The sequence below is a fragment of the Pantoea sp. X-Soil-OKNW-713 genome (assembly GCF_059730685.1).
Map to the genome: position 1 here is coordinate 229796 of NZ_AP035997.1, position 49835 is coordinate 279630.

49 protein-coding genes (1 of these 49 cut by a window edge) are annotated in these 49835 nt (G+C 53.0%); 21 read left to right on the top strand and 28 right to left on the bottom strand.

All coding sequences use genetic code 11. From position 1 onward, the window contains the following. The 5 genes in view from AC6I8R_RS24735 to AC6I8R_RS24755 are tightly spaced (at most 18 nt apart) and all read left to right on the top strand, a layout consistent with a single transcriptional unit that may run on beyond the window. Positions 1-1313, top strand: partial view of an FAD-dependent oxidoreductase gene (locus tag AC6I8R_RS24735; RefSeq protein WP_497833146.1) — the 3' portion only. 103 nt of this gene lie to the left of the window's left edge; 1313 of the gene's 1416 nt are visible here — the last part of the coding sequence; its start codon lies off the left edge, out of view; it ends in the stop codon at positions 1311-1313. Next, positions 1310-2458 carry an NAD(P)/FAD-dependent oxidoreductase gene (locus tag AC6I8R_RS24740; RefSeq protein ID WP_497833147.1) on the top strand — a complete coding sequence of 383 codons (1149 nt, stop codon included), beginning with the start codon at positions 1310-1312 and terminating at the stop codon, positions 2456-2458. The genes AC6I8R_RS24735 and AC6I8R_RS24740 overlap by 4 nt, the downstream gene beginning before the upstream one ends. A 4-nt stretch (positions 2459-2462) precedes the next feature. Then, on the top strand, positions 2463-3404 hold the full coding sequence (locus AC6I8R_RS24745; protein ID WP_497831234.1) for a dihydrodipicolinate synthase family protein: 942 nt from the start codon (positions 2463-2465) through the stop codon (positions 3402-3404). 18 nt (positions 3405-3422) lie between these two features. Continuing rightward, the gene (gene hydA, locus AC6I8R_RS24750) at positions 3423-4847 is read left to right on the top strand and encodes a dihydropyrimidinase (protein WP_013512802.1); all 1425 of its coding nucleotides are present in this window, start codon (positions 3423-3425) and stop codon (positions 4845-4847) included. Between the two features lie 9 nt (positions 4848-4856). Continuing rightward, positions 4857-5075: an FmdB family zinc ribbon protein gene (locus AC6I8R_RS24755; protein ID WP_021185576.1), complete on the top strand. Its 219-nt coding sequence runs from the start codon at positions 4857-4859 to the stop codon at positions 5073-5075. A 41-nt stretch (positions 5076-5116) separates the two neighbouring features. Here the strand turns inward: AC6I8R_RS24755 and AC6I8R_RS24760 are convergent, their stop codons facing one another. Together AC6I8R_RS24760 and AC6I8R_RS24765 are read right to left on the bottom strand one after the other, a co-directional pair. After that, positions 5117-5767: a GntR family transcriptional regulator gene (locus AC6I8R_RS24760; protein ID WP_497833148.1), complete on the bottom strand. Its 651-nt coding sequence runs from the start codon at positions 5765-5767 to the stop codon at positions 5117-5119. Between the two features lie 114 nt (positions 5768-5881). Beyond that, positions 5882-8338: a glycogen/starch/alpha-glucan phosphorylase gene (locus tag AC6I8R_RS24765; protein ID WP_497833149.1), complete on the bottom strand. Its 2457-nt coding sequence runs from the start codon at positions 8336-8338 to the stop codon at positions 5882-5884. A 287-nt stretch (positions 8339-8625) separates the two neighbouring features. Here AC6I8R_RS24765 and AC6I8R_RS24770 point away from each other — a divergent pair, with 287 nt between their 5' ends. The 3 genes from AC6I8R_RS24770 (at position 8626) to AC6I8R_RS24780 (ending at position 12891) form a co-directional block, all read left to right on the top strand. Next, on the top strand, positions 8626-10170 hold the full coding sequence (locus AC6I8R_RS24770; protein WP_021185580.1) for a Fic family protein: 1545 nt from the start codon (positions 8626-8628) through the stop codon (positions 10168-10170). A 66-nt stretch (positions 10171-10236) separates the two neighbouring features. Continuing rightward, positions 10237-11256 (top strand): ROK family protein, encoded by a 1020-nt coding sequence (locus AC6I8R_RS24775; protein WP_497833150.1) that lies wholly within the window; start codon positions 10237-10239, stop codon positions 11254-11256. Positions 11257-11358: 102 nt separating this feature from the next. After that, entirely contained in the window at positions 11359-12891 is a 1533-nt protein-coding gene (locus AC6I8R_RS24780; RefSeq protein WP_497833151.1) for a DUF1593 domain-containing protein, read from the top strand. A gap of 106 nt (positions 12892-12997) precedes the next feature. On the opposite strand, the gene AC6I8R_RS24785 is transcribed toward AC6I8R_RS24780, so the two are convergent. Both AC6I8R_RS24785 and AC6I8R_RS24790 read right to left on the bottom strand, forming a co-directional pair. Beyond that, the gene (locus AC6I8R_RS24785; protein ID WP_021185583.1) at positions 12998-13207 is read right to left on the bottom strand and encodes a hypothetical protein; all 210 of its coding nucleotides are present in this window, start codon (positions 13205-13207) and stop codon (positions 12998-13000) included. 274 nt (positions 13208-13481) lie between these two features. After that, positions 13482-13691 (bottom strand): DUF1471 domain-containing protein, encoded by a 210-nt coding sequence (locus AC6I8R_RS24790; RefSeq protein WP_021185584.1) that lies wholly within the window; start codon positions 13689-13691, stop codon positions 13482-13484. 311 nt (positions 13692-14002) lie between these two features. On the opposite strand from AC6I8R_RS24790, the gene AC6I8R_RS24795 reads away from it, so the two are divergent. Further along, positions 14003-14848, top strand: coding sequence for a sugar phosphate isomerase/epimerase family protein (locus AC6I8R_RS24795; protein WP_369758293.1), 846 nt, complete (start codon positions 14003-14005; stop codon positions 14846-14848). Positions 14849-14852: 4 nt separating this feature from the next. On the opposite strand, the gene AC6I8R_RS24800 is transcribed toward AC6I8R_RS24795, so the two are convergent. From AC6I8R_RS24800 to AC6I8R_RS24815, 4 genes are all read right to left on the bottom strand, one after another. Continuing rightward, entirely contained in the window at positions 14853-15833 is a 981-nt protein-coding gene (locus tag AC6I8R_RS24800; RefSeq protein WP_036627362.1) for a LacI family DNA-binding transcriptional regulator, read from the bottom strand. A gap of 85 nt (positions 15834-15918) precedes the next feature. Further along, positions 15919-17067 (bottom strand): Gfo/Idh/MocA family protein, encoded by a 1149-nt coding sequence (locus AC6I8R_RS24805; protein ID WP_497833152.1) that lies wholly within the window; start codon positions 17065-17067, stop codon positions 15919-15921. Continuing rightward, entirely contained in the window at positions 17060-18133 is a 1074-nt protein-coding gene (locus tag AC6I8R_RS24810) for a sugar phosphate isomerase/epimerase family protein (RefSeq protein WP_415175782.1), read from the bottom strand. Before AC6I8R_RS24810 ends, AC6I8R_RS24805 begins: the two co-directional genes overlap by 8 nt. Positions 18134-18150: 17 nt before the next feature. Next, entirely contained in the window at positions 18151-19380 is a 1230-nt protein-coding gene (locus AC6I8R_RS24815) for an MFS transporter (RefSeq protein ID WP_497833153.1), read from the bottom strand. Positions 19381-19632: 252 nt separating this feature from the next. On the opposite strand from AC6I8R_RS24815, the gene AC6I8R_RS24820 reads away from it, so the two are divergent. Together AC6I8R_RS24820 and AC6I8R_RS24825 are read left to right on the top strand one after the other, a co-directional pair. Next, positions 19633-20532: a LysR family transcriptional regulator gene (locus tag AC6I8R_RS24820; protein WP_497833154.1), complete on the top strand. Its 900-nt coding sequence runs from the start codon at positions 19633-19635 to the stop codon at positions 20530-20532. Positions 20533-20558: 26 nt separating this feature from the next. Next, positions 20559-20906 carry a cupin domain-containing protein gene (locus AC6I8R_RS24825; RefSeq protein ID WP_021185591.1) on the top strand — a complete coding sequence of 116 codons (348 nt, stop codon included), beginning with the start codon at positions 20559-20561 and terminating at the stop codon, positions 20904-20906. A gap of 23 nt (positions 20907-20929) precedes the next feature. Here the strand turns inward: AC6I8R_RS24825 and AC6I8R_RS24830 are convergent, their stop codons facing one another. The 3 genes from AC6I8R_RS24830 to AC6I8R_RS24840 form a co-directional block, all read right to left on the bottom strand. Next, positions 20930-22174, bottom strand: coding sequence for an L-lactate MFS transporter (locus AC6I8R_RS24830; protein ID WP_497833155.1), 1245 nt, complete (start codon positions 22172-22174; stop codon positions 20930-20932). Positions 22175-22436: 262 nt separating this feature from the next. Next, the gene (locus AC6I8R_RS24835) at positions 22437-22853 is read right to left on the bottom strand and encodes an Exc2 family lipoprotein (protein WP_036627295.1); all 417 of its coding nucleotides are present in this window, start codon (positions 22851-22853) and stop codon (positions 22437-22439) included. Positions 22854-22951: 98 nt separating this feature from the next. Then, on the bottom strand, positions 22952-23221 hold the full coding sequence (locus AC6I8R_RS24840) for a hypothetical protein (RefSeq protein ID WP_036627298.1): 270 nt from the start codon (positions 23219-23221) through the stop codon (positions 22952-22954). Between the two features lie 310 nt (positions 23222-23531). Between AC6I8R_RS24840 and AC6I8R_RS24845 the strand changes: the two genes are divergently transcribed. Together AC6I8R_RS24845 and AC6I8R_RS24850 are read left to right on the top strand one after the other, a co-directional pair. Continuing rightward, the gene (locus AC6I8R_RS24845; protein ID WP_497833156.1) at positions 23532-23969 is read left to right on the top strand and encodes a bifunctional diaminohydroxyphosphoribosylaminopyrimidine deaminase/5-amino-6-(5-phosphoribosylamino)uracil reductase RibD; all 438 of its coding nucleotides are present in this window, start codon (positions 23532-23534) and stop codon (positions 23967-23969) included. 251 nt (positions 23970-24220) lie between these two features. Then, positions 24221-26479 carry a TonB-dependent siderophore receptor gene (locus AC6I8R_RS24850; RefSeq protein ID WP_497833157.1) on the top strand — a complete coding sequence of 753 codons (2259 nt, stop codon included), beginning with the start codon at positions 24221-24223 and terminating at the stop codon, positions 26477-26479. A gap of 119 nt (positions 26480-26598) precedes the next feature. Here the strand turns inward: AC6I8R_RS24850 and AC6I8R_RS24855 are convergent, their stop codons facing one another. From AC6I8R_RS24855 to AC6I8R_RS24875, 5 genes are all read right to left on the bottom strand, one after another. Beyond that, positions 26599-26814, bottom strand: coding sequence for a YdgH/BhsA/McbA-like domain containing protein (locus tag AC6I8R_RS24855; RefSeq protein WP_497833158.1), 216 nt, complete (start codon positions 26812-26814; stop codon positions 26599-26601). A gap of 123 nt (positions 26815-26937) precedes the next feature. Next, positions 26938-27147: a YdgH/BhsA/McbA-like domain containing protein gene (locus tag AC6I8R_RS24860; protein ID WP_013508023.1), complete on the bottom strand. Its 210-nt coding sequence runs from the start codon at positions 27145-27147 to the stop codon at positions 26938-26940. 175 nt (positions 27148-27322) lie between these two features. After that, positions 27323-28351: a methionine synthase gene (locus tag AC6I8R_RS24865; RefSeq protein WP_021186324.1), complete on the bottom strand. Its 1029-nt coding sequence runs from the start codon at positions 28349-28351 to the stop codon at positions 27323-27325. A gap of 27 nt (positions 28352-28378) precedes the next feature. Next, the gene (locus tag AC6I8R_RS24870) at positions 28379-29353 is read right to left on the bottom strand and encodes a DUF1852 domain-containing protein (RefSeq protein ID WP_415174458.1); all 975 of its coding nucleotides are present in this window, start codon (positions 29351-29353) and stop codon (positions 28379-28381) included. A 375-nt stretch (positions 29354-29728) separates the two neighbouring features. Beyond that, positions 29729-30538: a lysozyme inhibitor LprI family protein gene (locus AC6I8R_RS24875; protein WP_415174457.1), complete on the bottom strand. Its 810-nt coding sequence runs from the start codon at positions 30536-30538 to the stop codon at positions 29729-29731. A 169-nt stretch (positions 30539-30707) separates the two neighbouring features. Here AC6I8R_RS24875 and cscK point away from each other — a divergent pair, with 169 nt between their 5' ends. The 5 genes from cscK to AC6I8R_RS24900 all read left to right on the top strand — a co-directional run bounded on the left by cscK (position 30708) and on the right by AC6I8R_RS24900 (position 37202). Further along, positions 30708-31634: a fructokinase gene (gene cscK / locus AC6I8R_RS24880; RefSeq protein WP_415174456.1), complete on the top strand. Its 927-nt coding sequence runs from the start codon at positions 30708-30710 to the stop codon at positions 31632-31634. Positions 31635-31797: 163 nt separating this feature from the next. Further along, positions 31798-33318 (top strand): carbohydrate porin, encoded by a 1521-nt coding sequence (locus AC6I8R_RS24885; protein ID WP_415174455.1) that lies wholly within the window; start codon positions 31798-31800, stop codon positions 33316-33318. A gap of 67 nt (positions 33319-33385) precedes the next feature. Next, positions 33386-34756 carry a sucrose-specific PTS transporter subunit IIBC gene (locus AC6I8R_RS24890; RefSeq protein ID WP_497833159.1) on the top strand — a complete coding sequence of 457 codons (1371 nt, stop codon included), beginning with the start codon at positions 33386-33388 and terminating at the stop codon, positions 34754-34756. Continuing rightward, positions 34756-36165 (top strand): sucrose-6-phosphate hydrolase, encoded by a 1410-nt coding sequence (locus AC6I8R_RS24895; RefSeq protein ID WP_415174453.1) that lies wholly within the window; start codon positions 34756-34758, stop codon positions 36163-36165. Before AC6I8R_RS24890 ends, AC6I8R_RS24895 begins: the two co-directional genes overlap by 1 nt. Positions 36166-36194: 29 nt before the next feature. Beyond that, positions 36195-37202, top strand: coding sequence for a substrate-binding domain-containing protein (locus AC6I8R_RS24900; protein ID WP_415174452.1), 1008 nt, complete (start codon positions 36195-36197; stop codon positions 37200-37202). A 52-nt stretch (positions 37203-37254) separates the two neighbouring features. Here the strand turns inward: AC6I8R_RS24900 and AC6I8R_RS24905 are convergent, their stop codons facing one another. From AC6I8R_RS24905 to oxdA, 10 genes are all read right to left on the bottom strand, one after another. Next, positions 37255-37893, bottom strand: a complete 639-nt coding sequence (locus AC6I8R_RS24905) for an NAD(P)H-dependent oxidoreductase (RefSeq protein WP_021186321.1) — start codon at positions 37891-37893, stop codon at positions 37255-37257. 161 nt (positions 37894-38054) lie between these two features. Then, positions 38055-38588 (bottom strand): histidine phosphatase family protein, encoded by a 534-nt coding sequence (locus AC6I8R_RS24910; protein ID WP_497833160.1) that lies wholly within the window; start codon positions 38586-38588, stop codon positions 38055-38057. A gap of 5 nt (positions 38589-38593) precedes the next feature. After that, complete coding sequence (locus AC6I8R_RS24915; protein WP_415174450.1) at positions 38594-39361, bottom strand: CbtA family protein; 768 nt, start codon at positions 39359-39361, stop codon at positions 38594-38596. 10 nt (positions 39362-39371) lie between these two features. Further along, on the bottom strand, positions 39372-39581 hold the full coding sequence (locus AC6I8R_RS24920; protein WP_415174449.1) for a CbtB domain-containing protein: 210 nt from the start codon (positions 39579-39581) through the stop codon (positions 39372-39374). Between the two features lie 16 nt (positions 39582-39597). After that, on the bottom strand, positions 39598-40035 hold the full coding sequence (locus AC6I8R_RS24925; RefSeq protein WP_415174448.1) for a nitrile hydratase accessory protein: 438 nt from the start codon (positions 40033-40035) through the stop codon (positions 39598-39600). After that, on the bottom strand, positions 40032-40691 hold the full coding sequence (gene nthB / locus AC6I8R_RS24930) for a nitrile hydratase subunit beta (RefSeq protein WP_415174447.1): 660 nt from the start codon (positions 40689-40691) through the stop codon (positions 40032-40034). The genes AC6I8R_RS24925 and nthB overlap by 4 nt, the downstream gene beginning before the upstream one ends. Before the next feature lie 12 nt (positions 40692-40703). Continuing rightward, complete coding sequence (nthA, locus tag AC6I8R_RS24935; RefSeq protein ID WP_415174446.1) at positions 40704-41321, bottom strand: nitrile hydratase subunit alpha; 618 nt, start codon at positions 41319-41321, stop codon at positions 40704-40706. Positions 41322-41354: 33 nt separating this feature from the next. After that, positions 41355-42869, bottom strand: a complete 1515-nt coding sequence (locus tag AC6I8R_RS24940) for an amidase (RefSeq protein WP_415174462.1) — start codon at positions 42867-42869, stop codon at positions 41355-41357. A gap of 113 nt (positions 42870-42982) precedes the next feature. Next, positions 42983-43849 (bottom strand): transporter, encoded by an 867-nt coding sequence (locus AC6I8R_RS24945; RefSeq protein WP_497833161.1) that lies wholly within the window; start codon positions 43847-43849, stop codon positions 42983-42985. A gap of 33 nt (positions 43850-43882) precedes the next feature. Beyond that, positions 43883-44929, bottom strand: coding sequence for an aliphatic aldoxime dehydratase (gene oxdA / locus AC6I8R_RS24950; protein WP_021186311.1), 1047 nt, complete (start codon positions 44927-44929; stop codon positions 43883-43885). 293 nt (positions 44930-45222) lie between these two features. Between oxdA and AC6I8R_RS24955 the strand changes: the two genes are divergently transcribed. The 3 genes from AC6I8R_RS24955 (at position 45223) to AC6I8R_RS24965 (ending at position 47129) form a co-directional block, all read left to right on the top strand. Next, entirely contained in the window at positions 45223-46188 is a 966-nt protein-coding gene (locus AC6I8R_RS24955) for a helix-turn-helix domain-containing protein (RefSeq protein WP_021186310.1), read from the top strand. A 111-nt stretch (positions 46189-46299) separates the two neighbouring features. Beyond that, positions 46300-46788: a DinB family protein gene (locus AC6I8R_RS24960; protein ID WP_415174442.1), complete on the top strand. Its 489-nt coding sequence runs from the start codon at positions 46300-46302 to the stop codon at positions 46786-46788. Between the two features lie 23 nt (positions 46789-46811). Next, positions 46812-47129 (top strand): ASCH domain-containing protein, encoded by a 318-nt coding sequence (locus AC6I8R_RS24965; protein WP_415174441.1) that lies wholly within the window; start codon positions 46812-46814, stop codon positions 47127-47129. Here the strand turns inward: AC6I8R_RS24965 and AC6I8R_RS24970 are convergent. Continuing rightward, the gene (locus AC6I8R_RS24970) at positions 47121-47543 is read right to left on the bottom strand and encodes an ASCH domain-containing protein (protein WP_415174461.1); all 423 of its coding nucleotides are present in this window, start codon (positions 47541-47543) and stop codon (positions 47121-47123) included. The two genes, AC6I8R_RS24965 and AC6I8R_RS24970, sit on opposite strands and share 9 nt — an antisense overlap. Then, entirely contained in the window at positions 47540-48070 is a 531-nt protein-coding gene (locus tag AC6I8R_RS24975; protein WP_497833162.1) for a GNAT family N-acetyltransferase, read from the bottom strand. The genes AC6I8R_RS24970 and AC6I8R_RS24975 overlap by 4 nt, the downstream gene beginning before the upstream one ends. Positions 48071-49835: the final 1765 nt, after the last annotated feature.

The following is a 49835-nucleotide window of genomic DNA, read 5'->3' on the forward strand; positions in this document are numbered from 1 at the left end:
ACGCGGCGGCCGGTGGACAGGTGTATCGCGCGCCGATCATGCCCGATGCAAAAATGGATGGCGCTGAATTCAGGGCCGGAGAAACCTTGCGCGATGCCTTATCGCGGAGCAAGGTGCGCCTCTTTTTGGGGCATGTCGTGTGGGCGGTGACCGGCGACTATCGTGTCGATGCCCTTGGGCCGGACGGTTCCATCGCCTGCACCACCACGGTGCTGCTGGTGGCAACCGGCACCACCGAGCGCGTGGTCCCGTTTGAAGGCTGGACTTTACCGGGTGTGATCGGGCTGGCTGCCGCCACTATTCTGCTTAAATCGCAGCGTACCCTGCCGGGGAAAACCACCCTGGTGGCGGGATGTGGCCCCCTGTTGGTGGCGGTGGCGGGAAATACCCTGAAAGCAGGCGGTGACGTGAAGGCGATTGTTGACATTGCTTCACGCAGCGAATGGCTTGGCACCGCTTCCGCGCTGCTCAGCCGTCCGGCGATTTTCAAGCAAAGCCTGACGTATGGTCTGCCGATTCTGCGCGCCAGAACCCCGCTGTATTCACGTCATACGCTGGTGAAGGTCAGTGCGCAGGGCGACCAGTTGCTGGCTGAAATCGCACCCTGTGACGCAGCGGCACGACCTGTCGCCGGTAAAACGAAAAAAATTCTGGTGGATTGTGTTGCCGTCGGCCACGGTCTGACCCCCTCCTCCGACATCACGCGTCTGCTCCATGCCAGACATCAATACTCCCGCGAGGCCGGCGGCTGGATTGCCGAAACCGATGAAAACGGCCAGACCAGCCGTGAACGGTTGTTTGTTGCCGGTGACGGTTCCGGTATTCGTGGTGCCGCTGCGGCAATGGAACAAGGCAAACGCGTCGGACTGGCTTGTGTCGCCATCATTCAGGGCAGAACCGTGCCAGAACCGGAAGCTGAAAACCTCAGCAAAGCCTGGCAGCACGCCGCCCGCTTCGGGCAGAAGATGGCCGCGATGATGGCGCTGCGTGAAGGCCATGTTGACAGTATCCCGCCGCACACCGTGGTGTGTCGTTGCGAAGACGTCACGCGCGCCGAGATCGAACAAGCCTGCGAAGCCGGCGCGCATGATGTTAACCAACTGAAGGCCTGGACGCGCTGCGGTATGGGTCCCTGCCAGGGACGCACCTGCGGCGATATCGCCGCCGAACTGCTGGCAACCAAGCTGGGGGTGTCGCGCGAGGCGGTGGGGATTTTCTCGCCCCGCACTCCGCTGCGCCCACTCACCATCAGCGATATGACCGGCGACTATGACTATGCGGATATCCCGATTCCTAAGGCGGCCCCACTGTGACTTCAACACGTTTTGATGTGTGCATCGTTGGCGGCGGCGTGATGGGCTGCTCCACCGCGCTGTTTCTGGCGAAAGCCGGGATGCGTGTGGTGGTGGTGGAACGCAATGCCCTCTGTCGCAGTGCCTCCGGCGTCAATGCCGGGACACTCACGCTGCATATGACCCGCGCCGCGCTGGTGCCCTACGCCATGAAAGCGTGGGAGATGTGGATGCGGCCGGAAACCTGGCTCGGCCAGGGGGTGCTGGCAACCCATGCGCCCGGTTTGTCTCTCGCCTTTACCGATGCCGAAGTAATGATGCTGGAGGAGCGCGCGGCAGCCCGGCGTGAGTATGGTGCCGATATTTCGGTGATACCACCGCAGGCGGCGATGAAGGTTGATCCGGGCATCAACAGCTCCATCAAAGCGGCAGCATTCTGTGAGATCGATGGCTTTGCCAGCGCCTACCTGACTGGCCGTGCCTTCTATGCCGCGCTGCGTGAGGCCGGTGTAACCATCATCGAACAATTTTCCGTCGGCCATATCGAGCGGCAAAACGCTGGTTATCGCGTCTCAACCGAGGACCGTAGCCAATCCATCGAGGCCACCCGTCTGGTGCTGGCGGGCGGTGTCTGGCTGGAGCCGATGCTGGCGATGATCGGCATCCATATCCCGGTTAAGACATTGATTAACCAGTTGATCGTCACCGAAAGAATGCCAACCGCGATGCGTTCCGTACTCAGCATCGCCAATGGTTTGTTATCCATGAAGCAGTTTGCCAACGGCACCGTGGTGATTGGCGGCGGCTGGCAGGGCATCGGGTCGCGTGAGCTGGGCGGCCGGGAAACCATCCCCGAAAACCTGATCGGCAACCTGCGGCTGGGTCAGCATGCCGTTCCGGCACTGGCGTCTGCCCGTGTTGCACGCATCTGGCTGGGTCTGGAGTCGGAAACCGCCGACGCGATGCCGATGATTGGGCCACTGGCACAACACCCGGATCTTTTTGTGATTGGCTGCGTCCACTCCGGTTATACCAGCGGGCCGTATATGGGCAAGCTGCTGGCGCAGCAGATCCTGGGCCAGCAACCCGAAATGCCGCTTTTTGATCCATCACGACTGCTGCCCACTGATGACCACGCAGTCGCATCCTTATCCAGAGGCCAATAATAAAATGAAAGAGTTACACCATTACCAGGGTGTGTATGCGGCGACTGTTTGTCCGATGGACGAAAGTGGCAGATACATAGACGAAGCGAGCCTGATTGCGCATTTGCGCCAGGTTTCGCAGGTGCCAGGGATTCGCGGGTTGCTCATCAACGGCCATGCCGGTGAGAACTTCGCGCTCTCGCGTGAGGAAAAACGTCGCGTGGTAACCCTGGCGCGTCAGGTGTGTCCACCGCAGACGCTGCTGGTAGCCGGTCTTAACGCCGAGGACAGTTTTGATGCACAGGCGCAGGCTGACGATGCGAAAGCCGCCGGTGCTGATGCCATTCTGCTGTTCCCACCCTACTCCTGGACGCTCTCCACCGACGAGAAAACGGTGCTGAATCACCACCGTATCGCCAATGCCAACGCCGCGTTACCGATGATGTTGTATCAGTCCGGCGTGAACAGCGGTGGTATGGCGTATCCCCCGGCGTTGCTTCAGCAACTGGTCTGCCTGCCCAACGTGGTCGCGGTGAAGGAAGGTAGCTGGGAAACCGCCACCTATGAGGCGAACCTGCGATTGGTCCGTGAAGTTGCACCGCATGTGGCGGTGATGGCCTCCGGTGACGAGCATCTGCTGACCTGCTTTGCCCTCGGCACCGATGGCAGCCTGGTGAGTCTGGCGGCGGTGGTGCCCGAGTTGGTGGTGGCGCTGTACGACGCGATGCAGCAGCAAAACCTCGCTGAAGCGCAGCGCCTGCATCAATTTATTTATCCGCTGGCGAAGGAGATCTACGGCACCTGGCCGGGCACCCATGCCAATGCGCGCTTAAAAGCCTGTCTGCATCTTGCCGGGCATCTTCCTCACGCCATGCCGCGCCCGCCAGTGCCCGCCGTCGATGACGCGCAGCGCCAGCGGTTAGCGACAGCGCTGACCTTTGCACAATCCTTTACGGCTACCCCTTAAGTACAAGCGGAGACTAACATGACCAGTACCCTGATTCGCGGTGGGCGGATTATCACGGCGGTGGACGATTATCACGCCGACATTCTGATCGAGAATGAAAAAATCGTCAGTATCGGACTGAATCTGCAACCTGGCGCTAACTGCCAGGTGATTGAAGCCAGTGGCATGCTGCTGTTCCCCGGTGGGGTTGATTGCCATACCCATATGGAAAACACCTTTGGCCCGTCAGTGACCGCAGATAACTTTAAATCGGGCACCCGTTCGGCAGCCTATGGTGGCACCACCACCATTATCGATTTTGCCTTGCAGAATCACGGCACCAGCCCGTTGCAGGCCATCGAGCGCGCGCAATCCAAAGCGGATAACGTCGCCAGCATCGATTATGGCTTTCACGTCATTATCACCGAGGTGGATAAGCAGGTACTGGAGGATATGCGCTACGCCATCCGTCATGAAGGCGTTTCCAGCTTCAAGATGTTTATGGCGTATCCCGGCACGGTGATGTCCGATGATGCGGCCATTTTCCAGGCGATGCGCATGGTCGGCCAGCATGGCGGCATGGTGGCACTGCACGCAGAAAACGGCACCATCGTCGAATTGCTGATTCAGGAAGCGCTGGCACAGGGCCACACCTCGCCACGCCACCATGCCCTGACACGCCCCGCACTGCTGGAAGGGGAAGCGACCCATCGCGGCATTAAGCTGGCGGAACTGGCAGAGGCGCCGGTCTACTTTGTCCATCTTTCGGCAAAAGAAGCGTTGAAACATGTGGTGGAAGCGCGCGACCTCGGCATCCCGGTATTCGCCGAAACCTGCCCGCATTATCTGTTCTTTGATGAGTCGTCTTACGCTGACAGCGACGAATCCGACAGCTTTGATGGCGCACGCTTCGTGATGAGCCCGCCGCTGCGTTCGAAAGAAGCGCAAAACGCGCTGTGGACGGCGCTGAAAACCGATGACCTGCAACTGATTTCTACCGACCATTGCCCGTACTGCATGAAGGAAGGCCATTTAGGGAAAATTAATCAGAAACCGCTGGGTGCCAACGATTTCTCCAAAATTCCTAACGGCGTGCCCGGCGTCGAAACCCGTATGACGGTGGTGTATGACGGCGGCGTGCGCAGTGGCCGTATTTCGCTTAATCGCTTTGTCGAGCTGATGTCCACCGCCCCGGCCAAGCTGTTCGGTCTGTTCCCGCAAAAGGGCACCATCGCGGTGGGTAGCGATGCCGATATCGTCATCTTTGATCCCAACGAAAAACACACCATCAGCGCTGCAACACAACACAGCGATGTGGATTTCACGCTGTTTGAAGGGCATCAGGTGCAGGGCAAAGTGAAGAAAGTGCTGCTGCGCGGCGAGCTGCTGGTGAGTGATGACCAATGGGTAGGCAAAACCGGCCAGGGACGCTTTATCCCGCGTGGTGAAGTGGGTAAATGGTAGGAGAGCGCAATGCCTTACTATGATTATCTCTGTTCAGACTGCGGCGCATTTGAGTTGCGCCGTTCTGTGGCGGCGCGCGATGAACCCGCGCCCTGCCCGATCTGCCAGAAAAACGCCGAACGGAAGGTCAGTTTTCAACCGGTGTTGCTGCGCAGCAAACCGGGCGCGGAGGTGCGCAACCCGTTGCATGTTGAGGGATGCCCCTGCTGTCCCGGCGTCATTAAGTAAGTGGCTGAAGGGTATGCGGTTGACGCATACCCTTGCGGCGATTAATTGCCTTCGGTGATCCGTTTCAACACAAAGGCTGACAGGTTTCTGATATGCGTTCTCACCGCCTGGCTGGCCGCCACGGCATCGCCACTTTTCCACGCATTGAGAATCGCCAGATGTTCTTCACGATCTTCTTCGATGCGGTTGAATGGCGTGATCAACTCGAACATTCGACTCTGGGTGCGCGCCTGTTCAATCATCCGCGCCAGCACCGCATTACCCGAGTGCTGCGCGAACAGCGTGTGCACGGTATCGTCAACATCCCAGTAGGCTTGTTCCGGTTGGCCCGGCGACAAGGACTGCACCTGGTCGGCAAGCTGATTAATCACATCAGGTTCTATCTTGTTGATGGACAACGCAATGGCTTCGGTTTCCAGCAGCTCACGCACTTTCATGATCTGAAAATATTCCTGAGCGCTGATAAAGCGCACGGAATATGAACGGGCGCTCGACCTGACCAGCAATCCCTCGCCTTCGAGCCGCAACAACGCTTCACGCAATGGCGTACGGGAAATATTGAGTTCTTCAACCAGTCGCCCTTCAACCACCGCCCCACCACTACGCAGGGTTTTTTCCAGGATCATACGACGCAGTGTCTGATAGGCCAGTTCACCTAACTTCTCTGCTGAGGCTTGTTTTACTGAGGTCACTTGCTACTCACCATTAAGACATTTACTGGAAAGTATACAATACGTGTACGATTGAAAAAAGGAGTAAAGTCTGAGAATTAGCACGGCCTGCCCGGCGATTTATCTTGCCTGGCGTTACAAACGGGGTGCCGGTTTTTGCGTTTGCCAGATATGCTGACAATATTCGCCGATGGCGCGGTCTGAAGAAAAGATACCGGAACGGGCACAGTTGAGTATTGACATTTGCGTCCAATGGCGCTGATCCTGCCATGCCTCACTGACACGCTCCTGACAGGCTGCATAGTCGGCATAATCAGCCAGTACCAAGAACGGGTCATAATTAAGCAAATTATCGAGCAGAGGGGCGAACAACGCTTTGTCCCCGCGTGAGAATCGCCCTGCGGCGATCTGATCGACTGCATCTCGCAGCTCATCATTGACCTGGACATAATCCCCAGGACGATACCCGGTGCGTTTCAGCGCCTCCACCTGTTGTGCGGTCATACCAAAAACGAAAAAATTATCCCCACCCACCTGCTGCCGAATTTCCACATTAGCACCATCCAGCGTGCCGATAGTCAACGCGCCATTCATCATGAACTTCATGTTGCCGGTTCCTGAGGCTTCTTTGCCTGCGGTTGAAATCTGCTCGGACAGATCTGCTGCCGGATAGATTAAATGGCCGTTCTTAACATTAAAGTCCGGATAAAACACCACCTTCATCCGTCCTCCTATCACCGGGTCACGATTGACGACTTCGGCAATACCGGTAATCAGGCGAATCATCAATTTTGCCATCCAATAACCTGGTGCCGCTTTCCCGCCGAAGATAAAACAGCGCGGAGCTGCTTGCTGGTCAGGATGGCGAACTAAACGACGATACAGACAGATCATATACAGCGCATTAAGGTGTTGGCGCTTGTACTCATGAATACGTTTCACCTGAATATCGAACATCATCTCAGGCGCAATCCTGACGCCGACTAATTGGCTGATACGTCCAGCCAGCGCCGCCTTGTTGTTGAGGCGAATGGCGCGCCAGTCCTGCTGAAAGGCGACGTCATCAGCATAGTCACTCAGCGCTTCAAGCCGGGTCAGGTCACGGCGCCAGCCAGCACCCAGGGTTTCATCAAGCAAACTCGCCAGACCGGGATTACTCAGCATCAGAAAGCGCCGTGGCGTCACCCCATTGGTGACATTAAGAAATCGCTTCGGATACATGTCGGCAAAATCACGCAGCACCGTTTGCCGGAGCAGTTCAGAATGCAGCGCAGCCACGCCGTTAACCGCATGGCTGCCCACCGAGGCCAGATGGGCCATCCGCACTTTTTTCTCGCCCTGTTCATCGATCAATGACATCCGTACGACGCGTGCCTCATCACCAGGAAAAGCGTTACGCACCTCTTCCAGAAAGCGTCGGTTGATTTCATAGATGATTTCCAGCAGCCGGGGCAGCAGATTTTGCATTAACGGCAAGCCCCAGGTCTCCAGCGCCTCGGGCAGTAAGGTGTGATTGGTATAGGCGAAGGTATTCAGGGTGATTGACCAGGCGTCATCCCATGCCATCTGGCGTTCATCCACCAGCAGGCGCATCAGTTCAGCCACGGCGATTGAGGGATGCGTATCGTTCAACTGCACAGCTAAACGCTCAGCAAAATGAGCAACGGGTGTATGGCTGATATCCATCAGCCGCAGCATGTCCTGCAACGAGCAGGAAACAAAAAAGTATTGCTGGGCAAGGCGTAGCCGTTTACCCACATCCGGTTCGTCATTGGGATAAAGTACTTTTGACAGGGTTTCCGAAACGACTTTCTCCTCCACCGCCTGATAATAATCACCGGCGTTGAAGTCCTCAAAATCAAAAGACTCGACTGCTTCACTCTTCCACAGCCGCAACAGATTGCAGGTATCGACGCGATATCCCTGGATCGGCACATCGTATGCCACGCCTTTTACCTGACGGGCCGGTATCCATTGCACACGCAACCGATCCTGGGCATCGGTTTGCATTTGCGTGTACCCGCCAAAGCAAACGTAAAAGCTAACGTCCGGCCGAACAATTTCCCACGGCGTGCCCATTTTCAGCCATTTGTCAGTACGCTCAACCTGCCAGCCATCGACGATATCCTGATCGAAAATGCCAAACTCGTAGCGAATACCGTAGCCGATGGCCGGAATCTCCAGCGTCGCCAGCGAATCAAGATAACATGCCGCCAGCCGACCCAAACCACCGTTACCCAACCCCGGCTCCTCCTCCAGCGCCAGCAACGCATCAAGATCTTGTCCGAGCGCACGCATCGCTGCTCGTGCCTCATCTTCAAGGCCGAGACTCAACAGGTTACAGCCAAGCTGTGGCCCGATGAGAAACTCTGCCGACAAGTAACAGGCAACCTTCACATGATGTTCCGCATAGGTTTTGGTCGACGCTGCCCAGCTTTCCAGCATGCGATCTTTGACGGTGAAAGCCAGCGCCATATACCAGTCCTGCGGCGTGGCGATATCCGGATAGCGCGCCTGGCGGCAAATCAGGTTTCGGACAACATCGTTTTGAAAATCAGGGTCTGTGGCGGGAGTTGGGGTGGCGTCTTGCATGTTTTTGCCTCGCGTTGGCATACACATCAGCACCCCTGATGCCTTGTTGGTGAACGGCATCCAGCTGGGTAGCGATGCTAGTAATCACCTTAGTCAACAAGCTGAAGGTAGGCAACCGAAACGTTGGACCAGAATGCGGGATAATGAGTGCATCATGAACTCACCGGAGTGTTAACGTTTTCGTTGAAATAGCCACTTTTGTTAGTGAATTTTTTTTCCCGTTACCCTTTTCGCGCTAAATTGAGATATCGTTATCGTTTTCGCGGTGTTGTTAGGGGATTTGGGCAATGCGTATAGGTTTAGTGGTTCTCGCCGAAAAGTATGACATCGAATTGGCACAACCTCTGCGTGTTGAGTCATTTATTGGAACCGTTCGTACCAGCCATGAGCGTAGTGGTTATATAGAGAACCGATATCCGCCGAGTTACCAGCCTGTCGATGACTTCGCAGGTCACTTCGAATTCGGTTTGAAGTATGAAGAGATCCATCTGGAATTTTTTGCCCGTCTGTTTGCAGTCGTCGGTCCTGAGCCAATTGAAGCCTGGTGCCGACAGGAGCCTTTTGGCCAGTATGCCAGGCGTACTGGATTCCTGTATGAATGGCTTACCGGGCAACGGCTGGATGTGCCAGATGTCAGCAATAGTCGCTATGTCGATGTGATCTCGCCAAAGCATTATCTCACCCGGACAGCAGTTCAACGGGTGCAGCGTTGGAGGATCAATAATAATCTGCCGGGAACTTCCGTATTCTGTCCTCTGGTGCGTCGCACAGCAACGGTCCAGGAGGCATTGCAGTTTGATCTGAGCAGTGCGCTGAAAGAGCTGGATAACGCATTTGGTGCCGACATTCTGCTGCGCACCGCCAGCTGGTTAACATTTAAAGAGTCACGGGCCAGCTTTCTGATTGAAAAGGAAGCCGATCAGGCCGATCGTATCCAGCGTTTTGCCCATGTTATCGCTCAATACTGTGGTCGTATTAACGCTCCCCTGAGTGATGCCAGTTTACATACCCTGCAAAAAGGGATCCTGGGTCATGATGCTATTGGGCTTGGCCTGCGTCGCTCACCCGTTTTTGTTGGCCAGGCAACGATGCGTGAAGATATTGTGCATTATGTTGCTCCGCAGTTTGAAGATGTACCACAGTTCATGACAGGACTTAATGCCTTCGACGAAGCAACGCGTGGCGCTGAGCCGTTGGCCCGCGCGGCAGTTCTGGCATTCGGCTTTGTTTATATCCATCCCATGCGCGATGGTAACGGTCGAATTCATCGGTTTCTCATTAATGATACGCTAATACGTGATAAGGCTATCCCCGAGGGCGTGATCCTGCCGGTATCCGCTACCATTACCAGCTCGCTGGATTTCCGCGCCGGATATGATCGTACACTTGACGTCTTTTCACAGCGGTTTATGCAACGCTATGCGGCATCATATCGATTTGGTGAATTAGTCACTTATCAGGATGGCACTCCCAGTAACTTCTATTTTGATGATTATGAAGATGCACGCTTCGCCTGGCGTTATCCGGATTTAACTGAACACGTCCTGTATATCGCACGCGTCGTACAACACACCGTACGCAAAGAAATGGCGGATGAAGCCAGAGTGCTGGTGATTTTCCAGCAAGCCCAGGAGAGGCTTAAAGAAATCCTGGAAATGCCGGACCAGGATGCAAACCGTATTATTCGCTCGCTCAAAGAGAACGGTTGGCAGGTTTCCGGCAAATTGCAAAAGCAATATCCCGTCCTGGCAGATGCTGGCCGATCGGAAAGGATTATCAATGCAGTTCGCTCGGCCTTTGAAGAAGGGAATTCTGCCAGTAATGGCGAGTGAGGTGTAAACATGGCCCTTAACGTACAGTGATCGCTTCAATAGCCAACTGCATTTTATGAGGAACTTATGAACTTCAGGCATGAACTGCTGAATATGTTGCACAGCGCTCCCGAATCGCGTATTTCGCTGGCAGAGCAGCTTGAAGTCACACGTCCCTACATCACCAAACTCACCAATGCCTTGCTGGCAGAAGGTGTCATTGAGCAGACGGAACAACTGAGTTCGGGCGGTGGACGACCCAGAACGCTGCTGGCGGTGCGCAAACGTCAATACTTCAGCCTCAATATCATGGTGCGGGAGCTGACGGTGGAAGCAACCATCAATGATTATCACACGGGCGAGCTGGCTCTGGCTGCGGAAACCATGGCGTTTAGCGCGCCGGTCACGCTGGCGCGGTTTATCAGCCACGTTCAGGATCTGGCGACACGCTTATGCCGAACCGCCGGGATTGATGCTGCGCGTCTGAAGCATATCGGGATTGCCCTCCAGGGCGGCATTGAGCAGGATACCGGTGTGGTCAAATGGTGCCCGGCGTTTGTTGAGCGTGATATCCCGCTTAAAGCGCAACTGATGCTGGCGACGGCGTTGAGTGTTGCGGTGGTGAATATTGCCTGGTGCTCCAGCTATATGCTGGCAAAAACTGAGAGGCTTACCGGATCGTGGATTGCGTTGATGCCCGGATTTGGTAGCCTCGGCTTTGGCTACTATATCGACGGTAAACCGGTGTTTGGCGCTAACGGTTTCTATCCTGAGATTGTGCATCTTCCTTATCCGGGTGGGCTGGAAAAAGCCTTTGCCCTCGACGGCGATCCGGATCACCAGCAGATTGCTGCCAGCATCGACGCGCTGCTTTTTGCCATTCACTGCACGGCCCCGGTACACAATATTAAGCAGGTGATTCTGACCGGTGAGTTCTTTGATGACGTGCCTGCCGACTTTATCCCGCATATCGTCGCACGCCTGGCCAGCCACCCCAGCCCGCATATCAATACCCTGCAACTTCGCTACATCAAAACGCAGCGCTTTTACAGCATGAAAGGCCTGGTCCGGTTGAGTTCAGATGCTATAACCCCGCTGATTGATTGATTTTTTTGTGATCTGAACAACATTTTGGCAGTGATCTTTTTACTTTGTTTCCCTGGTTAACTAAGTTGACCCAATCTTTACTGGCCAACCAACAGGAAACCGATGAAACCTCAAAATAAGTACCCCGTCCTGTCTTTACTCCCCCTGACAGCGGCGTTAATCGCCCCGCTCAGCGCCCTCGCGGCAGAAACGGTTCAGGATATCGCCGCAAAAACGGTGCCGTTCCAGATCAAACCACGGGTATTCGTATTATCCGATATCGGTAACGAACCCGATGATCAGATGTCACTCACGCGTTTTCTGCTGTACAGCAATGAAATGAACATAGAAGGTTTGGTCGCCACCACCTCAACCTGGCAGCGCAATAAAGTCAGCCCGGAGATGATGGAACGGGTGGTGGGACATTATGCCGAGGTGCAACCCAACCTGCTGAAACATAAACCGGATTACCCGAGTGCGGCTACGCTGAAAGCGTTGATCGCCGCCGGACAAGCCGCTTACGGCATGGCCGATGTCGGTGCCGGGAAATCGACTGCGGGTTCGGCCTTGCTGCTGAAAGCGATTGAACGTTCAACCGACAGCAAACATCCGCTGTATATCAATCTGTGGGGCGGCGCTAACACGCTGGCACAGGCATTGACCGATCTGTCAGCCAGCCATCCGGCAGATAAGGTAACGGCGCTGACGAAAAACCTGATCGTCTATTCCATCTCGGATCAGGATGATGCCGGGCACTGGATTCGCGTCCATTACCCGCAGATCACTTACATCGTTGATCCTTCCAGTCAAAAAGGTGAGGATTATGCGCGCGCGACCTGGACCGGAATTAGCGGCGACCGTTATTACCGCAATGCCCCAGGCGCAGATTTCACCACCGTGTCGCAATCCTGGCTGGACAAGAACATCCGCAGCAAAGGACCGATGGGCAAAGGTTATCTGCAATACGCCTTTATCATGGAAGGGGATACCCCCGCATTTCTCGGATTGATCCGTAACGGACTTGCCAGCGAAATGAACCCTGGCTGGGGCGGCTGGGGTGGGCGTTACATCGTGCGGACGCCGCAAAACGAACCGCATCCGATCTGGACCAGTGGCGGTGACTTTTTCCCCGGCAACCCGAATGGCGCGGATACGGTGACCGGGGCCGATGGTCAACAATACACCTCCAATCAGGCCACCATCTGGCGCTGGCGTGCAGCCTTCCAGCACGATTTTGCGGCACGCATGGACTGGACCATCAAGGACTTCCAGCACAGTAACCATAATCCGCAGGTGGTGGTAAATGGTTCATCAGGCCAGCAACCGCTGTTTATCAAGGCCAAAGTGGGCGAAACCCTGCGCCTGGATGCCAAAGGAACGCAAGATCCTGACGGCGATAAACTCAGCTACCAATGGTTCGCCTATCCTGAAGCGACCTCGGCCATTTCCCAGCAGATCGACATCAAACAAGTACAGGGTGTGCGTGGTGAAGACTATCTGAGTGCTCCACCAGTTTTGCAGGTAACGAAAGAGAGCGGGAATCAGGCGGAGATAACAATCCGTAATCCGGGTACGGAGCACGTCATTCTGGCCGTGACCGATAGCGGGACGCCGTCACTCACCTCGTACCGTAGAATAATTGTGGAAGCAGAGTAACAACGCTTTTGCCAAATGCATGGCGACGTAGCGGCGCGATTTATCGCGCATTCCCGTGCGCGCTGTCGGTAAAAACGCGCGATAAATCGCGCCGCTACGGATCTGATTAATGTTTTTCTGCCGCGTTTGCCTGCTTCTTATTCGCCAGATGATGGCCCACCACACAGCCAACCGCAGCGCCGATAATGGCATGATGCTTGAGGTGCCCGACCGCGGCGCCGGCAGCCGCACCTTTCAGACACCCTGCTGCCTGTACCTGGGTGGTGGCGGATAATAGCAGGCCCAACGTGACAACCAGCATCGAAAGCTTACGCATGTAAATTTAGTCCACTGAATTTAATAAGATATGGCCTGACAGCGTAGCGCTTTTCATCACAACAGATGATGAACAATTTTGCAGATCACCCGGCAGAACTGTAAGCATCGGTTAATAAATATGTTCTATTTTCATAGAGATAAAGAAATTGCTAACCGGGTCCCCTGCGTGATCAGGTGGGAAGTGATTGGGGCACAGAAATGGCTGATATGGAAGCCTGACTGCCGATACAAAAAAGGCCGCCCTGTGGGCGGCCTGTGCCGGGCAGCAACAATTATTTGATCAGTTCAGCTGACAGGTAAGCACCGTTATCCACGCGGGCACCGGTAATTTTATACGCTGCACCCGCCTGTTTTGCCTGCGCCGCGATTTTCGCTTCTGCACCATCCAGCGTTGAGGCGGATGCAGTGATGCTTTGTGCAAAGCTACCGAAAGAAACCAGTGACAGGGCGGCAACTACAACGAAAGTTTTGATAGATTTCATGGTCATTTCCTCAGAGATTATTGGTATGTGGTGGGGTGTTTTGCCCCGATGTGAGAGAGAATAGACCTCTAACCGGAGGAGTAACAGCGGAGGGTTTTGCTGAAAGAATTCAAAAAAATTGAATAATTGATATACCATCCCGCCACCTCTTAAGCGCTGATAAACCGGGGAAAGCAACCGCTTTATCAACGTTTTGCGAAGGGGTTCATATTCTTCTCCTTCCGGCCAAAAAATCACCTCCCGCCAATTGTAATCGATTACTTTTAAGGTATTTTGTAATCGATTACTTAAAAATAAGGTTATGAAAAATGATGAAAAAGTTAATGGTTTTGGCAGGTCTGGTGACGTCATTGGTCCTTCCCATCCCGCAGGCCAGCGCGGCAGATGTGGAAAATGAAATCGCGCTGCAAATGTACACCCTGCGCAATGTCGGTACCCCGGCTGAACAGTTTGCGATGGCGCATAAAGCGGGCTTTAAGCATGTGGAACTGGTGGGTACGCACGGATTAGATGCCGCACAAATGAAATCGCTGCTGCAAAACAATCAACTCACCGTCACCTCAGCGCATGTGCAATTGTCGGCACTGGAGCAGGATTACCAGCCCACCGTGGCGTTTAACAAGGCTATCGGCAACCACACCATTATTGTGCCGTGGATTGAGCCGCAGGACCGCCCGGCTAGCCAACAAGGCTGGATTGAGTACGCACAAAAGCTGGATAAGCTGGGGGCAAAATTACGCAAGGATGGCATCCAACTGGGCTACCACAACCATAATTTTGAGATGAAAAAATACGGTGGCATCACCGCTCTGGAGATCATCCTCAACCATACGCAACGCGATAACCTCAAGCTGGAAATGGATGCGGCCTGGGTATCACGCGGGGGTCAGGACCCTGCCCGCCTGCTGAAAGCCTATCCGGGGCGGATTTATGCCCTTCACGCCAAAGACAACGCCGGTATCGGGGTGCGTGATGATGAAATGAATTTTGCACCGCTGGGTGACGGTCTGCTCGACTGGAAAACCATTTTACCCGCCGCCAAAGCCAGCGGCGTGAAGTGGTTTATCGTTGAACACGACCTGCCAAAAGATCCGTGGCAGATCATCACCACTTCACATCAGAATCTGCGTGCGGCGTTGGAAAAACTGCCGCACTGAGTTGTCAGGTGCTGGCACGCACTTCCAGGTGCCAGTCCATAATGACTCTCTCCGGCGGGGAGTCCGGGTTTTCGATCTTCGCCAGCAGCAGGGTAAAGGCTTTACGGCCAATATCGCGTGAGGGTTGTACGATGGTGGTTAGCGGCGGCGAAACCATTTCCGCCAGTTCCGTGCCATCAAAACCGGCCACCGCGATATCCTGCGGCACCCGCAGGCCGGCCTGCTCAATCGCTGACATCGCCCCCGCTGCCAGCGTATCGGAAACGGCGAACACCGCATCCGGTCGCGTTTCGCGCTTCAACAACGTTTCCATTGCCTGCTTACCGGCATGAAAACTCAGTTCACTGGCATAAGTGATCGCCTGCCAATCCTGTTGAAGCGAGGCCAGTTCCTGCTGATAACCCTGCTGACGCAATTGGGCATACTTGTAGCTGAGATCGTGATTAATCAGTGCAATGCGCTGGCGGCCCTTCCCGGCCAGATAGCGTACCAGTTGACGTGAAGCATCAATGTCACTGATGCCGACACAGGAAACATTCCCGGCGTCGGCATATTCGGCGCATTGCACCCAGGGAGTGGTGCCAATCAATTCGGTTAATTCAGGCAGGGTGGTGATGGCATCCATGGTGATGACCCCATCCACAATTTTGCCGGAGAGCAGTTGCAGGCTGGAGCGTGAGCGATTGATATCTGAACCTGAGTTGCACAGTAAAATTCGGTAGCCGTTCTGCTCGGCCTGCTCCTCGATCCCTTTGACCAACTCAGCGCAAAAGGGATTGGAAATATCAGAAACCAGAACCAGTACCATGGAACTGCGTGATGTACGCAACTGGCGCGCCAACAGGTTCGGTTGATAGTTGCTCGCTTTGATTGCCTCCAGGACTTTTACCCGATTTTTTTCCTTTACGGTGTCGCTGTTGTTCAGCACACGCGAAACCGTGGCAACGGAAACGCCCGCCAGCCTGGCGATTTTTTGGATGGACATGTTGGCAATATTTCCTGCTGAGAAACTGATGGCATGCAGGCTACCATAAATACGTAAGCCCGGCATCGACCGGGCTTGCGCGTCATCACGCAACCGTCATCCAGCGCTGTTGCTGATGGCTTTGCACAATGGCATCAACAATCGCCATCACCTGCGCGCCGTCAGCAAAAGTGGCAAACGTTGCCGTACCGCCCGCAGGCATCCCTCCCTGCTGCACCGCCGCATAGAACTGTTGCATCATGGCGCGGAATGCGTCCGGCCAGCCCTCAATATGGCCGCCCGGAAAGCGTGCCCGCCCGGCAACGTCGGCATTCAACAGGGATGGATCGTCTGAAAGCACCCGGTTAGCCTGGTGCCGGTAACCCAGCCACAACTGTTGCGGCGTTTCCTGATCCCATGCCAGCGAGGCGGCACTGCCGCTCACCTCAAGGTTGAGACGATTTTTGCGTCCGGCAGAAACCTGCGATACGCTGAAACACCCCTTGCTGCCATCGTCAAAGCGAAACAGCACGAATCCCATATCTTCGGTAGTCACCGGACGGTCTTCATAGCAGGCTTGCTGCTGCCGGGCGCTAAAAGTGGATACCGCGTTAAGATTGGCTTTGCGTGTCGGCCAGACGATTGCCAGGTCGGCCAGCACCGCGACAATTTTACGTCCGGTAATGAACTGAATGGTGTCGCACCAGTGTGAACCAATGTCAGCTACCGCGCGCGACACTCCTCCCTTCCCGGCCTCAACACGCCAGTTATAATCGGTTTCTTCCAGCATCCAATCCTGCAAATAACTTCCCTGCGCCGCGAATAATCGGCCCAACTCCCCCTGGCGCAACATGCTGGCCGCCTGTTGCACCATGGCAAACTGACGGTAAACAAAACTGACGCCGTGTACCACGCCCGCTTCATCCGCCAGTCGCACCAGTTCAGCCGCCTCTTCCAGCGTCATGCACAACGGCTTCTCTGAAAACACATGTTTACCCGCCTGAATAATCTGGCGATTGATCGCCGCATGCAGATGATTTGGCGTGCAGTTATGGACCGCCTGCAAACCGGGATGGCGTAAAAACGCCGCGACATCGCTATACGCACTCGGAACATTGAGCTGCGACGCCCGCGCTTCAGCGCTCGCCTGGTCGCTATCGCAAATCGCCACCACCTGAACATTGCCGAGTCGGCGCAGCGCTTCAATGTGCGCCGGACCGATAAAGCCGGTACCGATAATGCCAACATTAATCATCTCCGACACCTCCCGTCAGGCCAAGCTGAGCGCGAACGCTGGCGCGTGAGTCACTGCCTGCGGCAAAGTCATCAAACGCGCGATCCGCCACCGGAATAATGTGCCGACGAATAAATTCTGCCCCCTCGCGCGCGCCGGTGTCGGCATCTTTCAGGCAGCATTCCCACTCCAGCACGGCCCAACCGTCGTAGTCGTACTGCGCCAGCTTGCTGAAAATGCTTTTGAAATTGATTTGTCCATCGCCGGGTGAGCGGAAACGCCCGGCGCGATCGATCCAGCGTTGATAGCCGCCATATACGCCGCTGCGTCCGTTAGGTAAGTACTCAGCATCCTTCACATGAAAGGCTTTGATGCGCGCATGGTAGATATCGATAAATTGCAAATAATCAATATGTTGCAGATGTAGATGGCTGGGATCGAACAGAATATTGCAACGGGGGTGGTTATTCACCGCCGCCAGAAAACGCTCGAACGTGATGCCATCATGCAGATCTTCCCCAGGATGCAGTTCATAGCACACATCCACGCCGTGCTGATCAAAGACATCCAACACGGGTCGCCAGCGACGTGCCAGTTCAGCAAACGCCTCCTCCAGCAACAACGGGTTATGTGGCGGCCAGGGATAAAGATAGGGCCACGCCAGCGCCCCCGAAAACGTGGCATGTGCCGTTAATCCCAGCCTGGCCGATGCAGCAGCGGCCCGTTTCACCTGCTCCGTCGCCCATGCGGTGCGTTGGGTCGCATTCCCACGTACTGACGGCGGGGCGAAACCATCAAATGCCGCATCATGTGCCGGATGTACGGCAATCAACTGCCCCTCGAGGTGGGTGGATAATTCACTGATCGCCAGACCATATTGCGCCAGCGAACCCATCACCTCGTCACAATAGGTCTGGCTGGTCGCGGCCTGTGCGAGATCAAAAATGTGGGGATGATTACAGGGGATCTGCAACGCCTTGTACCCCAACGCGGCAGCCCACTGCGCCAATCCCTCCAGCGAGTTGTAAGGTGCCCCGGCACCAATAAACTGTGACAGAAAAATACCCGGACCTTTTAACGTCTGCACAACCACCTCCAAAACCATCAATCACGATATTTAAATGAAAACAGGAAAATGACAGCGATAACGGCAGCGGCAACCGCCGGTATCCACCAGAACAGGGCCCAGCTTTGCGCCGATACCTGACCCGCGACCAGGTGGTTATACAGCGCACCCGAAATTTGCGAGCCGAGCAGCATGCCGATACCGTAGGTAAACATCACCACCATGCTTTGCGCCTGGCCTTTCACTTTTTCGCCAGCAACGCGGTCGGTGTAGATAAAACCCACCACAAAGAAGAAGTCGTAACAGACGCCGTGCAGCAGAATGCCAAGCCAGATCAAGGCACGTCCCTCTTCCCCCATCCCCAAGGCAAACAACGCATAACGCACGAACCAGGCACACATCCCCACCAGCAGCATGTATTTCACACCCAGTCGGCGGAACAGCAACGGGATCACCAGCATGAAAAAGATTTCTGACATCTGGCCGAAGGACATGATGGTGCTGACATTCTCAACCCCGGCGTCAGATAACCAGGAAGCGGTATAGGCGTAGTAGGTACCGAGCGGAATCGAGATCAGCGTGGCGCACAACGCAAAGATAAAGAAGTGCCGAATTTTCAGCAGCGCAAAGGCGTCAGCGCAGAACAAATCCCGCACTTTGAACGGCAGACCTTTAGCGGGCGCAGGGGTGTGCGGCAGCGTCAGGCTATAAACCGCCAGCATCACCGAACAAATCGCCGCCACGGAGAAAATTGTGGTGCTGGCGGCAATGCCGGTGACACCGATAAAAATACCCGCGACGATCCAACCAATAGTGCCAAACACGCGCACCACCGGAAAACTCTTCTCACTGCTCGCCAGGCTGTGGAAAGCAATGTTGTTAGTTAATGCCAGGGTTGGCATGTAGCACAGCGTGTAACCAAACAGCAGCGCGATCAGCTGCGCGCCGTTTTCGGCGATCATCGCCTGGGGGACAAACCACAGAATCACCGCCCCTGCCAGATGCATCACCGCCAACACGCGCTGCGACGGAAAGAAGCGGTCCACCAGCATCCCCAATACGAAAGGGGAGAGAATCGACGCAATCGGTCCGGCGGAAAACGCATCGCCAATCAGTAACGCCATATTGTGTTGTGTCATCACCAATCCGAGGGTGACCGACCAACTTCCCCAGATAAAAAATTGCAGAAACATCATCAATGACAGGCGTGGCACCAGCATGCGCTGGGCGACTGCTGTGTTTCCAGAATCTTGTGTTGTAGACAGCATATAAGCCTCACAGAGAAAAGTAATCGATTACAATTCGCGACGAAGTGAAAAGTAATCGATTACAAAATAAATATATCGCAGGTTGATCACATTTTTAAACATTGGAAGGTGACGGCTTCAGCACCTGGCCCGGTCGGCATCAATGCCGCCGGTGGAACGTTGGGGATCCAACGGTGAAATAACGAGAACCGAAGTTTGTTTCCCGTGATATAGTTTTTCGCAATATCTTTTCTCACCCGCCAGGTGAATAACATGAAAACCGATATCAGAAATCTCGATCTCAACCTGTTGAAAGCACTCGACGCGCTGTTGGATGAACGCAGCGTCACGCGCGCTGCGGAGCGGTTATCACTGACGCAGCCCGCCGTCAGCGGTATGCTTACCCGGTTACGTGAATGCTTTGACGATCCGTTATTCACCCGCGCGCAGCGTGGCATTGTGCCCACCTTACGTGCGCTTGAACTGGCAACGCCGGTAAAAAACATCCTTGCCGAAGTCGGGGAGCTGCTGAAGCCGCGTGAGTTTGATCCGGCAACCGCCGAGATGACCCTCAACGTCGCCGCGACAGATTATGCGTTGCGCGCTGTCGTGGTGCCGTTTATGGCCGCCTTACGTCAGCAGGCACCGGGCATCCGTGTGGCGGTACTCCCGGTCAATAACGACCTATTGCCGATGCAGTTTGAACGTGGCGCGGTGGATGTCGCGCTGATTACCCCAGAAACCACCCCACCCGAGTTACACGCAAAAACGCTGTATGCGGAAGATTATGTATGCCTGCTGCGCGCCGATCATCCAATGGCACAATCCGGCGTCCTGTCATTAGATGAGTTCTGCTCCCAGGATCATGCGTTGGTGTCGTATGTTGGAGGCAGTTTTTATGGTGTCACCGATGAAGCACTGGCGGCACTGGGACGTACTCGCCGGGTAACGCTCTCGGTGTGCAGTTTTCTGGTTCTGCCGGAAATCCTGCGCGTGAGTGATTTAATCAGCGTGGTACCGCGCAGGCTGGCATTGAACACCGCCGGGTTGAAAATCGTGGCACCGCCATTGGATATCCCAGGCTTTACCAAATCCGTCGCCTGGCATGAGCGCACCCATCGCGATCCGGGACATCGCTGGTTGCGAGAATTGTTGTTTTCCACCGCGTTATGAACCGTTAAATCAGGCCAGAGGATCAGATGATTTCTAAAGATAATGCCGAGCACTACATCTGGGGTGAAGGATGCGATGGATGGTATCTGGTCAAACGCCAGGACATGCTGGTTATTCACGAAAAAATGCCACCGCATACCGAGGAAAAGCGGCATTACCACGCCGTATCCCGACAATTTTTCTTTGTCGTGAAGGGCGTGCTGACCATGGAGCTGGAAGGTGAAAAGCAGGAAATCGCTGCGTTGCAGGGCATAGAAATTCCTCCCGAGGCAAAACACCAGGCCAGAAACGACAGCGATGACGCGGTAGAGTTTATTGTTATTTCCCACCCTACCACGCGAGGCGACCGCACCGACCTGCCCGATTTAGCATAAACGGGCAGGCTGGTATCCGCTGATTACCTACGAGCGTCGGGATGCAATTGGCGTAAAAGGTACATTTTCGTTGCCACCGACACCAGCAACGCCAGCGCTAATCCCCAGACAAACACCTGCATCATTGCCTCGTAACTGCCGGTACTTTGTCGCAGCAGAGAGGATACGGACGATCCGACCAGCCCTGCGAGCGCCCAGGCGGTCAGCACATATCCGTGGATAGCACTGACCTGGCGGGAGCCAAAAATATCGCCAATATAGGCAGGCAACGTGGAAAAACCACCGCCATAGCAAGTCATGATTAACAGCAAAACCGCTTCAAACAGTAAGACGTGCTGCAATGAGGGCAGTAGCCAGAACGCGACAATTTGCAGAGCGAAAAAGATAATGTAGGTATTGGGACGACCAATAATATCGGAGAAAGATGCCCACGCAATTCGCCCCAGCCCATTAAATAACCCGATCATCCCAACCAGCGACCCCGCTGCCAGTGCTGATATACCCGTTGCTTCCTGAGCCAGTGGAGAAGCGACGGAAATTAACGCAATACCGCAGGTGATATTTATAAACATCATCAGCCACAACCCTAAAAAACAGCGAGTACGGACCGCTTGATTGGCTGTCATTGGCATTACGCCCTGAGCCGGTATTTTGCCGGGCTTCACCTTTTCCCGCGCGGGTTGCCAGTCTGGTGGCGGTAATTTCAGACAGGCTGATGATAACAACATAATTGCCGTGTAACTGATTGCCTGTAGGAAAAAGGTCTGAGCAATACCTACCGAGCCAATAAGTAAACTCAGAATCGGCCCGCCTAAAAAAGCCCCAAAGCCGAAGCCCATAATGGCGAGGCCCGTTGCCAGACCGCGCCGGTCAGGAAACCATTTCATCAACATCGATACCGGGGTGACATACCCCGTCCCCAGCCCAAAGCCACCGACCAGGCAAAAAAACAGTAACAAACCTAAGCGCAACGTATCGTTCGATATCATGCCAGAGGTGGCTACACCGGCCCCCATCAGACCGACACCCCATAAACCCGTGGCGAGAAACCCCGAAAATCGCGGCCCACGTCGCTCAACAACATGCCCCATGACCGCAGCAGACATCCCCAGTACAAAAATAGCCAGACCAAATGGCAACCCTGCTTCAAACTCATTCCAGCCAAAGGCATCCATAAAAGGCTTTTTAAATACACTCCAGGCATAAACTGAACCTAAAGAAATATGGATACCCACCGCTCCGGCTGCGATAACCCAACGACAATTCATAAAAATCCCTTTATCAAATAGTAATCCATCTAAATTCTATATATGTTCCATTTCCTTATGAAAAGGATAAATTTCTTATTTAAATACATTTCATATATAAACAAAAACAACCTGAAAAACTCATAAACAGACGAGAGATGACACGGATAACACTATAATATATAAGAAAAAAATCATGTTTTTTTGATGTTTAATATTTACCGAGGATATTCAGCAGCATGACAGGTGCCCGGCATAACCGGACACCGTCAGATACGGGCAGTTATTCTATGCCGAGATAACCGTCCATATAGGTTTGTGCAATCGCTTCCGACATGTTGTTGCGCCAGCGCGGCGATAACGTGGCGTCATCTTTATATTCTTTACCGGCAAAGTGCGAGGTTCCACTGATTGATTTTATGAACTCATCGCTGTGGAAATAGCTGACTCTTTTCTGCGCATCGGCGCTGGAGACACCTTGTGCACGATCTTTTTTGCCCAGTTGCCAGAACTGGGCAAAAAAAGGCGTCGCCATGCGGATGGAGTCAGCCTTGTTCATCACAAAATTGGGATCCGAATCTTCGACTTTATAGACGAATTTAGTCGCATGCCGTTTGGCGCTGGTATCCGTTTGCGCACAACCATTCAGTAACAGGAGAGATAAAGCGACAACACTCACAATGCGGAGGTTTCCATTCATTAAAATGCTTCCTTTTGCATAAAACGATTGATTTATCATCAGCCCTGTCGGGCTGAAACCAGCACCTCGGGGTGCTGGTCGGGGTCAGTCAGGTGAATTCATCGATTGTCATTCACCACCCTTTCACCCTCTTCCGTTAGTCTTACCTCGTAATAGCGTGACATATCCGTGGGCGAGGCAATGAATTCAATCAGCCCCGACCGCATCAATGACGCCAAACTTCGGCAGGTAATATCCCTTCGTTTGCACATTTCAATTTCAAAATCACATTTCATTTCCAGCCCTATGGCTTTATCACCACGTAGCCGGTGCTTAGTGCCACTTTGCATACGACGTAAAGTAATCAGTTTTGCCTGTGAAATTCCCATGCCTTCCCTTCCCCTGGATAAGATCAATAGTTATGAATAACTGCTGAACGAACGGCCTCGCGCTTTCGGACCATTGCGGTCCAACGCTTTTTATGAAATCACTGGGGTACGACACATAATAAGAATATCGAAAAGAAATTGTAAATATTACGTAAGGCAAATTAAGACTGGATTATGTGTCCGACAACCGTTACTACTAGCAGAAAATGGCCGCGAGGCCCGGTATGCACTGTAAAACTACCCGTGATTATCGTCACTACTAAATTTGGTAGTTGCTTTATTTACCTGGATTGGCACTGAGGCAGATCAAATGAATAAGCCGGAAACGTATATGTTGTTAGCACTGGAGTGTTCCAGAAATGTGCTGCCGGACTGTCGGCCAAACCCGCCCGTGGGTTGTGTGATCGTGAGAAATGGCGAGGTGGTCTCTTCCGGTTTTACCCAATCACCGGGCTTGCACCATGCAGAGATTGCTGCCCTGTCGAAGCTTGAGATGCCGGTGAATGATTGCGATATCTACGTCACGCTGGAGCCATGTTCGTTTCAGGGAAGAACCCCCTCGTGTGCAAAGACGCTGGCCTCACTGAAACCAAATCATATCTACATTGCATTACTCGATCCTCATCCAAAGAATCAGGGTGCGGGCATTGAAATATTGCAGCATGCAGGCATCAGCTTCACTTTGGGGATTTGCCAGAATGAGGTTTCCGAATTCCTTTCTGAATACCTGATTTCATCAGACCTCTGATTGAATCTCTGGCCGATAAAATAAAATAGATACCAGGTCGATATATAAGGTTAATGGGTCTTTCACACAACCTGGTGCGACGCATTCCCTTCTTGCCACCGCTGCCAAAAAGTCAATCGACGAAATAATAACGAAACGGCATCTATTCCCGCCATTTATTGATCAATAAAAAACCATTATTGTAATTAATAATAATTCTCATTATAGTTCGCGTTTTCATTTTTGTTAGCAAAGGACAGATGACAAATCTCATGATGAAAACAATATCCCGCTATTCTCTACTGGCTTGTCTTATTGCGTACAGCCTTGGAAACTCCCCTGCATTTGCAGACGAAATAATAAGTGAAACGCCAGTGCAACAACTGGCGATCAGCGATAAGAAAAGCAGTAGCGACAATACTCTGGTCGTCACCGCCCGCGAGCAAACCCTGCAAGCGCCTGGCGTCTCCATCATCGACAGTGAAGCCATCAAAAAACACCCTATCCAGCGTGATGTTTCTGAACTGATCCGCACTATGCCCGGCGTGAATCTCACCGGTAATTCCAATAGCGGCCAGCGTGGTAATAACCGCCAGATTGATATTCGCGGTATGGGCCCCGAAAACACCCTGATTCTGGTTGACAGGATGCCGGTCAGCAGCCGCAACTCGGTGCGCTATGGCTGGCGTGGTGAGCGTGATACCCGTGGCGACAGCAACTGGGTGCCGCCCGAAATGATCGATCGTATTGAGGTTATTCGCGGCCCGGCGGCCGCGCTGTATGGCAATGGCGCGATGGGAGGCGTGGTCAACATCATCACCAAACCGGCAGAAAAAGAGTGGCATGGCAATTTCAACACTTATTACAACGTGCCAGAACACAAATCTGAAGGGGCCACCAAACGTTATAACGCCAGCCTGAGCGGCGCTTTAACGGATAATCTGACCCTGCGCCTGTATGGCAACTGGAGTAAAACACAGGCAGACGCGCAGAATATTAACAGCGGGCATGAAGCAGAGCGTAGCGGTAAATACGCAGGTATGGTGCCGGCAGGCCGTGAAGGGGTGATCAATAAAAACATTAATAGCGTATTGCGCTGGGAGTTTATGCCCATGCAGGCGCTGGAATTGAATGCGGGTTATAGCCGCCAGGGCAACCTTTACGCCGGTGACACGCAGAACACCAACAGCAGCACCCTGGTTAAGGAAAATTACGGTAAAGAAACCAACGTGATTTACCGGCAAACACTCTCACTGAAATATACCGGTGCCTGGGATAACGGTGTGACCACCAATAATTACATTCAGTTCGAAAAAACACGCAATAAAAGACTAAACGAAGGTCTGTCCGGTGGACTGGAGGGATTATTCAGCACGACCGATGAAGGTTTTTCTACCATTGATCTGAATGATACCAACCTGCATTCCGAGGTAAACATTCCCTTTGACGGATGGGTTAGCCAGACAATGACCTTTGGTGCGGAGATGAATCATCAAACGATGAAAGATCCCACCTCCAATACTCTGACCAATACTTCGGAGGTTGACGGCGTCTCCAGTTCCGGGCGGAGCATCTATAGCTCAGCCAATATCTATGGCGTCTACACTGAAGATAATATCGACCTGACCGACTCCACCCGTCTGACTCCGGGATTACGTTTCAATCATCAAACCTACACCGGCAGCAATATCAGCCCCTCGCTGAACCTGTCGCAGGATTTGGGAGAAGATTTTACCCTGAAATTGGGCATTGCCCGTGCCTGGAAGGCACCTAACCTGTACCAGACCAACCCCAATTATCTGCTCTACAGCAGCGGCAACGGATGCTACGCCAGTTCCACCAGCTGTTATTTACAGGGTAATAAGGATCTCAAAGCCGAAACCAGCGTCAATAAAGAGATCGGTATCGAGTACCATCATGAAGGGGTACAGGCCGGTTTGACCTGGTATCGTAACGACTATCACAACAAAATTGAGGCAGGCTATTCCCCGGCATACAGCAACGGTACATCAAACATCTATAAATGGCAGAACGTACCAAAATCTGTCGTTCAGGGGCTGGAAGGCACGCTGAATTTCCCGATCAGTGAAAGTCTGACGATGAACAATAACTTCACTTACATTATCGACAATAAAAACGAAACCTCTGGCGATTACCTGTCGATTATCCCGAAATATACCATTAACTCGACGCTGGACTGGCAGGCGACCAACGCCCTTTCTGTCCAGGGAACCATGACATGGTATGGCCGCCAAAAGCCGCCTAAATATAACTCCCAGGGTGAGGACACGTCCGGCAGTGAAAAATGGCAGGTTTCCCCCTATGCCATTTTTGGTGCGAGCGCGATTTACAACATCAATAAAAATATCGATATCACAGCGGGTATCGACAATTTGTTCGATAAACGCCACTTCCGTGCAGGCAACGCGCTGACCTCGGGTGCCAACGGCACTTACGCTTATGGTGCAGGGGCGCGCACCTATAACGAGTCGGGACGGACTTACTATATGGAACTCGGTATGCATTTCTGACAGAAAGCCGCCTGCCGCCCTCTTTAGCCCGGCTGCTATGATGTGCACTGACTTGCATTTAAAACGAAAAAGGCCGCCTTGCGGCGACCTTTTCCGGCACTTCCCTGTACGACCATCCGTTATTTGTACAGTTCTGCGGTCATGTGAACACGGTTATTGGTGTTCGCTTCGGTGATTTTGTACTGTGCACCCTGCTGTGCGGCCTGTGCAGCAATTCTCGCTTCTGCACCGTCCAGCGTTGAAGAGGTGACAGAGATGCTCTGCGCGAAGCTGGCTGCTGACATCAGGGAAAGAGCGGCTACAGCGGCGATTGACAGTGCTTTGATAGTTTTCATGGTCTTAATCCTTAATTTGTTTGTTTGGAAGGCTGTGTGCCTTCGATGAAAGTAATAATAACTACAGTTATCGTTTCATGATTGATAATTAGTGCGATAACTGTGATCGTGCTAATTATTACCTTATTTAGTCAGTTCAGCTGACAGGTAAGCACCGTTGTCTACGCGTGCGCCGGTGATTTTGTATGACGCACCTGCCTGTTTGGCCTGAGCAGCGATTTTGGCTTCTGCGCCATCCAGGGTAGAAGCGGAAGCAGTGATGCTCTGCGCAAAGCTACCGAAAGAAACCAGTGACAGGGCGGCAACTGCAACGAAAGTTTTGATAGATTTCATGGTCATTTCCTCAGAAGTTTGTTTAATTGGTGAGGCGTTGTGCCTCGATGTGAGAGAGAATAGACCTGTCGGCGGGTGAGGAAAAGCTGAGGGATTTGCTGAAAGAATTCAAAAAAATTGAATATAAAAAAGGCGCGATAAATCGCGCCCTGCCATCAATCACTGTTTGCTAACGTCAGCCCAGTAGCTCTTTTCGAACGATTTCTGCACCCGCGCTTAACGCTTCCAGCTTGCCTCTGGCGACCCGGCGCGGTAGCGGCGTCATGCCACAGTTGGTAGACGGATAGAGTTTGTCAGCATCGACAAACTTAAGCACGTTGCGCAGCGTAGCGGCGACTTCTTCCGGGGTCTCGATGGTATTGGTTGCCACATCGATCGCCCCCACCATCACCTTTTTACCGCGAATCAGTTCAATCAGATCCATTGGAACATGCGAGTTGTGACATTCCAGGGAAATGATATCAATGTTGGATGTTTGCAGTTTAGGGAACACCTCTTCATATTGGCGCCACTCGTTCCCCAGAGTCTTTTTCCAATCGGTATTGGCTTTAATGCCATAGCCGTAGCAAATATGCACAGCCGTCTCACATTTAAGACCTTCGATGGCTCTTTCTAAAGCGGCAATCCCCCAGTCATTCACCTCATCAAAAAAGACATTAAATGCAGGTTCATCAAACTGGATAATATCAACACCTGCCGCCTCTAACTCTTTGGCTTCCTGGTTAAGAATTTTGGCGAATTCCCAGGCGAGTTTTTCACGGCTTTTATAGTGTCCATCATAAAGTGTATCAATCATCGTCATCGGACCCGGTAAGGCCCATTTGATCGGTTGACTGGTTAGTTGACGTAAAAATTTGGCGTCTTCGACAAATACGGGCTTTTGACGCGCAACTTCACCCACAACGGACGGTACACTCGCTTCATAGCGATTACGAATTTTAACGATCTCGCGTTTCTCAAAATCAACGCCGCTGAGATGTTCAATAAAGGTCGTGACAAAATGTTGGCGTGTTTGCTCACCATCACTGACGATATCAATACCGGCTTTTAATTGATCTTCCAGGCACAAACGCAGCGCATCTTGTTTGCCCTCAATTAATTCCGCATCCTGCAATTTCCAGGGTGACCAAAGTGTCTCAGGTTGTGCCAGCCAGGAAGGCTTAGGTAAACTACCAGCAGTTGAAGTAGGTAATAATTTTTTCATCACAGGTGACCTTGTACTTTCGGTTAATCAAAGAACGGACGCAGCAGACCATTGCTCAAGAACAGTTTGATAAGGTTTGATGAAGTGCTGCTCAGTAAACTTTCCTTGTTCAATAGCCAACTGGCTACGTTCTTCGCGATCATAAACAATTTGAGTTAAGGAATAATCCTGATGCTTCAGACTTGGCTGGTAGCATTTTCCTGCCGCAGAGTTAGCATTGTAAATCTCAGGGCGATAAATCTTCTGGAACGTCTCCATTGTGCTGATGGTGCTGATCAGCTCAAGGTTGGTGTAATCACTGAGTAAATCGCCAGTAAAATAGAAGGCCAAAGGCGCAACACTGTTCGCCGGCATAAAATAGCGTGCCTGTAACCCCATTTTATTGAAATAAAGGTCAGTCAGGGAGAGCTCATCTTGCTGGTATTCGATGCCAAGTACCGGATGCTGATTTCCCGTCTGATGATAGACGTTCTTACTGGAAACACTCAGGCAGATAACCGGTGATTTTTTAAAATTCTCTTTATACGCATCGGAATTCACGAAGGACTTGAATAGGTTTCCATGCAGATCACCAAAGTTATCGGGCGTGCTAAAGCCAGATTGTTTTTTATTATGTTCAGGAAGAACCACACTAAAATCATAGTCCCGTACATAAGAAGAGAAATTATTGCCTAAAATACCGTCAATACGCTCATGGGTTTTCTTATCAACGATATTTGTTTTTAATATTTCAATCGCCGGAAAGGTAACTTCAGCACCAATGTTCAACTCAGCAGAAATGATTTCCAGTTCAACTGAATAACGATCGTTATTCGGGTTATCCCAGTGCGCCAGCGAATTGAAACGATTGTCAATCATCACTAAGGCGTTACGCAAGTTCTCCTGACGTTTCTCGCCTCGTGCTAAGTTCGCAAAGTTAGTCGTGATGCGCGTATTTTTTGAGGGGTTATAATTTTCGTCGAAAGAAATACGCTTAATAGAAAATGTAAGATCTTTATTCATCGCAATCCGGCACCCTGATATCTGAGATAAATACTGAAAAGAGGTTTGGTTGGTTGAAAGTCACCCAATTTTTTTTGGGGTTTTCTCATTCAGTATTTTTTATCTGATTTAACATTGATAATGCATATTTTATGCCAGAGCTTTTGGATGGAGAAAAGTGATTTAATTTCAATACTGCATGAGTCATGTTCATGATCAGATGCACGGTCAGGGCTGGCAGGATTGCAAAATGTCCCACCCTACATAATTTTACATTTAAATCATACAGTTATGCGCAAAGTGGGTTACTGCGCTGGTATTCTGTGAAGGTGAGTTCAGGGCTGCAACAGCAGCCCTGTGTCAGAAACTGACAAGATGAATAGACTGTATCTCGATTCAAGATGCCGCAGCAACGTTACAAGCATACAGTATCACCTGTAGCTGAGTTTCGTTATTGCTGGTTGATTTGAGTCTATAGCTGGAAAATTTAGCATTGGCAGGGCGCGTATAGTAGGAGGTACTGCCGTCACTTTCTTTCTTAATATTTAAGTATTCCTGGCCCAGAGCACTTATCTCTCCGCTGTCCATATCGCCAAGCCCGTAATTTTGGTCGAAATGAATAACAAAGCTGTCTCCAGAATCCGTCACTTTAATGGTGTAAGGATCATTTTTCTTGCCACTGAGATATTTGTCCTTAAATCCACGACCATACTGCATGGATACCTTACATACCTTTGTCACCGGATCCGTGTGGGAAGGAAAACTCGGTGGGGCACCACCATCATCTTGTACCGCTTGCTGAAGATTAGTTGGTGCTGGTGGTGATGCCGGGTTTACCTGACGGACGGAAGGTGCAGCAGATTCAGCGGTTTTTTGTTCCGGAAGCACGCCCAGCACAGCCACTAAGTCATTGATTCGCCCATTATAAGCCGAATCAAGTTGCGAAACTGTTGTCGCTTTGTTTCTGATACTCTTCAGCCACAACAGCTGTGATTTTTTTATCATCGTCGCTTGATCCGCTTTTTCTGTTAATGCTTTGCGGTACAGCGCATTCAGTTTATCGTCGAGGGAAGATAAAGACGGTGTGGAACAGATAGTCAATTCGGCGTAACTGCTGGCTTTTTTGCAATCAAACGAAGCTGCGTATACCGGCATGTGCCATAAAATACCTACTGCAATAAATATTACGTTTCTCTTTTTCATCATTACCGGCTTCCTGCTGAAACGAATAGATCTATTTCGACCATTTTGACTAAAACTGAGTATCGGCAGAACCTCAGAATTCCTTATAGCATCCGACTTCAGATAAAATTTCTGTTGCCTTGCTAAACCGGTTTAGTTAGTTTTCACAGACTCATTCTATGGAGGAAATTTCATGTCAGCACGAGTCTGGTGTCTGGGAGACGCCGTGGTTGATCTGTTGCCGGAGGCGGATGGACGACTGATGAAGTGTCCGGGTGGCGCACCGGCGAATGTTGCCGTCGGCATTGCGCGATTGCAGGGTAACAGTGGATTTATTGGTCGGGTCGGTGACGATCCCTTTGGTCATTTTCTGCGTCAAACGCTGGCTGATGAGCAGGTGGATATCCATTTTATGACCGCCGACCCGATTCATCGTACCTCAACCGTGGTGGTCTCGCTGGATGAAGAGGGTGAACGCTCGTTTACCTTTATGGTACGGCCGGGAGCAGACCTTTTTATTGAGCCTGCTGATTTGCCGCCCTTTCAGCCGGGTGAATGGCTGCACTGCTGTTCGATAGCGCTGGCCGCAGAACCTTCACGCTCCACCACCTTCACCGCCATGACGCGTGTAAAAGCCGCAGGGGGCCTGGTCAGTTTCGACCCGAATATTCGCCACGACCTGTGGTCAGACACGCTTTTGTTACAAAACTGTCTGAGTCAGGCCTTACAGCAAGCCGATGTGGTGAAGTTGTCAGAAGAGGAACTGACATTTATTGCCGGATTGGATCAGACCGATGTCGCCATGCAAAAACTGGCCGACACTTTTGATATTCAGCTGCTACTGGTGACGCAGGGAAAAGCAGGCGTGCTGGCCTGGCATCATAACCGGATCTGCCACTACCCCACCCTGCCGGTGATAAGCGTGGATACCACCGGTGCGGGTGACGCTTTTGTTGCTGGCTTGCTGTGGGGATTGGCGCAGCATGGCCTGCCGCATGATGAACCCCAACTGGCAGCACGTCTTGCCTGTGCCCAAATTTGCGGCGCGTTGGCGACCACTGCTAAAGGTGCGATGACAGCGCTACCCCGACTTCAGCAACTGGAACAACAACTCAGCTGACTCAGGGCCATTTGCCGCTGCGTTTTGCGAGCTATCTCACAATCACTAAATCGGTTTAGCAAATTTCATTGCGCGGAGAAATTACCCGTGGCTATGATTCAACGCCTAAACCGGTTTAGCAAAAAACTTTGTGATGATAGCCTTTCCTCAGGGACGCAAAACAATGAAAAAAAGTACTCTCGCTATAACCCTTGGAGTGTTACTGGGTTCCGGTTATACCTGGGCGGCAGACCCCAGCATGAGCAGTATCGAGGCACGTCTGGCGGCGTTAGAACAACGTTTACAGGCGGCTGAGCAACGCGCCAATGCCGCCGAAAACCGTGCTCAGGTCGCGGAAAAGCAGGCGCAACAACTTGCCGCCGCACAACAACAGAATCAAACCACTACCGCGGAGGTTGAGCAACGCACAGCCAAACTGGAGCAGCAAGCCACCCATGATGAAAGTGGTTTTGAGTTCCACGGCTATGCCCGTTCCGGGCTGCTGATGAACAACTCCGCGTCAAAAACTCAGGGAGGCCCAACAGTGACACCCGCCGGTGAAACTGGCGGCAATATCGGTCGTCTGGGCAACGAACCCGACACCTACGTCGAACTGAATCTGGAGCATAAACAAACGCTGTCGAATGGCGCGACCACGCGTTTTAAAGTGATGCTCGCCGACGGCCAGCGTACCTACAACGACTGGACCGCCTCCAGCAGCGATCTCAACCTGCGTCAGGCCTTTACGGAAATTGGCCATCTCCCCACCTTTACCGGCGCGTTCCAGGACAGCACCGTCTGGGCCGGGAAGCGCTTCGACCGCGATAACTTCGATATCCACTGGATCGACTCTGATGTGGTGTTTCTTGCGGGTACCGGTGCCGGTATCTACGACATGAAGTGGAGCGATGACGCCCGCAGTAACTTCTCGTTGTATGGGCGCACCTTTGGCGATATCGAAAACAACGACAACACCTCGCAGAACTACATCCTGTCGCTGAATAACTTCTATGGCCCGTTACAGCTGATGGTAAGCGGAATGCGCGCCAGAGATAACGATGATCGCGTTGATACCGAAGGCAACAAAGTCAAAGGCGATGCGGCGAATACCGGCCTGCATGCCCTGGTCGGACTGCATAACGACAGCTTCTACGGCCTGCGTGAAGGTTCGGCCAAAACTGCCCTGCTCTACGGCCACGGCCTGGGGGCTGAGGTCAAATCAATCGGCTCCGATGGCGCACTGCTGCCAGAAGCCAACACCTGGCGTCTCGCCAGTTATGGCATCACGCCGCTCGGTGGCGGCTGGCATATCGCCCCAGCGGTACTGGCACAAAGCAGCAAGGATCGTTACGTCAAAGGCGACAGCTACCAATGGGCAACCGCCAACCTGCGCCTGATTCAGGAGCTTACGCAGAATTTCGAGATGCAGTACGAGGGATCTTACCAATACATGGATCTGCGTCCGAAAGGTTACAGCAGCCGTAATGCCGTCAGCGGCAGCTTCTACAAACTCACCGTCGCACCCACGCTGAAAGCCAGCGATGTGGGTGAGTTCCTGAAACGCCCGGAAATACGCCTCTTCGCCAGTTGGATGGACTGGGATCATCGGCTGGATAACTACGCCAGCGATGATGCCTTCGGCAGCAATGGCTTCAAAGCCGGTGGGGAATGGAACTTCGGGGTACAAATGGAAACCTGGTTCTGACCGCCTGGCCCCTGCGGGGGCCATTTCAGACAGGTTGATAGCATAAAAACGAAAAACAGAGGTAAGTATGGATTTTGCAAACATTTCCCGGTCGCTACTGCCACTGCTGGGAGGCAGGGATAATATTGCCAGCGCCGCCCACTGCGCCACTCGCCTGCGTCTGGTGCTGGTGGATGACGCCCAGGCGGATACCGATGCCATTGGCAAACTCGAGGGAGTGAAAGGCTGTTTCCGTAATGCCGGGCAACTTCAGGTGATTTTTGGCACTGGAATCGTTAACAAAGTTTACGCCGCCTTTATCGCCGAAGCCAGGATCAGCGAAGCGAGCAAATCAGAAGCTGCCGACATTGCTGCCCGTAAGCTGAACCCGTTCCAGCGCATTGCGCGTCTGCTGTCGAATATTTTTGTGCCGATTATCCCGGCAATTGTCGCCTCCGGCCTGTTAATGGGCCTGCTGGGGATGGTGAAAACGTATGGCTGGGTCAACCCGGATAACGCGCTCTACATTATGCTCGATATGTGTAGCTCCGCCGCCTTTATCATTCTGCCCATCCTGATTGGCTTTACCGCCGCGCGGGAGTTTGGCGGAAACCCATTCCTTGGGGCAACGCTTGGCGGCATCCTCACCCACCCGGCACTCACCAACGCCTGGGGCGTGGCGGCAGGTTTCCACACCATGAACTTCTATGGCATTGAAGTCGCGATGATTGGCTACCAGGGCACCGTGTTTCCGGTGCTGCTGGCGGTGTGGTTTATGAGCATGCTGGAGAAGCAGTTGCGCCGGGTAATCCCGGATGCGCTGGACCTGATCCTGACCCCCTTCCTGACGGTGATCATCTCCGGCTTTATTGCGCTGCTGGTGATCGGCCCGGCCGGGCGTATGTTGGGCGACGGCATCTCCTTTGTACTCAGCACGTTGATCGCCCATGCAGGCTGGCTGGCAGGATTGCTATTTGGCGGGTTGTATTCGGTGATTGTGATTACCGGTGTTCATCACAGCTTCCATGCCATTGAAGCCGGGTTGCTGGGTAATCCTTCGATTGGCGTCAACTTCCTGCTACCCATCTGGGCGATGGCAAACGTCGCGCAGGGCGGTGCTTGCCTGGCGGTCTGGTTTAAAACTAAAGATGCGAAAATAAAAGCCATCACCCTGCCCTCTGCATTCTCGGCCCTGCTGGGGATTACCGAAGCGGCGATCTTTGGCATCAACCTGCGCTTTATGAAGCCGTTTATCGCAGCGCTGATCGGCGGGGCTGTCGGTGGCGCATGGGTAGTGTCGGTGCATGTTTATATGACGGCTGTCGGGTTGACCGGTTTGCCGGGTATGGCCATCGTACAAGCCAGTTCGCTGCTCAATTATGCGATGGGTATGGTTATCGCCTTCAGTACGGCGTTTATTCTCTCTTACCAGCTTAAATACAAAACGGACCCTGAATAATGGCATCATCAACACGCCTGGCCACCATATTGAAAGCGGTGATGCACGGTCAACCTAAGGCCCTCAATGACAGCTACTATCCGGGCTGGCACCTGGCGCCGGTCACAGGACTGCTTAACGATCCCAACGGATTTATCCATTTCGCCGGTCGTTACCATCTGTTTTACCAGTGGAATGCGCTGGGCTGCCAACATCAGCACAAGTGCTGGGGGCACTGGAGTTCAGAAGATCTGCTGCACTGGCAACACGAACCCATCGCGCTGATGCCCGATGACGACTATGACCGCAGCGGCTGCTACTCGGGTAGCGCCGTGGATAACGCGGGAGTTCTGACGCTGATCTACACCGGTAACGTCAAATTCGAAGATGGCAGCCGCACAGCCTGGCAGTGTCTGGCGGTACAAAACAGCACAGGTGGTTTCGATAAACTCGGACCGGTGCTGGCACTGCCGGCAGGCTATACCGGCCATGTTCGTGACCCCAAAGTGTGGAGACACGGAGAGCATTGGTACATGGTGCTGGGGGCGCAGGACCAACAATTGCAGGGTAAAGTGCTGTTGCTGCGTTCAGAGAATCTGCGCGACTGGCAAAACCTCGGCGAAATCGCCGGGAGTGGCCTTGGCGGCCTTGGTCAGGCGGGTTATATGTGGGAATGCCCGGATATGTTTTCCCTTGGCGATCGCAACTGGCTTATCTGTTGTCCACAGGGCATCGCGCGCGAGGAAAAGCGTTTCCTGAATACCCACGCGAGTGCATGGATCAGCGGCGAACTCGATTATGAGACTGCCAGCTTCCGCCACGGTGCGTTTCATGAACTGGACGCCGGATTCGAGTTTTACGCCCCGCAAACCACCCTGACCGCTGATGGTCGTCGTCTGCTGGTGGGCTGGATGGGGGTGCCGGATGGTGAAGAGATGTGCCAGCCAACAGTCAGCAACGGGTGGATCCATCAGATGACCTGCCTGCGTGAACTCAGCGCCCGCGATGGCAAACTGTATCAACAGCCGGTTGCTGAATTGCAGGCGCTACGCGTAGAGGAACAGGTTTATCACGGCAGCGCTGATAACGCCCCGGTGCTGGAGGCACAGCGTCTGGAGCTGTTGCTGGAATGTCAGGGTGATATCACGCTGAACTTTGCCGACAATATGATCCTGCAATGGCATCAGCATGAACTGCGCCTGGCTCGTCGCAGCCTGAAAACCGGTGAGTGGCTTTATCGCTATTGGGTCGGTGCTGCAAACCGTTTACAAATCCTGTGTGACCATTCCAGCGTGGAGATCTTTATCAACGACGGTGAAGGGGTGATGAGCAGCCGCTACTTCCCGCCACATCCGTTACAATTAACCCTGATCGGTCACGCAGAAGTGCAGGCCCGCTACTGGTCGTTACGACACTGCATGGTAGAATAAGTTATTGTTTCATTAACCGATGCATTGTCGTGAGAAAAACCAAACGCGTTACCATCAGTGATATCGCCGCGCTGGCAGGGGTGTCCAAAGCCACTGCCAGCCTGGTGCTGAACGGCCGTGGTAAAGAGTTGCGGGTCGCGAAGGAGACACGCGAGCGAGTGCTCACCCTCGCCCAACAACACCACTACCAGCCAAGCATCCATGCGCGTCTGTTGCGCGATGATCGCAGCCATACGCTGGGGCTGGTGGTGCCGGAAATCACCAACCACGGTTTCGCGGTGTTTTCTCACGAACTGGAAAATCTCTGCCGCGAAGCGGGTTTGCAATTGCTCATCTCCTGCACTGACGAGAATGCCGGTCAGGAAATGGTGGTGGTGAACAATCTGGTGGCGCGTCAGGTGGATGGCCTGATCGTCGCATCCAGTATGCTAAGCGACATCGACTATGTGAAGCTGAGTGAACAATTGCCGGTGGTGCTGTTTGACCGTCATATGAATGACACCCGGTTACCGCTGGTGATTACCGACTCCATCACCCCTACCGCCGATTTAGTCGAGCGCCTGGCGCGCGCCAACCCTGACGAAATCTATTTTCTCGGCGGACAGCCGCGTCTGTCCCCCACCAAAGACCGCCTGGCGGGTTTTATGCAGGGGCTGGAACGCGCGGGGGTCACACCGCGTCAGGAGTGGATCATTCACGGCAACTACCACCCGAGCAGTGGTTACGAGATGTTTGCGGCATTGTGTGCTCGCCTGGGACGACCACCAAAAGCGTTATTTACCGCCGCCTGTGGCCTGCTGGAAGGGGTGTTGCGTTATATGAGTCAGCATCATTTACTGACCAGTGATATCCGTATCGCCAGCTTTGATGATCACTACCTGTACGATTCGCTGTCGGTGCCGATTGACACTGTCGAACAAAACGTACCACGCCTGGCGCAGGAGTGTTTCACCATGCTGACACAGATGATTCAGGGGCAAGATCCGGCAGAAAACCAGGTCATACTTCCCGCCACCCTGCGTTTACGTTCGGCATAATGGCGGAACCCAATCCGTAACGGCGCGAATTATCGTACCGCTACGGTTTCGTTTACTTGATTTCAGTGACGAAGTTTTCGCGGCTGCGACGAACTTTTTGCAGGTTGACCAGCCAGTCACCTTCAGCCGCACGATAGCCCAACGGCAGAATGATCACGCTGCGTAATCCTTTCTCCTTCAGACCGAGGATTTCATCCACGGCCTGCGGGTCGAAACCTTCCATCGGTGTAGCATCAACTTCTTCAAACGCCGCCGCAATCAGGGCGCTACCCAGTGCGATATACGCCTGACGTGCCGCCGCCTGATAGTTTGCTTCAGTACCACGCTCACCCACGATACCCAGCAACATCTGACGATAGTTTTCCCAGCCTTCATTACGGAAGCCACGGACTTCATTGGTCAGATCAAACATCATATGGACGCGTTCTGGTGTGATGTCATCCCAGGCAGCAAACACCAACACATGAGAACAATCCGTCACCTGCGCCTGATCCCAGGCAACCGCACGAATTTTTTCGCGGATTTCAGTATTGGTAACAACCAACAGCTCAAACGGCTGCAAGCCACTGGAGGTGGCGGTTAAGCGTACCGCTTCAATAATGCGTTCCAGCTTATCCTCAGGCACCACTTTGCTGGCATCAAATTTTTTGGTCGCATAGCGCCAGGCAAGTTTTTCATTAACGATCGACACAATATTTTCCTTTAGATGTGGAAGAAAGCAGATAACAGCAGCCACGCTCCGGCAGCATTCACCTGCAAAACGCGCTGATGTTAACAGCACGCCTTCATTTCATCTGAAGCAGAACGAGCTATGCACAGCGAAGAAGAGCAAGAATAATGACGCGCAACCTGTCACTTGCCAGGGCACAAATGCCAGCGTTTACCGTCGCTGCGCAGTTGCGTCACGCTCAAGGGATGAATATCGATGGCGTTAAACGCGTGCGGTGGCGCGCCCAAGACAGTGACCACCATCGCGCGGATCACGGCTGAAGAGACGATGACGCAGTGCTGTCCCCGTAGCGCGACGCACTGCGTCAGCCATGCCTCACAGCGGGCCATCAACTGCTGGAGAGATTCCCCATCAGGTGGTGCCTCGCCTTTGAGCCAGCGCATAAAAACGTCTGGCTCCTGTGTCATCACGTCCCTGATGGCTAAACCCGACCAGCGACCATAACCAGGTTCCACCAGCGCGGTCACCTGCTCTCCGCTTAGCCCCAAAGCCTGGGCCGTCTGGATGCTCGCCACACTCGCCGCAATCCAGATTTGACTGTAAGGCCCGAACCGTTGTGGTAAAGTCTGTTCGCACAATGGGTCATCAGCGGGAAACCGTGATTGCCGGTTTGCCAGGGTTTCCCCCTGGCAAATCAGTTGCAGGGTGATTGCCATCGGGATCAGCGCACATCCGCCCACTGGCGCAGGGCGGGTTTTTGCACAATCTTCTCGGCGAAAGCCCCAAACAGCACTCCCATCACGCACCACATCGTCAGTTGGGTACCGAAGGCACTCAGGCGAAAGCGCCACAACACATCCGCCGAAAAGCTGGCTGGGATCTCATTGATCGCGGGCATCAGCATACAGGCGGCAATCATCATCACGCAGCCTGACATCGCGCCCCACAGCGCGGCATTCCATGCCCCCAGCCGACGTTTCATCTGATGCGCACTCCACGCCGCCGCCACGATGATGACGGCGGAGATCAGCAGCATGGCAAAGTAGAGGCTGGTCCGATAACCAATGGTGGACGGATCCCCCACCGCCGGAGGGTTCGGTGGATATTTCAGGCCCGGCATCAGGCTCATCACCAGAAATCCGGCCATCGCCAGACTCAGTGCCAGGGCGCGAGGATGCGCCGGGCCAGTGCGTTGCCAGCAAAAAGACCAGATCAGCGCCAGCGCGCCCCCCATTGCAGCGCTGAACAGGATCATCCCGCTCAACAATCCGGCACCGGACTGGGTCTGGCGACTGAAGACTTCCCCATCAGCCTCATCATGGTGATGACCCTTCTCAGCGCTGGCAGGCAGATGCGGATGAGAAAGTTGTTCTTCGATAGAAATTGCCCGATCGACCTGCGGCTCGCCAAAAATATGTGCAAAACCAAAGGTGATGATGCCCGCCAGAATCCCGGCCATCATGCCCTGCAACAGGAGTTTTCCGGTCATAGACTTATCCTCAGTGGCAGGGGAAACCCAGCAAATGGCGGGCATCATGAAAATACTCATGGACCTGGTTACCAGAAAAGACGGCGGTAGCCCCCTGTTCGGCACCAACAAAATAGACAGCCAGCAACACCATCAAGGTGATGAATGCCGCCCAGGGCAGCAAAGATACCAGCGGGATGGGGGTGCTCTGGATCTGGCTCGATGTCGCAACGTGACTCATACAAATTCCTCTTAAATTATGAAAGTTCAGCGGTACGGGCGGCCGGGCTAACCGCCACCGGCACCCGCAATGTTGGGTGTTGATGGCTGTGCGCGGGCGGGCAACTGGCGTTACTCAGTACTACCGGCATGCCGTGCGGCGTATGCAAATACGCCTGACGCCATTCCGTAGTACGTTGTGCAATGTCTGCTTCTTCGGTCATTGCGAGCGACAAAATCAACTTCTCAGCCGCAGACACCCACTGGCGGTAATAAGCATCGTTGATGCTTTCATCCGCCCGTGCCGGTGCGGCTTTGATTTCTCGGCTGAAGACCTCCACCCATGTATTCCAGCTGAACTTTCCCGCCTGATGCAGGTGAACAATCAGCGAGAACACCTGTGCCTGCCACGGATGTTCAAAAGGCGCGCTGTCGGCATCTTGACCGGGGATAGCGATCGCGACATCTTTGCTCATAAGGCCTCCAGATAGTCGTCCCACAAATCAATACGTACCGTATCTTTCGGTGGCGCATCAGCTCCCCACAGTTCGGTGGCGGCAAACCTGACGCTGTAAACATGTTGCGGATGTTCACCCAGCCCATGCGCTACCGTGTCTGGTGTGACAAACACGCCATGATCAATCTCAATGGTGCCGATTTTCCCGCGTGCATAACGTGGCAATCGGGTATGACCGACAGGGTTAAGGTTCTTCGCTCTGACCTGATCACCAACACGAAATCTGGCGCTCACCTCTGCATTCACCCGAGCTGAAGCGCCGGTATTGACCACGGCCTGCACCATATCTGAACGCAGCACCGGTGTTTCCGCGCTGGCGGGCACGGCTGCGACTTTGCCTGCAAGCTCCTCGCGGGTAATCACCCCTTTCTCCAGCAACAGAGTCTCAAAGGCATGCATCCAGTGTTCGTAGTAGCTTTCTTCCAGGTAATGCGCCGGGTTCATGCGCTCAATCGCATGTCTGAACATGTCGACGTTGAAGTGACCGCCAACAAACAACGAAGCAAATAGCGAGAAAGCCCGGCGCTCCCATTCGTGGTGGAAAGGCGGTTCGTCAGGTTCGGTAATGACAGCACCCATACCGTGCATGCCGCCCAGATCGTGTATCCCGTTCATCGGTATCTCCCGTTAATTGCTGCCAGGTTGTAATGCCACGCCGGTGCCAATCATCGCGTCTCGCGTCACCAGATCGGCCAGTTGATCTTCGCTCCAGCCCTCGGTCCCGGCTGGCCTTTCCGGCAGCACCAGATAACGCAGTTCAGCACTGCTGTCCCACACGCGGATTTCGCGCTCTGCACCAATTGTCACCCCGAACTCAGCCAGTACACTGCGCGGGTCGATAACAATGCGTGCGCGGTAAGGCGCGGATTTGTACCATGCCGGAGGCAAACCCAGTGTCGGCCAGGGATAGCAGGAACAGAGCGTGCAGACCGTCACGTTGTGGACCTCCGGGGTATTCTCAACCACCATCATGTCTTCGCCCTGCACGCCAGAAAATCCCAGCTCAGCAATGGCCTGAGTCCCGTCAGCCAACAGACGTGCTTTGTAATCAGGATCACTCCAGGCTTTTGCCACCACCCTGGCACCATTGCGTGGACCGATGCGGTGTTCATAGGTGTCAATCAGCGCATCCATTGCCGCCGGGTCCACCAACCCTTTCTCAACCAGCAGCGACTCCAGCGCTTTCACCCGTAAAGCGATCTCCGCCGGGGGTTCGGTATGTTCATGATCATGGTCGTGTGCCATCGTGTTTCTCCGTAATGACAGTGGGTTAATTGCTTACAGCTGTTTCCAGTCACCGCTGGCTTCAAATGCGGCAGCGGCCTGATAAATCGTGCTTTCCGCGTAGTGGCGACCTACCAACATCATGCCAACCGGCAGTCCGTCCACTAATCCACAGGGAACCGACATCGCCGGATGGCCGGTGACATCCAGCGCAGCGGTATTGCCAATCATCTCGAAGGCGCGAGAGATGTATTCAGTGATGGAGCAATCAGGTTCGGGCAGGGGTTGTGCGGTGATCGGTACCGTCGGCATCACCAGCAGATCAAAATCACCCAGGGCACGGTCATAATCAGCACGCGCACGCCGGGCGATGTTCTGTGCTTTGGCATAAAACCGACCGTGGTAACGCGACAGTCCGTACTGGCCTATCAGCATGCAAATTTTGAGTGAAGGAGAGAGCGAGTCAGCGTGGTCGCGCCAGGCGGCATGTTTGTCGAGAAGAGCAACGTCATACTGCCCTTCCCAGTTAAAACCCATGCCATTGCCGTGCATCATCTGCATAGTCAGCCCTTCACAGCCAATTGGTGACCATAAGGCGGCGGCAAGCCGATGACCCGGCACCGAGATTTCACCAACCACGGCACCCAGGTTTTCCAGTTTGGCCACGGCATTGCGCACCTTAAGGGCCACATCAGGCTGTAGATTGGGCAACTGGAATCCTTCAGTGAGGATGCCAATTTTCAACCCTTTGACCCCCTTGCCGAGTGCCGCGCTATAGTTGCCACCGCGTGACATATATTGTCGGGGATCGAGGCCATCCGGACCGGCCATCACTTCCAGCATCAGAGCGTTATCCGCCACCGTCGCGGTGATAGGGCCAGCATGATCAATGGTGGCTTCAATCGGCATGATGCCGGTATAAGGCACCAGCCCGTGGGTGGGTTTCATGCCATAGGTGCCGCAAAATGCGGAAGGAATGCGGATCGATCCCCCCTGATCGCAACCAATTGCCATATCCACCTCGCCAGCCGCCACCAGCGCTGCACTGCCTGACGAGGAGCCGCCCGCGCTGTAGCCCTGTCGCCAGGGATTCTGCACCGGAGCAGGATCGGAGGTATGGCTGCCACCCGACAGACAAAAATGTTCACAGGTGGCTTTACCGAGGATGGTGGCGCCGGCATCCAGCAGACGGGTCACCACGGTGGCATCAAACAGGGGGACATGCCCTTCCAGCGACGTCGCACCGTTCATCATCGGTACTCCGGCGAGGGCAATGTTGTCCTTGAGGGCCACGGTTTTGCCGACCAGTCGCCCTTCAGTTGCCCCTTTGACTTCACTTTTGTAATACCAGGCATTCAGTGCATTTTCCTCTCCGGCCGGACGGTAGCCCTGCTGCCGCGGATAATTAACGGGCGGCATCTCATCTGACAGCTCATCGATAAGGTCATAGGCATCCAGATTGGGTTGCATAAGCGCCAGATATTCAGCCGCCTCTTCATCACTGAGTTGCAGATGGAGCTGGCTGGCAAGGTGATGCAGCTGCGCTGCATCCGGACGTTCAATAGCCATCATTTTTTCCCTGATTTAAATCATTAACGGTGTTAACCCTGACCCGAACATAACGTGGTTGTTGTTTGTTCACATGGTTGAGACGGACAAACTCCTGGTCAGGAAGGACAACCTCAGAACACACGGGCGTAACGCAGATTCAGGCGGAAATCCTCTGCCGCGCCATTTTCGACGCGCAGATCCCTGCCCAACTGGATCTGGAACTGATCGCGTGGCGTGACGAACTTAGTGGCCGTCAGTCGGACGTTGGTGGTCTGGCTCTGGTTGTCCTGCTCTACGCCGTCGATACGGGTTTCACCGCCCCAGGTCTGCCCGAAACCAAGGCCCAGCGAGAGCGTCGGATCAGGGATATAGCGCCCCATAATCTGCGCAGCCCATGAGTTGTCCTGCTTCAGACGGGATGACGCCGCGCCGTAATCGTTGTTGTCGCCATACCAGATGGCGTCCCCGACCATATCCAGCGCCCATTTTTCGCTGAAGAACTTCACCCAGGCGGCCTGTAAATCCACCTTCCAGCGGTTCTCACCCAGATTTAGCGCGTTGTCATGGTCATAGTTCCCGGTTGGAACATAGAGATAGGGGGCAAAACCGAAGATGTCTCCCCCGCTGTTCAGCCGAATTTTGAGCGGAACCGTCAGGATCAGGTCACCGGTGCCATTGGCTGAACCCAGTGAAGCGGCATCCCCGCTGCCAAAAACCCGACCGAACGGCAGCAGAAACTGTGGATCAAGCGTTGCCGTCTCGGTGATTTGCACGGTATGCAATAACCTCAACATGCCGATATCGGACGTGACATTGTAATCAGAACTGACTTTGTCACCGTGAGAGCGGGCCGAGCCGGTGGTGGCGTGTTGGTAATACAGCAGACCAACCGTGGTACCGTCGGGGAACTGGCTGTAATCGCCTGGCGCGACTTCAACAGCAAACGCCGATGTCGCAGACAACAGCATACCCAGCAGGCAAAAGCGTAAACCTGGCATAATCATTCCTCGGAAAATGGCGTACAAAGGGGGTCAGCGCACGGCATCACGCAGCATCCCGGTACAGGGATGGCAGTTGATGTACTCAAACGTCTGAAAGCGCGCATCTGAAACCGATACTTCGTGATAGAGCCGGAGTTTTTGCAGTCCGGTCACTACGCGAAAGAAGGTGGTGAAGATGCGCAGATGGGTGGGATGAGATTCCGCCCAGCGCTCAAGTCGATCCAGTGAGCGCCAGAAACCAATATCGTAGGCAACATCCAGCAAGTTACCGTCGATGTCTACGTTGCGCACAAAACGATTGCTATAGCAGCCGAGCGCCTGCCCTTCATCACGCAGAAAATCCATCCCAGCCTGAAGAGGTGGCAACATTTCGGTGAAATACAGCGCTCGCTCCTGTTCATCTGCCTCCATCCAGTCCTGGCCTGAGCGGATAAGGGTGATGTTGTCATGACCCTGCACCACCACCCTCCCCCCCACCGCCGGGTTGCCGGAAAGAATGCGGAGTTCGCCATCCGGTTGCAGCCAGTCCGTCTGGGACGCCGGAATGCGGTCGCGTACGGAACCCCAATAACCATGTTCCTGGATTTCGCCACTGAGGTTATCCATCACTGCACCAACACCGGGTAGATCCTCTTTAAACGCGTAAAGCGTCTCGAATTGCTCCGCGCGCGGGGCAATAATCTCGCGAAAATATCCCAGGCCTTCGTGCAGACGATCATCCGATGACCACCAATCGGCTACCTCTGGCTGATGCAGCCAGCGGCAATATGCCGCCGGATCGCGCCAGTAACCGACAACAATAAAGTTTCCAAACCCCTGGTTATCGGTGTGAAAGGTCACGTCATGATTAGCGGGGCCGTTGTGCAGGCTGAAACTACGCACCATCTGCTGCATGGCATTGATTGCTGCTGCACGTTGTTCTTCACGAAACTGCACGCCCAGATAGGCCATAACCACCTGAGTCAGGCTGGCGTCGGCTCGTCCGGCGAACATCGGGAAAGGCGGTTGATAATCGTCGTGCACCCGACGGGAAAGCGTGCGGGGACATTTAAGATGCGTGTCGATGGCAGATTCCATAATGACTCCCTGGTGAGGCGTTATTGTTGTTAAGAAAAATCATCATCGATATTAAGGAGAAATCGGCGGCTCACCTGGTTGTGGTGGACAACATCCTGGCTGTTCTGGACAGGGGGTAAAACCCTCGCTGGTGGGATGGAAATGGTGCAGGATTGCCCCAATCTGGCGCGTCCTCCATTTTTAATTGGCAGTAACCTACTGATTTAAAAGATACCGCGTAGCTATGGCGCAATTATTGCTTTCAGTCAGAAATGATGAGTTATGACAATTAATTGCCACGATGAGGTGTGATTGTGAACAGTACATTTGCTCCCGATAATGTCCGCTATTCCACCGCACAGGTTGCAGGACCACAGCGCTTTGAGTACTGGAATGATGTGATTCTGCGCCACTGCATCCCCTCTGATGGTAAACCCCTCTCGGGAACCTTTGATGGTGAGCTGGGCGTGCGTGAGGTTGGACTGGTTGATATTTGCACCCTCAGTGCCAGCCTGCATTACTGGGAACGCAAGGCAAAACATCTGCGCACCGGGCCAGAGGATGACTTATGGCTGGGCTGTTTTCAGGACGGCTACGGTCAACTGGAACAGGGGGGAAGAAAGGCTAACCTCAGCTCAACTAACCTGGTGCTTTACGATGCTGCACAGACGTTTCGTTTCAGCATTGGCGGCCAAAACAACCACCTGATTCGCATCCCCAGACATTTACTGTGCGGGAAACTACCCGGAGCAGACGCGATGACAGCCACTGTGCTGGATGAGGCACGTCCCGGCATCATTCCGTTACGTGAGATGATCTACCAGGCAGTGCGATCTCCAGAACTTCTCAGCGACCCTCATCTGGCCGGGCGTTTTTCACAAACGTTGCTTGACCTGCTGGTACTCAGCCTGGAACTACAGACGCCGGAAAAAGAGTATGTTGAACGTGATTTGTACGCGAAAATCAGAAATTACATCCGCCGACACCTTACCGATCCAACTCTGAATCTGGAAACCATTGCCCTCGCCCACCATGTCTCGGTGCGCACTGTGACTCGCGCCTTTGCCCGGCATCAGAAAACACCGGCGGCGATAATCTGGCAGGAACGTCTGGAAGCCAGCCGTGAGGCGCTGGTACAGGGGCGGGTAACCAGCGTGTCTCAGGCGGCGATGGATTACGGTTTCTCTGACTTCTCTCACTTCAGCCATGCTTTTCGCAAAGCCTTCGGCGTTACCCCGCATTCAGTGATGAAACAACATCGTCAGGATATTCAGGGTTAAAATCCACCGTATAAGTTCCCTTTCAATAACTTGTCATATATAACTCTTCTCGCAACAGGAGCGTCGTCGTGCGCGTATCCTGCTGATACATAAAAACCATAAGGGAAGGTCATGGACAGAAACACGGTAGTCACGTTATTGAAGTATAAGAAGTGGGCTGATGCGGCCACCCTGAAGTCGATAATCTCTCTCGACGCTTCTGCTGACAGCCAGAAGCGCCATCTGATGCTAAGGTTGATGAACCACATCTACGTGGTCGATATGATTTTTCGCGCCAATATCACCGGCCAGTCACATGGATATACCGCGCTGAATACGCCTGAGACACCATCATGTGACGAACTGGCAGCCAATATGAACGCCTGTACTGACTGGTATATTGAACATATCAGTGCGATGAACGACGCAGATTTTGCCGAGACCATTAACTTCAGATTTGTTGACGGCGGTGACGGCGGAATGAAGGCTATCGATATGATTAACCACGTCCTTTTCCACGGTACCTATCACCGTGGAGCAGTAGGCTGGCTGATATCAGAATGCGGTGGCGTTCCTCCGAAGGATGTCATGACGGTATTTCTACGGGATCATAACCACTGATCACTGAAGGGAGAGTCAAAACAATGCAGAGCCTTGAAATTGTTCCCCGACTGCTCCCTGAAGTGCGTTCCGGGAAGAAGCGCCACACCATCCGCTGGCAGGAACGTGAAATCACGTCTGGCCCGATGTTATATGTGAATGCCGAGGATGTTTCTGACATGATCATTGTCTGGGTGACGCATGTGGAGACCATGCCACTCTTCTCCGTGGCACAGCATCTTGGCAAAATCCAGGCGTGGCCAGACGATGTGTTACTGGCTGGTATGCGTGAGCACTATCCGGGGATTGAGATGGACTCCATAGTGTCGGTCATCCATCATCTTCCCCCCGTATCAGACTGAACGAGTAATCAGCTCAACAACCTCGAATTCCTGGAAGACCAGTTCCATCGTGGCTGAGAATGTCCCTTCGCGTTCGAAGAAACGTTGATGTTCTGTTTGCCAGTATGCAAGACTCAAGTCTCCCTCGCCCTCTTTTGCTGCCAGTTCTGCGCTGACATCTTCAAAACGGAGCAGATGGATGGCGGTAACGCGTATGACACAAACGGCATGCCCCTGACTATCTTCCACCAGGGCATAGGCACCGATTACCGGAAAGCATTCATCTTCTGCACATCCAGCCATTGACCCACAGGTGGCGGTTTTTTTTCCACTCGCCACCAATGCCGCCAGCTCATCCATCATCTCCGGAGAATCGCCAAACGACCACGCTGTGACAGCCGGATACTTTGCTTTGACTTGTTCAGACGCCATCATGATTTCGTCCATTCTTCCCTGGTAATACGAAACATCAGACTGGGGGCGAAACCTTCTGGATCCATCACTTTCTCCAGAAATGTCATGCCGACCTTTTCCAGCACCCGACGTGACGCCAGATGATTCTCGCGAACCACTCCCACAATATCTGTTAGCCCGACTTCCTCAAACCCATACTGAATGGCGCGCAGGGAAAGCTCCGTTGCATAACCTTTCCCCCAGGCATCAGGCTCAAATCGATACCCCAGATTGTTGGTATTACTTCCATTAAATTGACTGGCAAACACACCACCAAATCCAATGACTCTGTCAGGATTCGATTTTGCGAAAATGGTCCAGTCACCAAAACCATATTGCTGATATTCAATCAGGGTACGCTCCAGTACAGCTCGCGCATATTCAATATTCGGATACGGACCGCGAGGATTAAATCTATGCGTTTCGGGGTCACCATAAATACGGAACAAATCGCCTACATCGTCAGGAGTCGACCTTCTGTATAACAACCTTTCTGATTCCCATTGCATCCTTGTTATCCCTGTACATTTTAAATGTTGTCCACAATCACGGTGCATATCTGACGCAAAACCCTGTGGATAAAACTGACCGGCTCGCTTGTCATGACGCTCAGAGATATGACGGTTACTTACTGACCACCAGGTTAAGTACCAGAACGTATCACCAGACAGGTCGCAAATGTTTCCCTTAATACCGGGTCCAAACATCGCGAACAGCCGTAAGTGTTTGAACCATTCTCCTCAGGAAAACGCAATGCATGACAGCAGGGCGGCGTGGTAATTGCTTTGAGCGACAGTATGCTACAGCGAGTTGAGGTAGCATATCTGAATTGCAGTGATGAAAAGAGAAAAATAGATTCTAACATCATCAGTTGATTTGATATGCCCTCAAAATCTGACGGGTGGTAACGCGTAAAATTGGCACGGCGGATTCAGTCTTAAAACATCCACGGACATCCCGTGTCGGGTGTTTCCTTCACGTTTCATGGAACTAATGCAGGGAATTTCAATTTGAAATTTTCTGACATAATCGATATTAAACAATAAGTTATGCTTGATTTTTTGTAGGGTAATTTCACCCTGTTAAAGGACACATCAATACGTTTGCCGAGAAGCAATAAGAACATAGGAGATACTGCCAGGATTGGACAGCGTCAACGCAGTGATTCTGGTCATTCCATTTCATCCAGATGAGAAAGGGTAGCGTAAATTGCCAATATTGGCTCTTTCCCGGATTTGACAACGTTTGATGAATGTACGTACTGAGGACATGGTAGACACCTTTCAATATTGTGTACCCATCCAAATCGACCTGGTTTTCAGATCGATGTTCCACATAACGTAGCTGTATCACCATACTTCCAGCCTTTCATGCGGCCGCTCAAGCTTGCCCTTCTGCCACAGTTGATCCGGCGCGTCGTGATCGAAGCGGCCCACGACAGCTGCCGGGGCAGTGCTAACTATGTCGTCAGGTGTTATGCCTCAGTTGTATGTATCTACCATGTTCCAGGTACGTACGAAGAAGAGGGAAGGGGGAAGGGGGAAGGGGGAAGGGGGAAAGAATTATCAGTCTGTATAAAGCAGATTATTCAATCAGTTAATGAGTCATGGCAAATGAATGTAAATTTAATGACGCTGCTACGTCATTTCTGAGAATGTTTCAGGGTCTTTCTTGCCGAATTTTCACGTAACGACGTCATTTTAAAGAACCAAAAACCTTACGATTTTGTTCTTCTCTCATCCTGTCGCTACTGAAATTCGTGTTTCGAGCTTTTGCAGTCAGCTCCAGCATAATTTTCCTGTTTGCTTAAAAGCGACTTAGTATGTACATGACGGCTGCGCTTTCCAGGATAACAAAGAGGTGAAAGGGAGTGAGCAGGGGTGGTGACAGAATGTTACTCATTGAGATACGGCGATTTATGTCACTGACCGGATACCAAAGCCAGATCATCATTGGTTACCCCAACTCTCAAGCATTTTTTTACCGATTAAATGGGAATTTCAAATTGAAATTTTATAAATTTAATGAATTAAATCATATAGTTAATCATAAAATGATGTTGGGGTATGATTGTTATGGGTCGTTTATTGATGAGTCGAGTGTGTTACGCGGTATCAGTAAGCCTGCTATAGCCTTTGGCACTACCGGGAATCCACCTCTTCTGTCTTGCTGAAATCCATTCCGACTTATTCACGTTATTCACAGGGTAGATCCAATAATCTGATCTTAATACGATCTTATATCGATCCTATAAAAGCCAAAACGATCCCCGGA

Excerpts from the sequence above, each read along its gene's own strand:
- AC6I8R_RS24745 (WP_497831234.1), top strand. The coding sequence starts at position 2,463 with ATGAAAGAGTTACACCATTACCAGGGTGTGTATGCGGCGACTGTTTGT.
- hydA (WP_013512802.1), top strand. The coding sequence starts at position 3,423 with ATGACCAGTACCCTGATTCGCGGTGGGCGGATTATCACGGCGGTGGAC.
- AC6I8R_RS24755 (WP_021185576.1), top strand. The coding sequence starts at position 4,857 with ATGCCTTACTATGATTATCTCTGTTCAGACTGCGGCGCATTTGAGTTG.
- AC6I8R_RS24765 (WP_497833149.1), bottom strand. The coding sequence starts at position 8,338 with ATGCAAGACGCCACCCCAACTCCCGCCACAGACCCTGATTTTCAAAAC.
- AC6I8R_RS24770 (WP_021185580.1), top strand. The coding sequence starts at position 8,626 with ATGCGTATAGGTTTAGTGGTTCTCGCCGAAAAGTATGACATCGAATTG.
- AC6I8R_RS24775 (WP_497833150.1), top strand. The coding sequence starts at position 10,237 with ATGAACTTCAGGCATGAACTGCTGAATATGTTGCACAGCGCTCCCGAA.
- AC6I8R_RS24780 (WP_497833151.1), top strand. The coding sequence starts at position 11,359 with ATGAAACCTCAAAATAAGTACCCCGTCCTGTCTTTACTCCCCCTGACA.
- AC6I8R_RS24785 (WP_021185583.1), bottom strand. The coding sequence starts at position 13,207 with ATGCGTAAGCTTTCGATGCTGGTTGTCACGTTGGGCCTGCTATTATCC.
- AC6I8R_RS24790 (WP_021185584.1), bottom strand. The coding sequence starts at position 13,691 with ATGAAATCTATCAAAACTTTCGTTGTAGTTGCCGCCCTGTCACTGGTT.
- AC6I8R_RS24795 (WP_369758293.1), top strand. The coding sequence starts at position 14,003 with ATGAAAAAGTTAATGGTTTTGGCAGGTCTGGTGACGTCATTGGTCCTT.
- AC6I8R_RS24800 (WP_036627362.1), bottom strand. The coding sequence starts at position 15,833 with ATGTCCATCCAAAAAATCGCCAGGCTGGCGGGCGTTTCCGTTGCCACG.
- AC6I8R_RS24805 (WP_497833152.1), bottom strand. The coding sequence starts at position 17,067 with ATGATTAATGTTGGCATTATCGGTACCGGCTTTATCGGTCCGGCGCAC.
- AC6I8R_RS24815 (WP_497833153.1), bottom strand. The coding sequence starts at position 19,380 with ATGCTGTCTACAACACAAGATTCTGGAAACACAGCAGTCGCCCAGCGC.
- AC6I8R_RS24820 (WP_497833154.1), top strand. The coding sequence starts at position 19,633 with ATGAAAACCGATATCAGAAATCTCGATCTCAACCTGTTGAAAGCACTC.
- AC6I8R_RS24825 (WP_021185591.1), top strand. The coding sequence starts at position 20,559 with ATGATTTCTAAAGATAATGCCGAGCACTACATCTGGGGTGAAGGATGC.
- AC6I8R_RS24830 (WP_497833155.1), bottom strand. The coding sequence starts at position 22,174 with ATGAATTGTCGTTGGGTTATCGCAGCCGGAGCGGTGGGTATCCATATT.
- AC6I8R_RS24835 (WP_036627295.1), bottom strand. The coding sequence starts at position 22,853 with ATGAATGGAAACCTCCGCATTGTGAGTGTTGTCGCTTTATCTCTCCTG.
- AC6I8R_RS24840 (WP_036627298.1), bottom strand. The coding sequence starts at position 23,221 with ATGGGAATTTCACAGGCAAAACTGATTACTTTACGTCGTATGCAAAGT.
- AC6I8R_RS24845 (WP_497833156.1), top strand. The coding sequence starts at position 23,532 with ATGAATAAGCCGGAAACGTATATGTTGTTAGCACTGGAGTGTTCCAGA.
- AC6I8R_RS24850 (WP_497833157.1), top strand. The coding sequence starts at position 24,221 with ATGATGAAAACAATATCCCGCTATTCTCTACTGGCTTGTCTTATTGCG.
- AC6I8R_RS24855 (WP_497833158.1), bottom strand. The coding sequence starts at position 26,814 with ATGAAAACTATCAAAGCACTGTCAATCGCCGCTGTAGCCGCTCTTTCC.
- AC6I8R_RS24860 (WP_013508023.1), bottom strand. The coding sequence starts at position 27,147 with ATGAAATCTATCAAAACTTTCGTTGCAGTTGCCGCCCTGTCACTGGTT.
- AC6I8R_RS24865 (WP_021186324.1), bottom strand. The coding sequence starts at position 28,351 with ATGAAAAAATTATTACCTACTTCAACTGCTGGTAGTTTACCTAAGCCT.
- AC6I8R_RS24870 (WP_415174458.1), bottom strand. The coding sequence starts at position 29,353 with ATGAATAAAGATCTTACATTTTCTATTAAGCGTATTTCTTTCGACGAA.
- AC6I8R_RS24875 (WP_415174457.1), bottom strand. The coding sequence starts at position 30,538 with ATGATGAAAAAGAGAAACGTAATATTTATTGCAGTAGGTATTTTATGG.
- cscK (WP_415174456.1), top strand. The coding sequence starts at position 30,708 with ATGTCAGCACGAGTCTGGTGTCTGGGAGACGCCGTGGTTGATCTGTTG.
- AC6I8R_RS24885 (WP_415174455.1), top strand. The coding sequence starts at position 31,798 with ATGAAAAAAAGTACTCTCGCTATAACCCTTGGAGTGTTACTGGGTTCC.
- AC6I8R_RS24890 (WP_497833159.1), top strand. The coding sequence starts at position 33,386 with ATGGATTTTGCAAACATTTCCCGGTCGCTACTGCCACTGCTGGGAGGC.
- AC6I8R_RS24895 (WP_415174453.1), top strand. The coding sequence starts at position 34,756 with ATGGCATCATCAACACGCCTGGCCACCATATTGAAAGCGGTGATGCAC.
- AC6I8R_RS24910 (WP_497833160.1), bottom strand. The coding sequence starts at position 38,588 with ATGGCAATCACCCTGCAACTGATTTGCCAGGGGGAAACCCTGGCAAAC.
- AC6I8R_RS24915 (WP_415174450.1), bottom strand. The coding sequence starts at position 39,361 with ATGACCGGAAAACTCCTGTTGCAGGGCATGATGGCCGGGATTCTGGCG.
- AC6I8R_RS24920 (WP_415174449.1), bottom strand. The coding sequence starts at position 39,581 with ATGAGTCACGTTGCGACATCGAGCCAGATCCAGAGCACCCCCATCCCG.
- AC6I8R_RS24925 (WP_415174448.1), bottom strand. The coding sequence starts at position 40,035 with ATGAGCAAAGATGTCGCGATCGCTATCCCCGGTCAAGATGCCGACAGC.
- nthB (WP_415174447.1), bottom strand. The coding sequence starts at position 40,691 with ATGAACGGGATACACGATCTGGGCGGCATGCACGGTATGGGTGCTGTC.
- nthA (WP_415174446.1), bottom strand. The coding sequence starts at position 41,321 with ATGGCACACGACCATGATCATGAACATACCGAACCCCCGGCGGAGATC.
- AC6I8R_RS24940 (WP_415174462.1), bottom strand. The coding sequence starts at position 42,869 with ATGGCTATTGAACGTCCGGATGCAGCGCAGCTGCATCACCTTGCCAGC.
- AC6I8R_RS24945 (WP_497833161.1), bottom strand. The coding sequence starts at position 43,849 with ATGCCAGGTTTACGCTTTTGCCTGCTGGGTATGCTGTTGTCTGCGACA.
- oxdA (WP_021186311.1), bottom strand. The coding sequence starts at position 44,929 with ATGGAATCTGCCATCGACACGCATCTTAAATGTCCCCGCACGCTTTCC.
- AC6I8R_RS24960 (WP_415174442.1), top strand. The coding sequence starts at position 46,300 with ATGGACAGAAACACGGTAGTCACGTTATTGAAGTATAAGAAGTGGGCT.
- AC6I8R_RS24965 (WP_415174441.1), top strand. The coding sequence starts at position 46,812 with ATGCAGAGCCTTGAAATTGTTCCCCGACTGCTCCCTGAAGTGCGTTCC.
- AC6I8R_RS24970 (WP_415174461.1), bottom strand. The coding sequence starts at position 47,543 with ATGATGGCGTCTGAACAAGTCAAAGCAAAGTATCCGGCTGTCACAGCG.
- AC6I8R_RS24975 (WP_497833162.1), bottom strand. The coding sequence starts at position 48,070 with ATGCAATGGGAATCAGAAAGGTTGTTATACAGAAGGTCGACTCCTGAC.